A 56,417-nucleotide genomic window follows, 5' to 3' on the forward strand; every position below is an offset into this window, starting at 1 on the left:
TAATTCCTTCCAAAACCGGAGTTCCGCTCGCATCGTTCGCTAACGTCACTACCGCATCGACAAAACTGCATTACCTTCTACTCCGCCCCGCTTTTCAGCGAGAACCGAACTATATCAAACCGCCGCCAGAGCTGGCAAGAAATTGATATAAATAATACTTACTAATCTTGATCTGCCTTGTGCTCGCGAGCGACTTCTGCAATCGCTTCCTGAAACTCAGCAACATCTTCGAAGCTTTTGTACACGGACGCAAATCGTATGTAAGCGATCTTATCGAGCTGCTTGAGCTCGTGCATGACCAACTCACCGATATAACCGGAAGCGATTTCTCGCTCCCCGCTGGTTCGGATTTTCTCTTCAATACAATGTACCGCAGCATCAATTGCGACCGCCGGAACCGGGCGCTTTCGCAGAGCAAGCATCAGACTGCTACGCAGCTTGCTTGACTCAAACTCGGTGCGACTCCCGCTTTTCTTGACAATCACTGGCATGATCAATTCGATACGCTCATAAGTAATAAAGCGCTTTTCGCAATTTACACACCGACGCCGACGACGAATTGCATCGCCCGGCTCCGAAACACGGGTATCCAGCACTTGAGTTTCGTCATGCTGACAGAATGGACATTTCATTCGGCAGATACCATCTGGTAAAAACTACATAAAGACATCTAATTAATCTAGAGCAGAATTAGTAGGTGCCGGAATCACGTCCGGCACCCGTTATTCGCGTCAACCGTAGACCGGAAATTCCTTGGTTAGCTTTTGCACTTCAACTTTGACTCGCTCGATCGTGGCTGCATCGTGAGGATTATCCAGTACATCAGCAATGAGATTCCCGACCTTGATTGCCTCGACTTCGGTAAATCCTCGCGTGGTCATTGCGGGACTTCCAAGGCGGATACCTGACGTAACAAACGGCTTCTCCGGATCATTGGGAATAGCGTTCTTGTTGCAAGTCATGTGTGCGGTGCCGAGAATAGCTTCGGCTTCTTTGCCAGTAATTTTTTTCGACCGCAAATCGACCAGCATCACATGCGACTCGGTGCGTCCGGAAACGATACGCAAGCCACGCTCGATCAGAGTCTTCGCCAATGCATCTGCATTCTTGAGTACTTGTTGTTGATACAGCTTGAATTCTGGCTCCAACGCTTCCTTGAAAGCCACGGCTTTTCCAGCAATCACATGCATCAGCGGACCGCCCTGAATTCCTGGAAAAATCGCAGAATTGATCATTTTTTCAAATTCTGCTTTCATCAGGATAATGCCGCCCCGAGGCCCGCGCAGCGACTTGTGCGTCGTTGAGGTAACAAAATCAGCATGCGGAACAGGATTAGGGTAGACACCCGCAGCAATCAAGCCGGAGTAATGCGCCATATCGACAAGAAAATACGCTCCGACTTCTTTGGCAATCTTTGCAAAGCGCTCGAAATCAATACGTAACGAGTAGGCAGATGCACCGGCAATAATCAGCTTAGGCTTGTGTTCGCGGGCTTTTGCTTCCATGGCCTCGTAGTCGATTTCTTCGGCTGCGTTGAGGCCATATGAAACAGCGTTAAACCATTTGCCAGACATGTTCAGCGACATGCCATGCGTCAGGTGACCACCTTCGGCAAGGGACATTCCCAAAATCGTGTCACCTGGCTTCAGCACCGCAAAGAAGACTGCCTGGTTCGCTTGCGAACCTGAGTTTGGCTGGACGTTTGCGGCTTCGGCACCAAACAATTTTTTGATGCGATCGATCGCCAATGCTTCCGCCATATCGACGAACTCGCAACCGCCGTAATAGCGCTTGCCAGGGTAACCTTCTGCGTACTTGTTGGTGAGTTGCGACCCTTGCGCTTCCATCACCGCCGGCGATGTATAGTTTTCCGATGCGATTAACTCGATGTGATCCTGCTGACGCGTAGTCTCGAGCTGCATGGCAGCCCACAGTTCCGGGTCGGTTTTAGCAATGGTCTGGTTTTTATCGAACATGACATACTCCAATTGACGAACGTGCAATTTATATTTGCATGGATCAACTGAGGGCCAATAAAAGATAACAGGCAGCCTCAGTCGTGCGTTCCATTTTGGGCTGCCCAGGCGAACGGCTGAATAAAAACTCACGTTCCCTCGGTGGTATCCACCTTATCGCTAGCCTCCTGGAAGGCCAACTTTTCGCCAGTCACGTGAGTGGAAATGGTACGAAATTGTAAGTGAACCAGCAGGTTTCAGCAAGGCACCCCAGAATCGGGTCGAAAGGCCGCATCGGATTGGGCTACAATTTTGTTCATCTTTCAATAGCACGACAACAAAGGAACTCCATGATCGTTTTAATTACTGGTGCCACATCTGGTTTTGGCGCAGAAATGGCGCGTAAATTCGTTGCCCACGGACACCAAGTCATCGCCACCGGCCGCCGCAGAGACCGCCTGGATGAGCTCAAAAACGAACTTGGCGCGAATGTGCTCGCAGTGGAAATGGATGTAACGGACAAAAATACAATTACGGCCGGCTTGGCAAGCTTGCCGCAAGAGTGGCGCGATATTGATGTGCTCATCAACAATGCCGGCCTGGCCCTCGGTGTCGAACCGGCCCAGCAAGCATCGCTCGAAGATTGGGAAACCATGATCGAGACGAACTGCAAGGGACTCGTCACGATGACCCGCCTGATGTTGCCGGACATGGTCAAACGTGGCAGCGGCACCATTATCAATATTGGCTCGACGGCAGGTGCCTACCCGTATCCGGGCGGCAATGTATATGGTGCGACCAAGGCATTCGTTGATCAATTCACGACAAATTTACGCGCCGACCTCGTTGGTACCGGAGTACGGGCATCAAATATCGCCCCGGGCCTGTCGGGCGGCACGGAGTTCTCCAACATCCGCATGAAAGGCAATGACGCTGCAGCCGCGAAAGTTTATGAAGGCACTGTCCCGTTGAATGCAAAAGACATCGCCGAAACCGCTTTCTGGATTGCTACCTTGCCGGCGCACGTCAACATTAACTATGTAGAAATGATGCCGACTTGTCAGGGCTTCTCGCCATTCACCATCAAACGGTCCCAATAAGGAACATTGCCGATGCACACCGCCTCCGATCCTATTGCGGCCCATTGTGCAACGGCACCGTATAGCTGGACGATACGCGTGTACTACGAAGACACCGATGCCGGCGGCATTGTGTTCTATGCCAACTACCTGAAATTTTTTGAACGCGCTCGTACAGAATGGCTACGCGCAGCAGGCATCGGGCAACTTGCGTTGTCACAAGGCGAAGGCGTGATGTTCGTTGTAAAAAACACCAGTGTCGATTATCTCGCTCCGGCAAAATTAGATGATGAACTGAAACTAACCGTTGTGGTCGAACGGCTTGGGCGCGCATCAGTGGAGTTTCTGCAGCAAGCATGGAAAATCTCGCCGAACAGCTCAACCCTGCTGGCGGTTGGCCGTATCAAAGTAGGCTGCGTCAATTGTGCAAGCTTTCGGCCAAGTGCCATACCGCCTCATGTACTCGACCGCATTCCGAGATAACAGCGATTACCCCGATCAACAACAACCGCTACCAAACAGACCACAACAGACCATCAATGACCGTCACTCAAGATCTCTCATTTGTTTCCCTCATCGCCAATGCATCGATTCTGGTGCAACTGGTATTAGCCCTTCTACTGACTGTTTCGGTCATGAGCTGGACCTATATTTTTCGCAAGGCTTTTTCGATCAAGAGTGCCCAGACCCAGACTGAGGAATTCGAACGTGCATTCTGGGCCGGTGGTGATCTCAACACGCTCTACCAGGATGCTGCATCCAATCGCCGTCGCAATGAAGGTGCAACCGGTGCGCAAGAACGCATTTTTGCTGCCGGCATGAGCGAATTCAACAAGGGTAAGGCATCGTTATCGAACCGCAACTCGGGCGACGCCAGTCTGCTGGTCGATGGTGCGCGCCGTGCCATGCGTGCCGCCTACCAGCGCGAAATGGATGCACTCGAATCCCATCTGTCGTTCCTCGCATCGGTCGGCTCGGTCTCGCCCTATGTAGGTTTGTTCGGAACGGTCTGGGGCATCATGAATGCGTTTCGCGGTCTCGCCAATGTCCAGCAAGCGACGTTGTCCGCCGTTGCTCCCGGCATCGCCGAAGCCTTGGTCGCCACCGCCATTGGCCTGTTCGCAGCAATTCCTGCAGTGGTTGCTTACAACCGCTTTTCGCATGATGTCGACCGCTTGTCGATCCGCTTCGAAAGCTTCGTCGAGGAATTTTCCAACATCCTGCAACGTCAGGCGCGCTGATCATGAGTTCATCGATGCGCAGTAGTCGTACCCGCAAATTCAAGGCCGATATCAATGTCGTACCGTACATCGACGTGATGCTCGTGCTGCTTGTGATTTTTATGGTGGCAGCACCGATTACCAATCCCGGCGTGATCAATTTGCCGACCGCCGAAAAATCGTCGCTGCCGCCGTCGGAATACATCCAGATTTCACTGAAGCCGGATGCCGCTTCCACGATTGGCATCAATGGCCAGAAAAATACCGCCTCGAAACAGGAGACCACTAGCAATCGCAAGGATTTACTGGAGCGACTCAAGGCACTGCACGCAGCCAATCCGGATATGCCCGTCATGATTTCCGGCGACAAGGAAAGCCGCTATGACGAAGTAATCAGCCTCATCTCGGAAGCAAAAAAGTTCGGCATTACGCGCGTTGGCCTCGCGACCAAGTCCTGACATGGTGATGAAACCCGTCGTACAGTATGAAATACCCAAGGAACCCGGCCGCTGGCGTGCAATCACGCTGGCGGTCGCCGTGCATGGTGCATTGCTGGTCATGTTGTGGATAGGCGTGCGCTGGCAAAATGACACGCCACTCGTTGTCGAAGCGGAAGTCTGGAGCCCGCAAGTGCGCGAAGCAGCACCCAAGCCGCAGCCGCCGCCGGAACCGGAACCGGAAGTCAAGGAGCCACCGAAACCCGTGCCGAAGGAAGTTCCTGAGCCCGTCGTACCGCCCAAGCCGGTCGAAAAAGTCGCGCCTGTCGTCAAGCCGCCAGTCATTGATCCCGAGATCGCTCTGGAACAGGAAAAAAAGCGTAAGGCAGAACAGTTAAAAGAGCGTCTCGAAGAGGAGCGCCAGGAAAAACTGAAAAAACTGACCAAGGAAAAACAGCTCGCCCAAGAGAAGCAAGACAAGCAAGACAAGCAGGAAAAGCAAGACAAGCTCGAAGCGAAAGAAAAGCTGGAGAAACAGGCCAGACTCGACGCCAAAGAGAAGCAAGAGAAACAGGACAAGCAAGAGAAGCAGGACAAACTGGCAAAGCAGGAAGCCAAAGACAAGGCTGACTTGAAAAAAGCCGAACTCGACAAGAAGCGCAAGCAAGACGAAGCCGATAACAAGCGACTCGACGCTATTCGCGACCAGGAAATGAAGCGCATCACCGGTGGTGCCGTCGGTCCCGGCGGTAGCGGTGACGCGCCTAAGAGTCAGGGCCCGCGCGGCGATCCGAGCTACATCCAGAAAGTTGGCGCGAAGATCCGCTCCAACACCGTCTTCAATGGCGCGGAGGATATCGAAGGCAATCCGCAAGTCGAGTACGCGGTGGACCTGCTGCCCGACGGATCGGTGCGCGGCATTCGCAAACTGAAAACGTCCGGCATCCCCGGCTTCGATGAAGCCGTTCGCCGGGCTATCGAAAAATCACAACCCTTCCCTGCCGATAAATCGGGCACCGCGCCTTCGGGCTTCACCGTGTCCCACAAACCCAAAGATTGATCAGCCCATGAAAAAAATTCTACTCTCCACGTTAGGCGCGCTTGCTCTGGTGCTTGCCACCTCCACCCAAGCCCAATTGCGGGTCGACATCGCCGGTGTCGGCGCGAGCCAGATTCCGATTGCTGTCGCCACCTTCGCCGATGAGTCGATTGCGCCGGCACAAGTGAGCGCCATCATCAAGGCCGATCTGATGCGCAGCGGTTACTTCAAAATCATCGACGCCGGAACGATGTCGGAAACCTCCGACATCAACTATGGCGACTGGAAATCCCGCGGTGCCGACGCGCTGGTTGTCGGCAGTGTGCAGCGCCTGGCCGATGGTCGTGTCGACGTGCGCTACAAGTTGCTCGACATGATCAAGAGCGCGCCCCTGTCCGCGTTATCACTGAGTGCACCAGAGGCCCGCACGCGCGTGACGGCGCACAAGATTGCCGATGACATCTATGAAAAACTGACCGGCATCCCCGGTGCTTTCGCCACCCGCATTGCCTATGTCACCAAATCCGGCAAGGAATACCGCCTTGAAGTAGCCGACGCCGATGGCGAAGACACCAACGTCGCCCTGCGCTCGAGCGAACCGATCATCTCGCCAGCCTGGTCGCCTGATGGCACCCGCGTTGCGTATGTCTCGTTTGAAAACAAAAAGCCGGTGGTGTACGTACAAAATCTGGTGACGCGTCAGCGCACGGTGCTCGCCAATTACAAGGGCAGCAATTCGGCACCGTCCTGGTCACCCGACGGCAACCGGCTGGCGATCGCCTTGTCGCGCGATGGCCTGACCCAATCCTATATCGTCAATGCTGACGGCACCGGCTTGCGCAGACTGACCAACAGCAGCGGCATCGATACCGAACCACAATTTTCGGCAGATGGCCAGAGTATCTATTTCACCAGCGATCGCAGCGGCGGACCGCAAATCTACAAGATGCCGGTCAGTGGTGGCGACGCCCAGCGCGTGACCTTCAAAGGTGCGTACAACATCAGCCCGCGGCTGTCGCCGGACGGCAAGGCCCTCGCGTATATTTCACGGCGCGATGGTGGCTTTCAGTTGTATGCGATGGACCTCGGCAATGGACAGGAACAGCGCTTGTCGGACTCCGCCAAAGATGAATCCCCAAGTTTTTCGCCGAACAGTAAATACATCATGTATGCAACCGAATCGGGTCGCCGCGGCTCGCTTGCGGTAGTATCCGTCGACGGTCGGGTGAAACAACGCCTGACTACGCAGGCCGGCGACATTCGTGAGCCGACCTGGGGCCCATTCATCAAATAATATTTCAGTCACTCAATAGTCATTATCAGGAGAAGTAAATGCGTAACCTTTCGACCTTTGCCATTGTCGCTGCCAGTGTCCTGCTGTTTTCCGCCTGCTCATCCACCAAGCTGGACGAAAAGCCACCAGTCGAAGACCGTTCGGGTAGCACTGCCATGGCCGCTCCGGTCGACACACGTGCCGTCAACCCCGTCAATGCCGGCTCGACCGATCCATTGAACGATCCGCAAGGCGTGCTGGCCAAGCGCAGCGTGTACTTCGACTACGATAGCTATGTCGTCAAGGACGAATTCAAATCGGTACTCAATGCGCATGCTCGCTACCTCAATGCCAACAAGTCACGCAAGATCATCATTCAGGGCAATACCGATGATCGCGGTGGCCGCGAATACAACCTGGCGCTCGGCCAGAAGCGTTCCGAGGCAGTGCGTCAGGCAATGAGCCTGATGGGTGTTTCAGAGAGCCAGCTCGAAGCCGTCTCGCTGGGCAAAGAGAAGCCTAAAGCCACCGGTACCGACGAAGCCTCCTTCGCTGAAAACCGTCGCGCTGATATCGTCTATTGATTGCCATGACGCGCTTCGGAAAATCCATTTTTGCCGTGACCATGCTGATCGCGGCGTCTTCTTTCACCCTGCCTGCCCGGGCTGGACTGTTCGACGATGACGAGGCGCGCAGGGCCATCCTTGATATCCGATCACGTATCGACGCCGTCCGGCGCGATGCCGACGTCAAGCTCGATGCCAAGGCAGACAAGAACAGCCTGCTCGATGTCGCCAGCCAGAACGAGCAGTTACGCCAGGAAGTGGCGAGACTGCGCGGCCAGCTGGAAGTGCTGACCAATGATCTGGCCAACACGCAGCAACGGCAAAAGGATTTCTACGTCGATCTCGACACTCGCTTGCGCAAGCTTGAACCGCAAAAGATGAATGTCGATGGCAAGGAAACCTCCGTCGAACCTGCCGAGCAAAAAACGTATGATGCCGCGCTGTCACTGTTCAAGGCCGGCGACTACAAGACTGCAGGGGCTGCGCTCACCGACTTCTTGCGCCGCTATCCGCAATCAGGCTTCGCACCGTCGGCCCAGTACTTCCTGGGCACGAGCTACTACGCGCAGCGTGATTACAAAAACGCGATTGCAGCGCAGCAAGTCGTGGTCAAGACCTATCCGGACAATCCGAAAGCGGCGGATGCCTTGCTCAATATCGCAAGTTGCTATGCCGAGTTGAAAGATCGTCCGGCGGCCAAGAAAACACTGGAAAGTCTGGTGGAGCAATATCCGTCATCACCAGCTGCCCAGACTGCAAAAGAACGCCTGGTCGCACTGCGCTGATGAATCCGACCCTGCTGATCCGACCGGATCAGCAGGTCCCGGAAAAATAGTTTAGTCAATTAGTCCGCAAGGTTTGACAGATCCACCTTGAGTTCCTATAATCTCGGTCTTTCGGGTCGTTAGCTCAGCTGGTAGAGCAGCGGACTTTTAATCCGTTGGTCGCAGGTTCGAATCCCGCACGGCCTACCACGAATAAGTTGGACGCAATTGAAAATGATTGCTTGAAACGGCTCACAGCGATGTGAGCCGTTTTTGTTTGTGGAATCGCCGCAGTCAATCATTGCGACGCCTTGGTACCCGGCACTACTACGGCGACGACTTCACTACCGTAATCCGGTTGATGAAAAATTCGCCGTCGATGCAAGTACGATGCGGCACGCCAACCACCTCGAAACCCGGACCACCCTCCTCGACCCAGCCGCTGGCCAGCAAATCAAACTGCTGCTCGTTCAAGCCAAGCATCGGCGCCGTGATGACAAACCGGGCCCCTTCCTTCTGCCGCAACACGACATCGTCGATCTTTGCCATACCATCCCTGTCTAATAAAAAAACCTGCGCCATGATACTTCGCGGCGTCGATCATCGCTGTCTTGACATTGCCACCCGGCGCAATGATGCAGTGACATGATGCAGTGACGTCATTCAGTGATGTGATTCGGTGGGATAATCATCCCCTCACCAACACCATCGATCGGGCCACCATGATTCTTGAACTCGCAGACATCCGCATCCTTCCAGGCAAGCAAACCGAATTCGATGACGCCATTACGCGCGGTGTCGACCTGGCGATTAGCAAGGCAACCGGTTTTCGCGGCTACAAGATCAACAAATGCGTCGAATCGCCTGAACGTTACGTACTGATGATTTACTGGGACACACTCGAAAACCATACCGTTGACTTCCGCGAATCAGCCGCCTTCCAGGAATGGCGCGCGCTGGTCGGCCCGTTCTTCGCCGCTGCGCCGGTAGTCGAACATTTCACACTCCTGAGCAAATCGGCCTGAGTACCCACGCAAAGCGGAGCACCATGTCATCCCACACCTTTCTCTGGCACGACTACGAAACCTTCGGCGTCAACACCCGCAGCGATCGACCAGCGCAGTTCGCGGCAATTCGTACCGACGCCAAACTCAATGAAATCGGCGACGAGATCATGCTGTTCTGTCAGCCGGCCAATGACTATTTGCCCGATCCGCAATCGTGCCTGATCACCGGCATCACGCCACAGGTATGCCTGCAACGTGGCCTGCCGGAATATCAGTTTGCCGCAGAGATCGAGGCGGCCTTTTCTGCCAGCGGCACCATCGGCGTGGGTTACAACACGATCCGCTTCGACGATGAAATCACACGCTTCCTGTTCTGGCGCAACCTCATTGATCCGTATGCCCGCGAATGGCAAAACCAGTGCGGCCGCTGGGATCTGATGGATGTCGTGCGGATGACATATGCCTTGCGTCCCGAAGGCATCACCTGGCCACTCAATGAGGACGGCAAACCCAGCTTCCGTCTTGAAATGCTGACCAAGGCCAACGGCATTGCGCATGCCGCCGCGCATGATGCGCTGTCGGACGTGCGGGCCACGATTGCGCTGGCGCGACTGATCCGCAACCGGCAACCCAAGCTGTTCGACTTCTGTTTTGCCTTGCACAAAAAAGACCGGGTCAGCGCGGAGATCGGCTTGCCGGCGCGGGCGCCTTTCCTGCATGTCTCGGGCATGTTCCCCACGGAACGCGGCTGTCTGGCAGTCATGTGGCCGCTCGCGAACCATCCGACCAACAAGAATGAAGTCATCGGCTGGGACCTGGCCCATGACCCGTCCGAACTGGCCACACTGGATGTCGATACGATCCGCACCCGCATGTTTACCCGCAGCGTCGACCTGCCCGAGGGCACAACGCGTTTGCCGATCAAGACCATCCATCTGAACAAGTCGCCCATGGTGGTGAGTAACATGAAGACGCTCTCCCCCGCGATGGCTGCAAAATGGCAGATCGATCTTGAGCAGGCCCACCGGCATGCTGCCATCGCCGCCACACTGGGCGACATGGGACCGATCTGGCAACAAGTCTTCCAGCGTCCGGAACAGGCCACGCCGGATGTCGACGAAGACCTGTACAACGGTTTTGTCGGCAACGGCGACCGGCGCAAGCTGACCGAATTGCGTGCGCTCTCGCCCGCTGCGCTGGCCAAAACCCATCCGGGCTTTGACGATGCGCGACTGGAAGAACTGCTGTTTCGCTACCGCGCGCGCAACTTCCCGAACACGCTCGACGCCGCCGAGGCCGAACGCTGGGAACAGCACCGCAGCGATCGCCTGTTTGAAGGCAGTGCGGGTGCCCGCACCGTCGACATCCTGTTTGGCGAAATCGATCAACTGTCCGAACAGGCCGATGCCCGCGGTGAAGAAATCCTTGGCGCGCTGCACGATTACGTGGAACTGATTGCCCCGGCACCGCAGTAAACACCCTCAACAGGAAGCATCAATGAACACAACGCAGCGCAGTAAGTCACCCTCGGTTGCCCCCTACGGTGCCTGGCTCTCGCCGATTACATCGGCCGCCATCGTGGCCGAATCGGTCGGACTGGATCAGCCCACCATCGCTGGCGAGTCCATCTGCTGGATCGAGGGACGCGCGAGCGAACAGGGTCGCAGCGTCATCGTGCGCCGCGGTGCCGATGGCCACCTGACCGACCTGACGCCAGCGCAATACAACGTGCGCAGCCGCGTCCATGAATATGGTGGCGGCGCACTGTGCATCGACGGTGATGATCTCTATTTTTCCAACCACGCCGACCAGCGCCTGTACCGCCAGCACGGCGAAACTGCGCCACAGCCGCTGACGGCCGGCGGCGCAATGCGCTTCGCCGAGACCATCCCCGATCGCGCCCGCCATCGCCTGATCTGCATTCGTGAAGACCACAGTGATACCTCGCGCGAAGCCGTCAACACGCTCGTTGCGATCAGTCTGGCCGATGGCCGCGAAACGGTGCTGCTGGAAGGTCACGATTTTTATGCGGCTCCCTGCCTCAGTCCTGATGGCAGCCAGCTCGCCTGGATCAGCTGGGATCATCCGAACATGCCGTGGGATGGCACCGACTTGTGGTGTGCCAGCGTGGCACCTGACGGCAGCCTCGGTACCCCGCGCAAGATCGCCGGTAGCATCGACGATCCGATCTTTCAGCCGGCCTGGTCACCTGCGGGCGAACTGCATTTCGTTTCCGAGCAAAGCGGTTGGTGGAACCTGTACCGCTTGCGCGGCGACACGGTGCAGGCGCTGTGTCCGATGGCAGCAGAGTTCGGCCGCCCATTATGGAATGTCGGTATCTCGACCTACGGCTTTGATGGCAGCGGCCGCATTATCTGCACCTATGTCCAGGAGGGTGACTGGCATCTGGCGATGCTCGATGCGGACTCGGGTGTATTGACCGAGATCGCCACGCCGTTTCGCAAGATCAGCGACCTGCAAGTCGGTCCCGATTTTGTGGTCTTTCTTGGCGGCGCACCGGACCGCTCGGATGCCATCGTCCGCCTTGACCTGCGCACCGGCACCCACCAGATTCTCAAGCAAGCGATCTCGCTGGCCGTTGATCCCGGCTACTTGTCGGTGCCGCGTGCAATCACTTTTCCGACCACCGACGAACGCCGTGCACATGCGTTTTATTACGCACCAGCCAACCGCGATTTCACCGCTCCGGCAGGTGACAAACCGCCGCTGCTGGTGTTCAACCACGGCGGCCCGACTTCCGCCGCCGGCGCAACGCTCAACCTCGCGATCCAGTTCTGGACCAGCCGCGGCTTTGCCGTGGTCGATGTCAATTACGGTGGCAGCACCGGCTATGGCCGGGCCTACCGTCACCGGCTCAATGGCAACTGGGGCGTGGTCGATGTCGACGACGCCCTCAATGCCGCCCGTTTCCTGGTCGCCGAGGGCGCGGCCAACGACCAGCAACTGGCCATACGCGGCGGCAGCGCCGGTGGCTACACGGCCCTGGCGGCACTGACTTTTCATGATGTCTTCAAGGCGGGTGCCAGCTATTACGGCGTCAGCGACCTCGAGACGCTGGCGCGTGATTGCCACAAATTCGAGTCGCGCTATCTCGATAGTCTGGTCGGTCCGTATCCGGCACGTCAGGATATTTACGTGGCACGGTCACCAATCCACTTTACTGACCGGCTGACCAGCCCGCTGATCCTGTTCCAAGGCATGGAAGACCGTGTCGTGCCGCCGGCGCAAGCGCAACTGATGTTCGATGCCGTACGCGATAAAGGTTTGCCGGTCGCCTACATCCGCTTTGAAGGCGAAGCGCATGGCTTTCGGCGTGCCGAAAATATTCGCCGCGCACTCGAAGCCGAACTGTATTTTTATGGCCGCGTATTTGGCTTTGTACCGGCCGACAAACTCGCGCCGGTGGCTATTGATAACTTGTCCGACTGACCTCCACAACAAAGGAATCCCATGACTATCGCTTACTGGTGTGTACTGATTGCCGGATTGCTGCCGGTATTGACCACGGCCATCGCCAAGGTCGGCCTGCGCGGTTATGACAACGCGGAGCCGCGTGCCTTCATGGAAAAACAGACGGGTTTTCACCGGCGTGCCGATTATGCTCACCGCAATCACTTTGAAGCCTTTCCGTTTTTTGCTGTCGCGGTGCTAATCGCCACCCAGCTCAATGCGAATCCGCTGCATGTCAATGCGCTGGCGATGGCCTTCGTTGTCGTGCGCATTCTTTACACCGCGCTGTATATGGCCAATAAGCCGACCGCACGTTCGCTGGCCTGGGTCGCCGGTTATGGCTGCGTGATCGCGTTGTTTGTCATCGCCGCCATCGCCTGATCTCACCCTTTACGTTTTTGGAAATGCCATGCAAAAAATTGACTTCGAGCTCAATGATGAATTTGTCGAACTCAACCAGCTCCTGAAACTGGTCGGCATTTGCGACAGCGGTGGTGCCGGCAAGATGGTCGTTGCCGGTGGCAATGTCTCGGTCGATGGCCAGCAGGAATTGCGCAAGACCTGCAAGATCCGCGCAGGTCAGGTCGTCAGCCTCAATGGCGTACGTATTCATGTGAAGCCCGGCTGACTGAAATGAACGATCTGTTTGCACAAGACGATCCCGGACTCGAGCAACTGCCGTTGCCGGATGCGGATGTGCATTTTCAGCGTGATATCTATCCGGCCGGACAATGCAGTGCGCTGCTGCGTCAGCTGATCGACGAAACGGATTGGCGGCACGAACAGATCACCTTATTTGGCCAGCAGCACTGGCAACCGCGACTGGTCGCTGCACACGGTGATGCCGGACTGGCTTATACGTATTCGGGACTGACCTTGCCGATGCAGCCGTGGACCCCGCTGCTGTCACGACTCAGGCAGGATGTCGAGCGCATCGCCGGCGTGCCCTTCAACAGCGTGCTGCTGAACTGGTATCGCGACGAGCAGGACAGCATGGGTTGGCACAGCGATGACGAAGCGAGCCTCGGCACAATGCCCGTAATCGCTTCGCTGAGTTTGGGCGCGACGCGGGTATTCAAGCTCAAGCACAAGACGCGACCGGAACTGCCGACCACGATGCTGGCACTCACCGATGGCAGTCTGCTGCTCATGGCCGGTCCGACGCAACGGCACTGGAAACATGCTGTCGACAAATCACGCAACCCGTGTGATGCACGCATCAACCTGACATTCCGACGGATCATGCAGGCGTCCTGAGCACCATCGCACACGCCACCAACACCACACCTGGCAGGAGAATGTTGATATGAAATGGGAAGGCAATCGCGAAAGCGACAATGTGGAAGACCGCCGCGGTGACAGCGATGGTGGTGGTGGCTTCGGTTTCGGTGGCCGCTCGGTCGGCATCGGTACCATCGCCGTTGCGCTGCTGGCCTCCTATTTTTTCGGGATCAACCCGGTCACGGTCATCAATCTGCTCAGTGGTGGCGGTCTTGGCGGCGGCATCACACCGCACCAGCAAGCACCTGCCCAAAGGCCACCGGCCGACGACGCAGCAGCGCGTTTTGTACGCGTTGTCCTGGCCGATACCGAAGATGTCTGGACTGCCCAGTTCCGCGCTCAGGGCGGCAACTATGTCAAACCCGTACTGGTTCTTTTCAGTGGCAGGACCAGGACTCAATGCGGCCAGGGAGAGAGCGCCACCGGACCGTTTTATTGTCCGGCCGATCAGAAGATTTACATCGACCTGAGCTTTTACAAGCTGATGCGAGAGCGCTTCAAGGCCGACGGCGAATTCGCCCAGGCTTATGTCATCGCCCACGAAGTGGGTCATCACGTGCAAAACCTGATGGGTATTTCCGGCAAGGTCGACACCGCCCGCCGCAACGCGACCCAGACGCGTGCCAACGCGCTGTCGGTTCGCATGGAGTTGCAGGCCGACTGCTTTGCCGGTGTCTGGGCGTTCCATGCCAACGAGGCGCGTGCCATCCTTGAAAGCGGCGACGTCGACAGCGCGCTCAAAGCCGCCACCGCCATCGGTGACGATGCGCTGCAACGCCAGGCGCAAGGACAGGTTGTCCCGGACTCCTTCACACATGGCACCTCAGCCCAGCGGGTGCGCTGGTTCAAACGCGGCATTGCCACCGGCCTCGTGACCGATTGCGATACGTTCAAGGCGCGCCAGTTGTAGTTTCTTGCTCGCATCCCGTCTCTCTCCGGAACGGGACTTCGCTGCAACGATCAACCTGGCGTCACGCCTGCAAAATAACGCGCATCGCCACCGAACCAATCCGGCTTGTGCGCCACCTAAACGTGCAACCAGTATTTACGACCTGAATCCAACCATTTCACATTGGCACTTTGCGCATTATCAAAATACGTTCTGCGCAAATTACTTATAAATAACTAACCGTTATCGTCGAATGGTAAATGGGTTTACGTTCCGCGCCCTATCGGCGTTGTCGTCACTGCAAGCGCAATCATGGTGTCGCGTGTCATTTTTTTACGTATCGGCAGCGATCCTCTTCTTTATTTTTTTCAATGGGAATGTCATGTCAATCAAGGTCGGTGAAGACACTGATTCATCAAGCAGCAAAGCACGTGTCGTGGTCTCGGCACGTGAAGGAATCATAGAAATCGAAGGGAGCGAATTGTTCGTCGCCGACCAGCTCAATCGGCTCAAGACCGTCATTTGCCAAGTGGTTGGCAACAGTGCAAAGTGGCGCGGCGCTCAGGAAGGGTCCGCAGCAGCAAAGCAGACCAATGGCACGCTGGCACCGCAAGCACTGGAAAAATTCTCCAACCTGTACACGCAGGCAGATGGAAAATTGCAGCTACTCAAAGATCTGCCTGGCAACAACATGGCCAACAAGACCGTCAATGCCGCGTTACTGGTGGCTCACGCCAATGCGCTGATGGGTGCCGAACACACGACCCTCGATACCATTCGTGCCGTCTGCAAGGAACAAGCCTGCCATGATTCAAACAATTTCTCGGCCACGTTAAAGCGTGAAAAAACATTGTTTGTTCATAGCGGCAGCCTGCACATCACGCTCAGCCCGGCAGGTCGGGAGCGCGCCGCGTCGCTGGCGAACCAGCTCAATGCCGGCAGCCAGGAGCGCAGCAATAACACGTTGTAGTTTTAAAAATCTCTCCTAAAATGGCTAATCGAAGCCACCTTTTTGGAGCCCTTGATGAACCCTGAATCTGCCAGGAAACCTGATGCCGAACTCGAAGAATTAAATGAAAAACTACGCCGGGAGGTGATGCGCACGCTGGAGCCTTACGGCACGCAACCTTTGTCTGCCCTGGCGCAACTGTCCGATGCAGACCGCACCAAATGGTTGTTCTGGAACCTGCACGAAAACCTCGATACGGTACGTGCTTACGAACCATCGCTGGTAGGGCAGATCATCCGGACTCAGTTGACCGTCAGTGACGGCCTGTCCATGTGGAGCGAAAAAAACGGCCTCGAAAAGCGTGCCGAATTCAGCTGCAAATGGCAACTGCTGCTCAAGCCATCGAGCTATGAAAGCGAACAGGCCTACTCGATCAACGATGGCTGGATCGATCTGTCAATCGGCGATGGCCCGCCGCCCCATCCGGCATTACAGCCCGGCCAGAAAGGCTATCTGGATTCGGACAGTGCGCTATATCCGAACCAGTTATTTTTGTACGGCTGGATCGGCGAAGCCGTCTGGCAGGAAATCAAGCCGCAGTTGTATAACGCCAGCGCGAGCTGCCACACCGACATTTACCTGCGCGACAATTTCCTGTTCCCGGTCAAGCCCTGCCTTGGTTTCCTGACCGGTCCGGCCGGTGCACTCGGGATCACCAATCTCGAATTTCGCACCTCGACCCAGCCGCGCCTGACTTCGTGGATCAGGTCCTGATGCGACCGTCCAGCCAAGCATCGACAGAGGCCTTGCCGGGGCCGTAAGCAACCAGCACCAGCAACAGTGCGCCCCAAAACGCATGGTCATTCACAGCAGCCGGGCACTCGAACATGAACAACTGCGGATACGACAAAACGGCCATCAGGTTCACGACGAACAGACCGATGGCCGCCGGTCTTGAAAACAAACCCAGCAGTAGTAACACCGGAAAAAGCAGCTCGCCACCCGCACCCATCACCGCAGCCAGTTCGGATGGCAGCAGCGGCACATGGTACTCATCGCGAAACAGCGAGAGCGTCGCGCCCCAGTCACTGATCTTCACCAATCCGGATTTGAAGAACTGCCAGCCAATGTACAGACGGATTGCCAGCGCGACCAGGGAGCCGCCAAGCGTCGCGAGGTTCTCATCAAAGCACGCAAGTCGACGATGCAGCCGCAAGAAACTTTCCATGATTCATAACTCCAGTGAAAGAAATTTAAGGATCAATCGCAGCCAGTACCGACTGTTGCAACCACTGTTGCAAGTGCGCGCCCAGATCAAAGTCCGCATCGATTGCCAGCGCCGCATCGACTGCGGTGCCCAGCGTCGCACCTTGCTGCAACAGGGTGAGCGCGGCATGCGCAGCCTGACTGATCGGTAGCAAACTGACGTGCCACTGCGACCGAGCGACCAGCGCAAAACATGGTACGTCGAGCACATCCGGAAATGGCATTGCACTGTCAGGCTGATGTGCCTGCCATAGTTCGGCAATGGCCCAGCGCGACGACAGTAACTGCGTCGCAGGATGCAACCGACAATGCGCCTGATCGAACTGGTCAGGAGTCCATGCTACTAGCGAGGCAGGATCGAACGGTACCGTCGTGGCGGCGTAGTGCGCTTGATGGATCGCCCACTCGCAACGTGCCATATCCGGAAAATACGGGTACTCGGCGACATGTGCAAAACCCGACAGGAAATCGGCAAACCCTTCGCCGTACTGATTCAGGTCACCGCTGGTTGACGGCTGCTGTTTGCCAAAGGCGCGGGCGAGCGCAGAAAAAAACTCTTCGCCGACCAGCGCTTGCAAAACCGGGTACGCCGCGGCGAGTGCTTTGTCGCCGGTGGCGACGAGATTTCCGCGATACAGTGCAAGGCGCTGGCTGACCAGCTCTTCATTCCCGTTGAACAGGCCGATTGCCTCGGCTTCGGCAGCACGATCGAACAATGCTGCCGCCATCTGGTGCTGGCTTCGGGCCAGCAGTGCATCCTGCGGGGACGCAACGATTGTCGCGACGATGTCGCTTGCGCGCCGTGCCTCATCAAGCAACACGGCAATATCCGGAATGTCGGTATCCCATTCGATCAGCGTTGCGATCGGTCCGAAGCGTCGCAATGCCGCGCGGTACAACTCCCAGACCGGCTCTGCAACCCGGTCGCCATGATTGTCGATGACCGCATCCGGCGTCACCAGATGCCCGGCCAGATGGAATTCGCCAACGCACGTGCCTGACAACGTGGCGAGCGCAACCAGCGCATCTTCGCCATGGTTGCACTGATTGACGTAGAGATTATTCAGGTCCAGCAATATGCCGCAACCTGTGCGGCGCGACAGGGCGGCAAGAAATTCAGTCTCGCTCATCGTATCGGCCCGGAAACGCAGATAGGTCGAGACGTTTTCGATCAGCAGACGCCGTCCCAGTGCTTGCTGGATCCGGTCGACCCGCTCTGTGACCAGTTGCAACGCCGCTGCCGTCAGTGGCATCGGCAGCAAGTCATTGAGGTGACGATCATCAACAGCACCCCAGCACAAATGCTCGGACACCAGCACCGGATCAACGCGGCGCACCGTGTCGCAGACACGCTGCAAATGCTGCTCCGAAAACCCGGTTGCAGAACCAATCCCCAAACCGACACCGTGCAGACTGATCGGATAATCCTGCCGCAACTGGTCCAGTACATGGGCATCCCAGCTGCCGGCATTCAGATAATTTTCGGTGTGGACTTCAAGCCAGTCGACCTTGGGCCGCTGGTCCAGAAAGTCGCGGTAGTGCGGTGCCCGCAGTCCGATCCCGACACCGGGTTGCGCAAACATCGATTGGCCCGGCGCAGGATAGGAGAGCATGAGGTTGGAGATTACTTCGGAACAGTGAGTTTGCCGCCTGCTTTTTCGCAGGTACCTTTGGCGACATATTTCCACTCACTGGCGTCCATGTCTTTCTTGGCCTGGCCAGCGCAAGAATGGCTACCGGTTACAGAAGCGCAATCGTTTTGGCCAGCTTTGGAGATACCGAAACATTTTTCTTTGCCAGCAGCATCAGCGGCATGGACAGGTGTGAGTCCGGCGACACAGAGAGTGGACAGTGCTGTGGCGAACAAGGCTTGACGTACATTCATGATCATTTCCTTTTGGTGTGGAGAGGTTCCGGGTAGATTACGGTGAAGCTGACATGTAGTCGAGAAGTGATATCCACTACTTACACCCAAAAACGACTAATTTTCAGGCCAACTTATACTAGCTGACACCAAGTCTGGAAATCAACCAATAACAACGGCTCTCGCACCAACGGACAACGAACCCGGCGTCGGATTAACCTGTATCAAATTTTTCAGCCGGAGCTGGCACCATCCCTTACACTTCGGTGACCTTCACTTTAGAAAGACCATGGAGATGCCCAACCTCATTTATATTGCTGATCCGATGTGCTCCTGGTGTTACGGATTCAGCCCGGAACTGACCGCCCTGCTCGACGGCTTGCCCGGCCTTCCTGTGGAGATCGTGCTCGGTGGCCTGCGCGCCTATAACAGCGAACGCATGGACGAGCCCATGAAAACCGAGCTGATGAAACACTGGAAAAAAGTCCACGAGACCAGCGGCTTGCCATTTTCTGACCACGCAATCGAACTGCCCGGTTTCATCTACAACACGGAACCCGCTTGCCGCGCGGTCGTCACCGCTCGCACGCTGGCACCCCAGGCGACGCTTGCCGTGTTCAACGCGATCCAGCAAGCCTTTTATGTCGATGGCCGCGACGTCACCCAGAGCGCCGTCCTCGCCGAGGTCGCCAGTGCAGCACTGACCGCTGCAGGCGTCCCGACCGAGGCAGCTGCTTTTGAAACGCTGTGGGCATCCGAAAAAATCGTACTGGCCACGCACGCTGATTTTGTCCAGACCAAGGCCTGGAAAATCACTGGCTTTCCGATGCTGGTGCTCGAACGTAACGGCCATCTTGATATGGTCACCTCTGGCTATTTGCGTATGCCGGCACTGGTCGAGCAATTACAGGCGCTGGTCGACAATAGCCCTCGGGATTAACCCGATCCCGCTTGGTCATGCGCCAAAAAAAAGGCGTCACCCTGTTACGGGCGACGCCTTTTTTGTGGGCAGCCAGCGATCAGCTCATGTGCTGTCCGCCGTTAATGGCAATATTCGCCCCCGTCAAAAATGCCGCTTCATCCGATGACAGATAGGCGACCAGTCCGGCGACTTCTTCCGGCTTGCCCAACCGCGCCATCGGAATTTGCGGAATGATCTTGCTGTCGAGGACTTCCTGCGGAATGGCCATGACCATCTTGGTACCGATGTAGCCCGGCGAGATCGTGTTGACAGTCACACCCTTGCGTGCCACTTCCAGCGCCAGTGCCTTCGTAAAACCGTGCATGCCGGCCTTGGCCGCCGAGTAGTTGGTTTGGCCGAAAGCACCTTTCTGGCCATTGACCGACGAGATGTTGATGATGCGACCCCAGCCACGGTCGACCATCCCGTCGCATACCGGCTTGGTCATGTTGAAAACGGAATCGAGGTTAGTGCCGATCACCGCATCCCAGTTGAGCTTGTCCATTTTCTTGAATGTCATGTCGCGCGTGATGCCGGCATTATTGACCAGCACATCAATCGGGCCAATCTCTGCCGACACCTTCGCTACACATGCCGCCGCCGAATCGTAATCGGCCACATCACAGGAATAGGCACGGAAGTTGTAACCCAGCTTTTCCATTTCGGCCAGCCATGCTTCGGACTTGGTGTTCCCGGGTGAATAGGTCGTCACGACCTGATAACCCAGTGCTGCCAGCTTGATGCAAACGGCTTCGCCCAACCCGCCCATACCGCCAGTAACCAGTGCTACACGTGCCATTTTTTTGTCTCCTGTTATTTAGAATTTATAACCATTAGGACCAACATAGTAACTGACTAGATAGGCTACTGACCGGAATCTTAACGCTCGATTGCCAGTGCCACACCCATGCCGCCGCCGATACAGAGACTGGCCAGGCCGCGCTTGGCGTCACGCCGGATCATTTCGTGAATCAGCGTCACCAGGATGCGGCAACCTGACGCGCCTATCGGGTGGCCCAGTGCGATCGCGCCGCCGTTGACGTTGATCTTGCTGGTATCCCAGCCCATCTGCTTGTTGACCGCGATGGCTTGAGCCGCGAAGGCTTCATTGATTTCCATCAGATCGAGGTCGGCATGGGTCCAGCCCGCTTTTTTCAGACACAGCTGCGCGGCAGGAACCGGTCCCATCCCCATGATGCTCGGGTCCACACCAGCCGACGAATAGGCCTTGATACGCGCCAGCGGGGTCAGGCCGAGTTCCTTGGCCTTGGCTGCCGACATCATCATCACGGCAGCCGCGCCATCATTGAGGCCGGACGCATTGCCGGCTGTAACGGTACCGTCCTTGGCAAAGGCGGGGCGCAAACCCGCAAGCGATTCAAGCGTCGTGCCTGCCTTGATGTATTCATCCGCGTCGAACTGGACATTGCCTTTTTTGCTGACGATTTCCAGGGCGAGAATTTCATCCTTGAACTTGCCGGCTTTTTGCGCGGCTTCAGCCTTGTTTTGTGACGCCGTGGCGAAGGCATCCTGCTCAGCGCGCGAGATCTCGTATTTCTTGGCGACGTTCTCGGCCGTCGTACCCATATGGTATTGATTGAACGCATCCCACAAACCATCGACGATCATGGTGTCGACCAGCTTCGCATCACCCATGCGGAAACCGTCGCGCGAGCCATTGAGTACGTGCGGCGAAGCACTCATGTTTTCCTGGCCACCAGCGATGATGATATCGGCGTCGCCGCAGAGAATTGCCTGGGTAGCGAGGTGCGTCGCTTTGAGGCCGCTGCCGCACACCTTGTTGATGGTCATGCCCGGCACCATGTCTGGCAGACCGGCATGGATCAGCGCCTGACGCGCCGGATTCTGTCCGCACCCGGCGGTGAGCACTTGTCCCATGATGACTTCGCTGATCAAGCGCGGATCGATGCCGGTCTGTGCCAGCAAGCCCTTGATGACATGGGCACCAAGATCTACGGCGGGAATTTTAGCCAGCGTGCCGCCGAATTTACCGACTGCTGTTCTGAGGGCTGCGACGATGACGACTTCATTCATTGAATTCTCCAAAAATGGTGATGGTGGCAATTTTTGCTGACTGACCCCAAAAGTACGAATTGTGTGGCGAGCCGGAACTTACCTTTGTTTTTGCAAACGTACCGAGTATTACGTATTTTATAAGCCGCGGCTAGAGGAACGGCTTTGTCGCAGCGGAAGATTGCGCGCAATTCTTTTGATGACAATCAAGTGCGACGCAACATATTTTTGGCGCGGGGAGAATCATCGCCTGTAATGACAAGGATCCGGGCATGACGCAGCGCAAAACCTGTCGTCGCGACAGAACCTTCGGATACTTTTCGGCAGCCGGTCGTTCTACCGGAATGCAACCATATCGGTGTCATTCTTTGTGGCAGAATAGGCGAGTCCGAAAAGTTGCCCCGCTCACGCGGTGGTCGGACAAGCTAATGAAGTGACTCCCGCCGAAATGAGGGCGGGCAATTATTGCAGATCGACTTTCAATGGAGTCTTTGAATTGAACCATCTCAATAAAAACAATTACGCTAATACCGCGCAGCTCAAGGAAATCATGACTGCGCCACCGATGACCGCAGAGCAGCATGCGATCATCATCCGCAAACGCATCAAGGACCGCCGCATGATTGAAGAAGCGCGCGAACGAAAAACCGACGAGGATGATTTGTTCGGTGGTTCGGCCTGATGCGTTGCGAGGTGCTGGAGTGACCTAATTAATTTCGGCAACCCGATGGCAAGCCACAAGACGGCCATCGAAAGGCACCAGTGCCGGTGCCTCGATGCGGCAGCGTTCCTGCACAAACGGACAACGGGTATTGAAGGCGCAGCCGGGCGGCGGCGCAATCGGCGACGGCAACTCCCCGGTGAGGACGATTTTTTCCTGACGCTGCGCCGGATCGATGCGCGGTGTGCTGGCCAGCAAAGCCCGCGTGTACGGATGCAGCGGCCGGGTAAAAATCTGCGCCTTGCTGCCATGCTCGACGGCCTTCCCCAGATACATCACCATCACGTCGTCGGCGATATGCTCGACCACCGCCAGATTATGCGAAATGAACAGGTAAGCAACGCCGCTGGCCTGCTGCAAATCCATCAGCAAGTTCAGCACCTGCGCCTGAATCGAGACATCCAGCGCCGACACCGGTTCATCGGCGACGATCACTTTCGGGTCCAGCATCAAGGCCCGTGCAATCGCAATGCGCTGACGCTGGCCACCGGAGAACATGTGCGGATACCGGCTGATATGCTCGGGCCGCAAGCCGACCTGCGCCATCATTGCCAGAGCCTTGGCGGTTCGTTCTGCCTTGTCCAGACGGGTGTTGATCTCGAGCGGTTCACTGAGCATCGCACCGACTTTCTTGCGCGGGTTCAGGCTGGCATACGGATTCTGAAACACCATCTGCACTAACGGTCGAACGCGCTTGAGCGTCGCGCGATCGGCCGTGGCGACGTTGGCGCCGTTCATCCACAACTCGCCCGCGCTGGGCGGTTCGATCATCGTGACCTGGCGCGCCAGCGTCGACTTGCCGCAACCGGACTCGCCGACCACGGCCAGCGTCTTGCCGGCCACCAGCGTGAACGAGACACCATCCAGCGCGCGGGCCCAGACTCTCGGACGCAGGAAACCCTGCGATACCGGGTAATGCCTGGTCAGATTTTTTGCTTCAAGCAATGCAACGGCCTCTGTCATGGTGCGACCTCTTCCTGGTGCCAGTTATTGGTGGGCTGACCGCTGGTGTCGAGCGGAAAATGACAGCGCACTTGCGCCTCGGCCGGACCAGTCAACGCCGGGCGCTGCGTGTGGCATAACGCGTTCGCGTAAGCGCAGCGCGGACTGAGCAGGCAGCCTTCGGAGCGATCGTACTGACCCGGCACGACGCCGGGGATAGTCTGCAAGCGCGCACGACCGACATTGTGTTCAGGCAGCGCTGCCAGCAATGCTTGCGTGTACGGATGGCGTGGCGCATTGAAAATAGCCGGCACACTACCGGTCTCGACAACCTGACCGGCGTACATCACAACGACCCGCTGCGCAGTCTGGGCGATCACACTCAAGTCATGCGTGATCAGCATCAGTGCCATGCCACGGTCACGCTGCAATTGCAGCAGCAATTCCAGCATCTGCGATTGCACCGTCACATCAAGCGCGGTGGTCGGCTCGTCGGCGATCAGCAGCCGCGGACTGCAGGCAATCGCCATCGCCACCATCACGCGCTGGCTCATGCCGCCGGAGAGCTGGTGCGGATAGGCATCGAGGCGGCGTTCGGGATCGGGAATATCAACCTGCTGCAGCAGTTCCAGCGCCTTGGCACGCATGGCCGCATTGCTGCCGCGCTGATGCACGCGCAAAGTTTCGATCAGTTGATACGCCACCGTGAAGCACGGATTGAGGCTGGTCATCGGGTCCTGAAAGATCATCGCGATGTCCTTGCCGAGCAGGCCGCGCCGCTCGCGCTCGGACATGGTCTGCAACTCGCGACCATCGTAGGCCATGCGTGTCGCCGTGACCCGGCCCGGATAATCAATCAGTCCCATCAACGCCAGGGACGTCACGCTTTTACCGGAGCCGGATTCGCCGACGATGCCGACGACTTCGCCTTCGGCGATCGTCAGGTCGAGGCCATCGACCGCGGTGAACGGGGATTTTTCCGAGCCGAATTCGACCCGCAGGTTTTGCAGTTCAAGAAGTGCCATCGTGGTCACCGTTTCAGTTTCGGGTCGAGCGCGTCACGCAAACCGTCGCCCATCAAATTGAAGGCCAGCACCGAGACCAGAATCGCCAGGCCCGGGAAGGTCACCACCCACCAGGCGCTCTGGATGAACTCAAGCGCACTGGCCAGCATCGAACCCCATTCCGGCGTCGGCGGTTGCGCGCCGAGTCCGAGAAAACCGAGCGCGGCAGCATCGAGAATGGCACTGGAAAATCCCAGCGTAGCTTGCACGATCAGCGGTGCGGCACAATTCGGTAGCACGCAATTGAACATCAGCCGCACCGTGCCGGCACCGGCGATGCGCGAGGCACTGACGTAATCCTTCTGCATTTCACCGATGACCGCCGCGCGGGTCTGGCGCGCGTAATGTGGCAGCATCACGATGGCAATCGCGTACATCGCATTCATCAGGCCGGGCCCGAGGATAGCCACCACCGCCACCGCCAGCAGCAGACTCGGCAGCGCCAGCATGATGTCCATCAAGCGCATCAGCGCCACTTCAACGACACCGCGAAAAAATCCGGCAATCAGGCCGATGAGTACGCCGATGGTCAGCGACAGCGTGACCGACACCAGCCCGATCACCAGCGATAGCCGCGTGCCATGGATCAACCGCGACAGCATGTCGCGCCCGACCGGATCGGTGCCGAGAATGAACTTGCTACTGCCGCCGGCTTGCCACATCGGTGGTGCCAGCGTCGCATCACGGAATTGCGCGATCGGCGAATGCGGCGCGATCAGATTGGCTGACAGCGCGATCAGCACCAGCAGAATCACCACTGTCAGGCCGATCACCGCACCGCGATTCTGGCTGAAGTAATTCCACAGTTCGCGCAGCGGATGCGGCTGTGCCTGTGCTTTTATTTGCACCTCTCCACGGACGGCGCTCATGCGCTGTGCCGGATGCGTGGATTGATGACGCCGTACAGCACGTCAACAATCAGGTTAACCACGATGATGATGGTCGCCGACAGCAAGATGCCGCCCTGCACCACCGGATAATCGCGTCGCCGGATGGCTTCGACCAGCCACTTGCCAATCCCCGGCCAGGAAAAAATCGTCTCGGTCAGGATTGCGCCGGCCAGCAGCGTACCGACTTGCAGACCGATCACCGTGATCACCGGAATGAGCGCATTGCGCAGCGCATGCACACCGATCACGCGCCAGCGCGACAGGCCCTTGGCACGCGCGGTGCGCACGTAATCTTCGCGCAGTACTTCCAGCATCGACGAGCGCGTCATGCGCGCCACCACCGCCAGCGGGATCGTGCCCAGCGCGATGGCCGGCAGGATCAGGTGCGAGACGGCCGACTTGAACGCACCCGGCTCGCCCGACAGCAGACTGTCGATCAGCATGAAGCCGGTCACCGGAGGCAGGTCGAACAGGATATCGATGCGCCCCGACACCGGCGTCCAGCCCAGCGTGACCGAGAACAGCATGATCAGCAACAGGGCCCACCAGAATACCGGCATCGAATAACCGGTCAGCGAGACCCCCATCACCGAGTAATCGAGCACCGTATTGCGCTTGAGCGCGGCGAGCATGCCGGCTGGCACACCCACGACCAGTGCCACCAGCATCGCGCAGATCGACAGTTCGATGGTGGCCGGAAACAGCGTCAGGAATTCACGCAGCACCGGTTCCTGCGTCGTGATCGAGCGACCCAGGTCGCCTTGCAGCACGTGCCACAGATAATCGAAGTACTGCACATACAGCGGCCGGTCGAGTCCAAATTCATGCAGCAGACGGGCATACCGTGCCGCGTCCATACCGCGCTCGCCGGACATGGCTTCGACGGCGTCGCCGGGAATCATGTGGATCAGGGAAAACACCAGCAGCGTGATGCCAAGAAAGGTCGGAATGACCAATCCTGCACGACGCAAGAAGAATCCAAACATGGGGTGCCTGTTCGTTCAAGTAAAAGGAGCACCGCCAGTCTTGTGAACCGGCAGGGGTCGCATTGTAACGTGGAGTGCTGGCCTGATGCGGCAAGGCCGCACGCCTACCGCAATTCGTATCTTGCCAGGCTGGCTGGCATCTTGATGGCCAGCTCTTCCGGGTTGCTGACCGTGACACCGAGGTCGCGCAGCAAGCCATCCTTGATGCCGTAAATCCAGCTATGGATGGTCAGTTCCTGGCCGCGTTCCCACGCATCCTGCACCAGCGTGGTCTGGCAGACATTGCCGACTTGCTCGATCACATTGAGTTCGCACAAGCGATCGAGTTGCTCGCCTTTCGGAATCACGTCACCGAAATAGCGCTCATGTTTCTGATGCACGTCCTGGACGTGGCGCAGCCAGTTATCAGCCAGACCGACGCGCCGCCCAGTCATCGCCGCATGCACGCCGGAACAACCGTAATGACCGGTCACGATCACATGCTTGACCTTGAGCACATCAATGGCGAACTGGAGTACCGACAGGCAGTTCAGGTCGGAATGGCACACCACGTTGGCGATATTGCGATGCACGAACAATTCACCCGGCAACAGATCAACGATTTCACTGGCCGGCACGCGGCTGTCAGAGCAACCGATCCATAGATAGTTAGGCGATTGCTGGGCCGCCAGCTTGCGGAAAAATTCAGCATCCTGGTCGATCATCGACGCGGCCCAACTGCGATTATTCTGCAGCAGGTGCTCCAGTGCGTCGCTGTTCTTGATGGGGTTGGTCATGGAATACTTTCTGGAAGGATCTAAGCGCGCGTGATTTTACCTTCTTGCAGGCGAATTCTTGCCATTTGATTCAAAAGGATGACTGAAGCGCTGCATGAAGCGTCGGTCGATCCGGTTCTTCCACTGCCACACCCAGCCGCCCTGCCAGACCAGACCGTACCAGGACGCTACGGCATGCTGGCCGCCGCCGGATAGCAGGGACAGATAGTGACGCTGGGCGCGATACGGCAGCAACGGTTGGCCGGCCGCATACCGCAACAGGTTTTCTGCCAGTACCGGTCCTTGCCTAACTGCGAACACGCCGGCCTTCGGACGCCGCTGCGTGATGTCGGTTGCCATGTCCCCAGCAGCAAACACATGGGGATGACTGACGGATTGCAAGTAGGGATTGATGCTGATGAAACCGTCATCGACGCTCGCCAGACCCGCTGCAGATGGCCATTGCGCTGCCGCCGATCCGGTTGCCCACAGGACCTGATCGCAGGTGGCGATGCTACCGTCGGCAAACACCAGATGATCGGCTTCGACCCGCGCGATCGGACTGCCGGTGCGTATCGCCACGCCGGCTGCGGTCAGCCGGGCCGCCATCAAGCGGGCGGCCCGTCGCGGGTAGCCGGGCAGCAATTCGCCGCGACTGACCAGCGACCACTTGACGCGGTCCCGGTGTGCACGCAATCGGTAGGACATGGCCAGCACCAGTTCGACCCCACCGGCACCACCGCCGACCATCACCATGTGGACTGGCCGTACCAGCTGATCGACCCGGCTTTGCAGTTCATTCCACTGCTGCAAAAAACGATCGATCGGCTTGACTGACAAACCCGTCGCGGCGGCACCGGGGATGCCATCGACCGGCGGCGTCGAGCCGATATCGAGCGAGACCAGATCGAACTCCCAGCTCTCGTCGTCCGTGAAGACCCGGTTACCGGTCAGGTCCAGTCGCTTCACCGTCGCTTGCACCAGCCGCACACCGGCGGCGGCGGCCAGCGCACGCAAGTCGACATGGCATTCCATCGTGCGGTAGTGGCCGGCGACCAGTCCGGGCAACATGCCGGAGTACGGTGTATCGAGTTCACGACTGAGCAGTGTTACATCGAGTCGGGCACGCAGGTCAGGCGGTTGCTTGATCAGTGCTTCCAGGACGAACAAATGGGCATGCCCGCCACCGATCAGTAGCAGGCGTTTGGGAGTGGGGGTCAAGGACGGACTCACTAAAAAATTGACAGGTCACGATACCACGCCATCCTTGTCATCATGCCGAACCGCCGCAACCCGCAGCAAGCCGAAATACTCACAAGAAGTCCCCAAAAAAAAGATCCCAGCGCTCGTTTATCCTGGAGAGAAGGCATTCTTTTCTGCGTGTGAGCAGTGCAGCGCCCCCTGCTGGCTGCGAGTCGTTTCAGCATGGCCGAGACGCCGCACGCAAGGTGACTAGGTCGGCACCGAATCGACCAGGCTGCGGTAAATCAGCACTGCCTCGTCGGCGTGACGAACGAACACGTCGACCAGTTCAGGATCGAAGTGCAACCCTTTTTGCGCTACCAGAAAATCGAGCGCTACGGCCCATTCCCACGGAGCCTTGTAGGGGCGTGCTGAAGTCAGCGCATCGAACACATCGGCCAGTGCAACGATGCGTGCCGGGAGCGGAATCGCCGCACCAGCCAGACCGAACGGATAACCACTGCCATCGAATTTTTCATGATGATGCAAGGCGATGCTGGCGGCTACCTGAAGGAAGCGCGAGGGGCTGTCTTTCAGAATGTCATGACCGATGCGCGCATGCCTGTGCATGATGGCCAGTTCGTCGGCATTGAGCAGGTCGGACTTGTGCATGACCGTATCCGGCATGCAAATTTTGCCGATGTCATGCATGGGCGCAGCCAGTTCTATCGTTTCCGCCTCATCCTCCGACAGACCCAGCCGGCGCGCGATCAGGCCAGAATATTTGGCCATGCGCTTGAGATGCGCGCCGGTGACAGCATCACGCAGGTCAGACGCCCGCGCCAGCCGGACCAGCGTTTCGACCTCGCGCAGACGCAGTTCGCGCGTGACTTCCGCCACGCGCTGCTCGAGTGCCAGCGCGTGATTGCTGTTAATCAGATATTGCTGGCGCAGGTTCAACAAATTCTGGCAACGGGCGCGACACTCGACCGGATCAACCGGCCGGATCAGAAAGTCCGTCGCCCCGGCCTCAAAGGCACTGTGGCGTACTTCCCTGTCGCTGACAACGGTCGTCATCACGATCGGTAATTGTTCATAGCTGTACAGACGGCGCAACTGGCGGATGGTTTCGACGCCATCGAGCACCGGCATCTTGAAATCAGTCAGCACGAGATCGACCGGATTTTGCCGCACGTAGTCGATTGCCACGACCGGATCGGAAAACATCACGATGTGAATACGCCGGTCTATCCCCTTGATGACCTCGGCCAGAATCAGCCGGCCGGTACTCTGATGATCTATTACCACCACGGTCGGCATGACAGCCGGAAGCCCGGCAGGCGTGTCGGCAAATGGACGATCAGACATGGTGAGTAGCGCGGAATTTCATGGGCTCAAAGTATGCCGTAGTTTGAGCCACAATGTGACATTTTCCATGCAAGAAATTAACAAATTATCGTCCATCCTCTGCGAAACTCAGTGCTCATCGCGCAGTGTCTCGTCGGGAATATCGCCCAGCATCAACCGCTTGAGTCCGGCATCGGCCGGCTTGTCGCCTAGCCAGATTTTCAATATCGCATTAAAAAAAGCCAGATCAGGTAACGGCTCGCCAAATTTCTGACCGTTGAGCAGGAACACGGTTCCGACTCCAGGAATCCAGTCTGCAACAAGCACGTCACCATTGCGCAAACCGGCACTCGCACCGAGCTGTGTATTTAATCGCACCAGTTGCGATGCCAGCCTGGTTCTCTCGCTGCGATCCATGTTTTTCCGGATGCCGTCGAGAAATGCCTGTCTGAATGCCTCGCTACTCACATCGCGCAACAGCACGATGCGCACGCGGCGCGCACCACCGACAGCAACCACTTCCGGCAAAGTGGTACACCGTTCGACCAGGTACAAACCTGCCGCATACGCCTTGAAAATTGCCTTGAAACGGAACCCCGCGCCATTGAGTTTGAGTTCCTGACCTGCCACGGTCACGCTATCGTCAAAGCGGATACCGTCGACATTAGCCGCAGGCACCGTCACCGGCACCAGTGCGGCGAGCGCTATCAACGCAAACAACAGCATGCGCATGAATTGACGCACAGTCATGTCTTGATCCTCGAGGCAGATAGACCGTTTGGCCAAAAAAAACCGCCGACTCCTGAATCCGGAGCGGCGGTGATCGGATCGCACCATGCTTACTCGAAGAAACCCTTGACCTTTTCGGTCCAGGACTTCGATTGCGGACTGTGTTTGGCACCGCTTTCATTGGTCGATTCCTCGAACTCCCGCAGCAATTCGCGCTGACGTTCGGTCAGCTTGACCGGCGTCTCGATCACGACATGACAGAACAGATCGCCAGCGTAACCGGAGCGCACGCCCTTGACGCCTTTGCTGCGCAGACGGAAGGTCTTGCCAGTCTGTGTGCCTTCGGGCAACGTGAACGACGCCTTGCCACTGAGCGTAGGCACTTCGATCTCGCCACCGAGTGCCGCCTTCGCATACGAAATCGGAATCTCGCAATGCAGGTCATCGCCTTCGCGCTGGAATACCGGATGCTGCTTGATATGAATCTCGACATACAGATCGCCCGGCGGTCCGCCGTTCATGCCTGGCTCACCATTGCCCGACGAACGAATCCGCATGCCATCATCGATACCGGCCGGAATCTTGACTTCCAGTGTCTTGTTGCGCTTGATGCGTCCCGCACCGGCGCACGTCGCACACGGCTCGGGAATCACCTTGCCGGTACCGTGACACTTCGGACAGGTTTGCTGGATGCTGAAAAAGCCCTGCTGCATGCGCACCTGACCGTGACCGGCACAAGTCGGGCAGGTAGTCGGTTGCGTACCTGGCTTGGCACCGCTACCGTGGCAAATTTCGCAGCTATCCCAGGACGGAACGCGGATCGTCGTATCGAAACCGTGCGCGGCTTGTTCGAGCGTGATGTCGAGGTTGTAGCGCAAATCAGCGCCGCGATAAACCTGCGGTCCGGCACTGCGACCGCCGCCACCGCCACCACGCGCCGCATTGCCGAAGATGTCGCCGAAGATATCGCCGAACGCATCCGAGAATCCGCCGGCACCGGCACCGCCAAACCCGCCGCCACCGCCGCCGCCACCCATATTGGGATCGACACCAGCGTGACCATACCGGTCAAACGCTTCGCGTTTTTGCGGGTCGGACAGCATCTCGTAGGCCTCCTTGGCCTCCTTGAATTTGTCTTCCGATCCCTTGCTATCGGGATTGCGGTCAGGATGGTATTTCATGGCCAGCTTGCGATAGGACTTTTTGATTTCTTCGTCCGTCGCGTTCTTGGCCACGCCCAGTATTTCGTAAAAATCGCGTTTTGCCATTATTCGGCGCCCTCTAGAATCTAAACAAAAAAGCCGAGTCGAGCGGTCGGCTCTACTCGGCGAGTCGGCGCAGCTGTCGCTGGCCGACCTGACAGACCGCTATTTTACTTGCTGTCTTTCACTTCCTTGAACTCCGCATCAACCACGTCTTCTTCCTTGGCTTTTGCTTCGCCCGACGGGCCTGCTTCGGCACCACCGGCAGCAGCGCCGGAAGCGGCCTGCTTGGCTTGGGCATCGGCATACATTTTTTCACCGAGCGATTGCGCTGCGGTCGACAGGGAAGCCGACTTGGCGTCGATATCGGCCTTGTCGCTGCCTTTCAGGGCTGCTTCGAGATCCTTGATCGCGCCATCGATTTTGTCTTTTTCGGCAGCATCGAGCTTGTCACCGTATTCGGCGACCGCCTTGCGGGTCGAGTGCACCAGTGCATCGCCCTGATTGTGCGCTTCGGCCAGTTCCTTCAGACGCTTGTCGTCTTCGGCATTGGCTTCGGCATCGCGCACCATCTTCTGGATCTCTTCTTCGGTCAGACCCGAGTTGGCCTTGATCGTGATCTTGTTCTCTTTGCCGGTAGCCTTGTCTTTCGCGCCGACGTGAAGAATACCGTTGGCATCGATGTCAAAGGTGACTTCAATTTGCGGCGTGCCGCGTGACGATGGCGGAATGCCTTCGAGGTTGAATTCGCCCAGACCCTTGTTACCGGCGGCCATTTCGCGCTCACCCTGATAGACCTTGATGGTCACTGCAGGCTGGTTGTCGTCGGCGGTCGAAAACACCTGGCTGAATTTGGTCGGGATCGTGGTGTTCTTCTGGATCATCTTGGTCATCACGCCACCCAGTGTTTCAATACCAAGCGACAGCGGTGTGACGTCCAGCAACAGCAAATCCTTGCGCTCGCCAGACAACACGGCACCCTGAATCGCGGCACCAACGGCGACGGCTTCATCCGGGTTCACGTCCTTGCGCGGGTCCTTGCCAAAGAATTCCTTGACCTTTTCCTGCACTTTTGGCATCCGGGTCATGCCGCCCACCAGGATGATGTCATCGATGTCGGAGACCTTGACGCCGGCATCCTTGATCGCGGTGCGGCATGGCTCGATGGTCTTCAGGATCAGTTCCTCGACCAGCGATTCCAGCTTGGCGCGGGTCATCTTCAGGTTCAGATGGACTGGTGCGCCGTTGGCCATCGCAATGTAAGGCTCGTTGATTTCGGTTTGCTGGGCCGACGACAGTTCGATCTTGGCGCGCTCGGCCGAACCCTTGATCCGCTGCAACGCAATCGCATCCTTGGACAGGTCGATACCGTTGATCTTCTTGAATTCGTCAATGATGAAATCGATGATGCGCTGGTCGAAGTCTTCGCCGCCGAGGAAGGTGTCGCCATTGGTCGACAGCACTTCAAACTGCATTTCGCCATCGACATCTGCGATTTCAATGATCGAGACGTCGAAGGTACCGCCGCCCAGGTCATAGACAGCAATCTTGCGATCGCCCTTGCCGTTCTTGTCGAGACCGAAGGCCAGTGCGGCAGCGGTCGGCTCGTTGATGATGCGCTTGACATCCAGACCAGCGATGCGACCCGCATCCTTGGTTGCCTGGCGCTGGGCATCGTTGAAATAGGCCGGCACCGTGATGACGGCTTCGGTGACTTCTTCGCCGAGGTAGTCTTCAGCGGTTTTTTTCATCTTGCGCAGCACTTCGGCGGAAATCTGCTGGGCTGCCAGCTTCTTGTCGCGCACCGAAATCCAGGCGTCGCCGTTGTCGGCCTTGACGATCTGGTATGGCATGAGCCCGATATCTTTTTGCACTTCTTTTTCATCGAACTTGCGGCCGATCAGACGCTTGACGGCGTACAGCGTGTTCTTCGGATTGGTCACGGCCTGCCGCTTGGCAGGCGCACCTACCAGGATTTCGCCGTCTTCGAGATACGCGATGATCGATGGCGTAGTGCGTGCACCTTCCGCGTTTTCGATCACTTTAGGCTGGCCGCCTTCCATGATCGATACGCAGGAGTTGGTGGTACCGAGGTCGATGCCGATGATTTTGCCCATGATATTTTTTTCCTTTAATGACTGGATAACTGGATAACGATGACGTTTGCGTCGATTTTCTGACTTGAATATTGGGAGCCACTACTGACTTTCAAGCGGCATTCAAGTGCTTTTTTTCGTAATAAGTGTCGGTAATGCGTTTGGTAATGCGTTACTGGGCCACCGTGACCAGTGCCGGCCGCAACAGACGGTCGGCGATCATGTACCCCTTTTGCAGCACGCTGACAATGGTGTTGGCGTCCTGGTCTGCCGGCACCATCGAGATGGCCTGGTGCTTCATCGGATCGAGTTTGTCACCCGGTTGCGGTGCCACTGCGATCAGGCGGTTGCGCTCGAACGCTGATGACAACTGCTTGAGCGTCATTTCGACACCTTCCTTGAGCGACTCGACCGACGGCGACTCGACCCGCAGCGCCATGTCCAGACTGTCCATCACGGGCACCAGCGCCTCGGCAAAGCCTTCGATGGCAAACTTGTGGGCACGGGCAATGTCTTCCTGCGCGCGACGGCGAAAATTTTCGGTGTCGGCCTTGGCACGCAAGAACGCGTCATGCATCTCGGCGGCGCGGGTTTCTGCTTCGACGAGACGGCTTTCCAGCGATGGCTCGGCACTACTGACTTCTTGCTCTGGCTCGGGAGCTTGCGCTGCTGCCGGGCTCGCCTCTGCCTGTGGGTTCACAACGGGTTGCTTTTCCTGGTCTTGCATCTAAAAATCCTCCGACAGTCAGTGACTTCAATAATGTGATTAAGTACAAAGTGAGTGGCAAATGGGGCTATGCCACACTTTTACAAGGGGATTATCACAGGCCGAATTGGATTATTTTGGCGCTCCCAGGCGGCGAGCTTCGTTGGCGGCGATGACGTTCTGGGCGCTGTCGGCTTCTTTGTCGGCGTCGCTTTGCTGTGTCGGCCAGCCTTGCAGATGACGCGCGGTAATCGTGGCCAGTGCGCCAACCCAGGAGGGCGCTTCATTGACACACGGGATGTAATGGAATTCCTTGCCACCGGCTTCGAGGAAGTCGTGCTTGGCTTCCAGCGAGATTTCTTCCAGCGTTTCGAGGCAGTCGCTCGTGAAACCCGGACACATGATGTCAACCCGCTCAAGCCCGTCTTTCGCCAGTTGCACGAGAGTCGGGGCGGTGTATGGCTGCAACCATTCGGCCTTGCCGAAGCGCGACTGGAACGTCACCAGCAATTCGTCCTGCGTCAGCCCCAGCGCCGTCCGCAGCAGCCGCGCGGTCTTGTAGCACTCGCAGTGGTAGGGATCACCCAGCAGCAGGGTGCGCTTGGGTACGCCATGAAAACTCAGCACCAGCTTGTTGCCACGCCCGTTACTTTGCCAGTGCGTCAGCACGGACTCCTTCAAGGCGGCGATATAAGCCGGATCATCGTGGTAATGCTTGATAAAACGCAGCTCGGGAATATTGCGCACGGTGCGATAGTGACTGGTCACCGCATCGAAGATGGATGCGGTCGTGGTCGCCGAATATTGCGGGTAGGCGGGCACGATCAGAATCCGGTCGCATCCTTCGACCTGCAATGCATTGAGCACATCGGGTAACGACGGATTGCCGTAGCTCATTGCGTAGCGAACTTCCACGGCATGCCCCTGCTCGCCAAGGTAGCCGCGCAGCATGGTTGACTGTTTTTCCGTGTGGACTTTCAGCGGCGATCCTTCCTTGGTCCAGATCAGCGCATATTTGGCCGCCGACTTGCTGGCGCGGATCGGCAAAATGATGCCGTTCAGGATCAGCCACCAGATCGCACGCGGAATTTCCACCACGCGCGGATCGGACAAGAATTGCTTGAGGTAACGGCGCACCGACGGCGCATCGGCTTCGTCGGGCGTGCCGAGATTAACCAGCACAACGGCCGTCTTGACGGCGCTGCCGTGGGTGTACTCGGGGGCTTTGTTGAATGCCATTGCGATGTTGCCTTTGAAGAGTGTGAGAGCGAAGGTCGGATGAATTCGGTGGATCAGGACGCCAGCAGTTCGCGGGCATGCTTGCGCGTGGTGGCGGTAATTTCGATGCCGCCCAGCATGCGGGCGATTTCTTCGACACGCGACTTGTTGTCGAGCGACGCGATGCGCGAGACGGTCTTGCCAGCGGCATTGAACTTGCTGACCTGCAGATGCTGATTGGCCTGGCTGGCGACTTGCGGCAAATGCGTCACGCACAGCACCTGACGTTCCTGCCCGAGTTTTTTCAGCAGACGTCCGACCACTTCGGCAACGCCGCCGCCAATGCCGCTGTCGACTTCATCGAAGATCAGCGTCGGTGTCGAAGTGGCCGTCGAGGCGATCACCGAAATGGCCAGCGCGATACGCGCCAATTCACCGCCCGACGCCACCTTGGCCAATGGTCGCGGCAAGCTGCCGGCATGACCGGCGACCAGAAATTCGATCTGTTCGATACCGAACACAGCCGGTGCACACGGTACCAGCGCGACTTCAAAACGCCCGCCAGCCATGCTCAGTTCCTGCATCGCGCTGGTCACGGCATCGCCGAGTACTCGGGCCGCTTTGGTTCGTGCCGCCGATAATTTTTTTGCCAGGACGAGATAGGCATCCTTGAGCTTTTCTTCCTGGGCGCGCAACGCATCGAGGTCGCTGGCATCGGCCAACTGGCGCAGTTGCGCCGACAGCGACGCGAACTCCTGCGGCAACTCTTCCGGCGTCACATGAAATTTGCGTGCCGTTGAATGCAGGTCGCTCAGTCGCTGCTCGACTTGCTGCAGGCGACGCGGATCGAGTTCGAGCCGACCAAGATAATCATTGAGCGCATAGACCGCCTCCTGCAACTGGATACGCGCCGGCTCCAGCAAATCGAGCACCGGCTTGAGGCCCTCATCGATATCGGCCAGCTTGCCCAGACGTAGATTGAGCGCGGTCAGTTGCGACAGCATCGGTACGGCATCGGATTCGGATTCGGAGATCGCGGTCAGCGCCTCCTGCGCACCGTCAATCAGACTCGCGGCGTGCGACAGACGGCTATGTTCGGTGGTGATCTCGGCCCACTCGCCCTCCTTCGCGGCGAGCTTGTCGAGTTCGCCGACCTGCCATTCGAGCCGTTCGCGTTCGAGCAGCACGTTCTTGGCATTGACCTCGAATTCTTCGCGCTGCTTGCCGACGGCACGCCAGGTTTTGTAAGCCGCACCCACGGCCCTGACCTGTTCCTGCAGGCTTGCCTGGGTATCGAGTAACTGGCGTTGTGCCTCGGTCTTGAGTAGCGATTGATGCGCATGCTGGCCGTGGATATCGACCAGCAATTCGCCCAGATCTCGCAACTGTGTCGCGGTGGCGGCAATGCCGTTGATGTAGGCTTTCGAGCGACCGGCATTGTCAATGACCCGGCGCAACAACACACCGCCGTCCGGACTGGCGAAGTCGTGCGCGGCGAGCCAGAGATCGGCTTCGGCATAAGTCGAATAGTCGGCGCTGATATCGGCTTTGGCAGCCCCATCGCGCACCACGCTGGCGTCGCCGCGCCCGCCCAATGCCAGCGCCAAGGCATCAATCAGGATTGATTTGCCAGCACCGGTCTCTCCGGTCAGGACTGAAAACCCGGCGGAAAAATCCAGCTCGATCAAGTCAACGATAACGAAGTCACGGATGGTCAGGGTGCGCAGCATGGTGATTCTTTTCAGGTGGGCCGCAGGCGTGGTCAGGGACTCACGGGCGGCGTGATCGGAGCGGCTATTTTAGTCGGCCTTCCACCGACGGGTACTCATTCCAGTGCAACTTCTCGCGCAACGTATCGTAATAACTCCAGCCGGGCGGATGCAGGAAGGTGATCGTGTGGGCTGAACGGCGGATCACGATGCGGTCATGCAGTTGCAGACTGGCCAGCGACTGCATGTCGAAATTGACGCTGGTATCGCGGCCACTGATGACGGTGATGACAATTTCGCTGTAGTCAGGCAGCACGATGGGCCGGTTCGACAGCGCATGCGGCGCAATGGGCACCAGCACGATGCCACCCAGACTTGGATGCAGCAACGGACCGCCGGCCGACAGCGAGTAGGCGGTCGAGCCGGTCGGCGTCGCCACGATCAGGCCATCGGAACGCTGGTTGTACATGAAGTGACCATCGACATCGACGCGCAGTTCGACCATGCCGGAACCGGTGCCGCGCGAGACCACCACGTCATTGAATGCCAGCGCATCGAAGATCGGCTTGCCCTCGCGATAGACCACCCCTTCGAGCAGACTGCGGCGCTCGGACTCGATTTTTCCATCGAGCATGGCCGTCAACAGCGGCATCATCCGGTCCAGCGGAATATCGGTCATGAAACCGAGCCGGCCCTGGTTGATGCCAATGAGCGGGATATCGAACGGTGCGAGCTGGCGGGCAATGCCCAGCATCGTGCCATCGCCGCCGACGACGATCGCCGCATCGACGCTGGTGCCGATCTGTTCGGGCGTCATTTGCGGATATGCGGTCATCCCGGTCGACAGCGCCGTCTCGTGTTCAAGTATCACGACATGACCGGTGGCGACCAGGAAATCAGCAATCTCGCACAGTGATTGCGCAATGCCCGCCGCAGTCGGTTTGCCGACGATGGCGATCGTTTTTAGCGGAGGGACCGGCAAGCCGGATGGAATGGGGAGCGACATGACTCGGATTAGACCATAATTTGCCGCCCACTTGAAGTAAGCCGACAGTGGACCAACCTCTGTATTTCATCCGGAAGAAAATCACGCCATGCAACCAGCACCGATCAAGGCAGTTCTGTTCGACCTCGACGATACGCTGTGGCCTATCGTGCCAACCATTATTCGCGCCGAAACCCTGCTGTTCGACTGGCTGCGCGAGTTCGCGCCCGCGGTCGCGCGCGACCACAGCATAGAAACCCTGCGCGCACGTCGCATGACACTGATGGAACAAGAACCGCGCTACCGGATCGACCTGCCCGGCCTGCGCCACGCCGGGTTGACCGAAGCATTCCATGCCAGCGATGCCGATCCGGTCCACATCGATGGTGCAATGGCCATCTTCAATGAGGCCCGCAATGCCGTGGTTCCGTACGACGATGTCACGCCCGCGCTGGAACGACTGGCCCGTCAAGTGTCACTGGGCACGATCTCGAACGGGTCGGCCGACCTCGTCGCAATCGGGCTGGCCGGTCACTTCCGTGTCTCGATCGCCGCCCATCAGTTCGGAAGCGCGAAACCCGACCCGGCGATTTTCCAGGCCGCCTGCGCAGCGCTCGATGTCGATCCCGCCGAAGCGGTGTATGTCGGCGACGATCCGCATCTCGATGTCGTCGGTGCCCAAAAAGCCGGCTTGCGCGCGGTCTGGATGAACCGCTTCGACCGCGTGTTACCGGACCATATCCGTCCTGATGCGAGTTGCACCAGCCTGCTCGAACTGGAACACTGGCTAGCTGGCCGGATAATGCTGGTCGCACCTCCCATCGCTCGTTAAAATACTCAAATGCAACTAGACGCCCGTGCCCAAACCCTGCTGAAAACTCTGGTCGAACGCTATATTGCGGACGGCCAGCCACTTGGCTCGCGCGCGCTGGCCAAGATTTCCGGTCTCGACCTGTCGCCCGCAACCATCCGCAACATCATGGCCGACCTCGAAGAAATGGGCTTCGTCTCCAGTCCGCATACCTCTGCCGGACGCGTGCCGACACCGCGCGGCTACCGGATTTTTGTCGATACGCTGCTGACCGTCGATGCGATCGACGAAAGCCTGCTTGAAGCGCGGTTGCAAACACGCCTGCAGAGTGGCTCGTCGCAGAAAGTCATTGCCAGTGCGGCACAAGTGCTGTCGTCGCTCTCGCAATTCGCCGGCGTGGTGCTGACGCCGCGCCGCGAATCCGTGTTCCAGCAAATCGAATTCCTGCGCTTGTCAGAAAAACGCGTGCTGCTGGTGATCGTTGCGCCCAATGGCGACGTCCAGAACCGGCTGCTGCTGAGCGATGTTGACTACACGCCGTCGCAGCTGGTCCAGGCCGCCAATTTCATCAACCTTCACTACGGCGGGCTGAGTTTCAGCGATGTACGCAACCGGCTGCAAAACGAACTGCGCCAACTGCGCGACGACATGACGCCGCTGATGCAAGCAGCGGTCGAAGTCGGAAGCGATGCGATGGCAGACAACAGCGATGAAGTGATTATTTCAGGCGAGCGCAACCTGCTGAGCGTCAATGAACTCTCATCGAACATGACTTCGCTGCGCAAACTGTTCGACCTGTTCGAGCAAAAAACCAGCCTGCTCCAGTTGCTCGATTTATCCAGTCGCGCCACCGGCGTGCAGATTTTCATTGGCGGGGAGTCGAGCCTGGTACCACTCGATCAAATGAGTATCGTCACGGCACCGTACGAGATCAACGGTCGCGTGGTCGGCACGCTAGGCGTGATCGGCCCGACGCGGATGGCCTACGAGCGCGTGATCCCGATTGTCGATATCACGGCGAAGTTGTTGTCGAGTGCGTTGAGTCATTCTTAATCTCGGTGCGCGCGTAGGCAGGATGAAGTGTCGTAGGGTACGCGACCAGTTTAAGCGCGGTGCACGCAATCCTGCTTCGTACAATGCCCATACAACGCCAGCGAATGGTCGGCAATCGTAAAGCCGCGATCAATGGCTACTTTCTGCTGACGCAGCTCAATATCTTCGTCGTAAAACTCTTCGACCATCCCGCAGTCGAGGCAAACCAGATGATCATGATGGCTGCCTTCGTTCAGTTCAAAGACCGCCTTGTTGGTTTCAAAGTGGTTGCGATTCAATAAGCCGGCCTGCTCGAACTGGGTCAGCACGCGGTACACGGTCGCGAGGCCGACATCCATGTTTTCGGTCAGCAGGATTTTGTAGACATCTTCGGCGCTGAGGTGGCGTACACCGCTGTTGTGGAAGATATCCAGGATTTTCAGGCGCGGGAGCGTGGCCTTGAGGCCGCTGGCGCGAAGGTCAGCTGGATTGTTGGACATGTTCTTGGCTAGGTAATGGGTAACTGCTTTATGATATAGCGCTTTGGCGCTTCGGCTCAATCAATCGAGATTCTCAATGCACATGCTGCCCCCCGTTTTCTCCCGCCCTACCGCTCGTCCTGCCCTGCCTGGCATCGCTTTAACGGGCTTGTTGAGCATCGCACTACTGGCCGGATGCGCGTCCAAAAATCCGCTGATGGAAGCACCGGCCGGCATGGCTGCCGCACCGTCCAGCGCAGCGACGACCGATACCACGACCGACACGGCCAGTGCCGCTACCGCCAATGCCGGACTGAAACGGACTACACCGGCCAGCGCCCGCCGCTTCCTCGGCATCCTGTCGCCGTATCGCATCGATATCCCGCAAGGCAATTTTGTGTCCGAAGAAATGGTCCTGCAACTCAAGGAAGGCATGACGCAAGACCAGGTGCGCTTTGCATTGGGTACGCCACTGATTGCCGATATCTTCCATGCCGACCGCTGGGACTACGTGTTCCGGATGCTCAAGCGTAACGACGAAGTGCTATCGAGCCGCGTCACCGTGTTCTTCAAGGATGGCGTCGTGAGCCGCTTTGAAGGCGGCAATTTGCCAACCGAAGTCGACTACCTCGAAATCCTGGCCGGCGGCGTGCCGGAAAAAACCAAGCCGCTGGCCCCTGCGGTTCCGGTGGCTCCGTCGTCAGCCCGTCAGCCGCAATAACGTTTCCAGGACCATCGCCATGACTGAATTGAAAATCGCCATCGCCGGCGCCTCCGGGCGCATGGGTCGCATGCTGGCCGAAACCATTCTCGGCGCTACCGACCTGCGCCTGACTGGCGCACTCGATGTCGCCTCCGCACCAGCCATCGGAACCGACGTCACCGCTTTCCTCGGCAAGTCCAGCGACGTCGCCATTTGCGCGACGCTCCCCGAGGGCCTCGCCGATGCCGATATCCTGATCGACTTCACCCGTCCGGAAGGTACGCTGGAACATCTGGCGTACTGCGCCCAGCATGGCATCAAGATGGTAATCGGCACCACCGGCTTCGACGCGGCCGGCAAGGCCGCGATCACCGCGGCAGCCGAGCGCACGGCAATCGTGTTTGCGCCCAACATGAGTGTTGGCGTGAACGTCACGATGAAGTTGCTTGAAATGGCCGCGAAGAGTTTTTCGGAAGGCTACGATATCGAAATCATCGAAGCCCATCACCGCATGAAAGTCGATGCGCCGTCCGGCACGGCGCTGCAAATGGGCGAAGTCATCGCCAACACGCTGGGTCGCAACCTCGATGACGTCGGCGTGTTTGCACGTCACGGCGTCACCGGCGAACGCGATCCGTCATCGATCGGGTTTGCCACCATCCGCGGCGGCGATATCGTCGGCGATCATACGGTGCTGTTTGCCGGCATCGGCGAGCGCGTCGAGATTTCGCACAAGTCGTCTAGCCGCGTCACGTATGCCCACGGCAGCTTGCGCGCCGCCCGCTTTCTGGCCGACAAAACGACCGGTCTGTTCGACATGCAGGATGTGCTAGGCCTGCGCTAATCAGGACAGATCAGCTGCCGCGATAGGTCGAGTACGCCCACGGCGAGACCAGCAACGGCACATGATAATTCTCGGCCGGGTTGGCGATACCGAAGGCCAGCGTGACCCGGTCGACAAAGCGCGGCAGCGGCACCACGATGCCTTGCGCCTCGAAGTAATCCCCCGCACCAAACACCAGTTCGTACGAACCTGCCAGCAACGCGTCGCCTGCCAGAAGCGGCGCGTCACATCGCCCGTCGCTGTTGGTGACGACACGGCGCAGCAAACGCCGCCCGGCCGATTCGATTGCGTGCAATTCAATGACGACACCGGCTGCCGGTGTGCCGCTGGTGATATCCAGCACGTGGGTACTGAGCTTGCCCATCTTGACCTCCATATCGATTGCGTGAAACTGCTTATTGGTTCAAGCATAGTGGCGCGCGTGCCAGCCGTTATAGTATCTGGCGTATAGGTATCATCATGAACGGTATTGCTGCGTCAATTTTTCCCTCCATGGCTCCACTGATTACGAGGTAACGCTTGACCGACACCCCCCCGAATTATCCACGCGACCTGATTGGCTACGGTGCCCATCCGCCCCATCCGCACTGGCCGAACCACGCTCGCATCGCGCTGCAATTCGTCCTCAACTACGAAGAAGGCAGCGAAAATTGCGTGCTGCATGGCGACCCGGCCTCGGAAACCTTCCTGTCCGAAATCATCGGTGCCCAAGCCTTCCCGATGCGGCACATGAGCATGGAGTCGATGTACGAATACGGTTCGCGCGCCGGCCTGTGGCGCATCCTGCGCCTGTTCGAGCAACGCCAGTTGCCGCTGACAATCTTCGCTGTGGCGATGGCCTTGCAACGCCATCCGGAAGCCGTCGCCGCCTTCAGCCAGCTCGGCCACGAGATCGCCTGTCACGGCTTGCGCTGGATCAGCTACCAGCAAGTTGATATCGCTACCGAGCGGGCTCACATGGCCGAGGCGATCCGTATCCTGCGTGAACTCACCGGCGCTGCGCCGCTGGGCTGGTACACCGGACGCGATTCGCCGGCCACGCGCCAGTTGCTGGTCGAGCACGGCGGCTTCAGCTACGACGCCGACAGCTATGCCGATGATCTGCCGTTCTGGCAGCAGGTCGACATCACCGCCGCCGATGGCTCGCCGCAACGCAAGTCGCACCTGATCGTGCCGTACACGCTCGACACCAACGACATGCGCTTCGCCGCCGCGCAGGGATTCAACACCGGCACGCAGTTCTTCGATTACCTGAAAGATGCCTTCGATGTCCTCTACGAAGAAGGCGATCCGGACGGCTTGAACCAGCCAAAAATGCTGTCGATCGGTCTGCATTGCCGACTCATTGGCCGACCCGGCCGCCTCGCCGCGCTGAGCCGCTTCCTCGATTATGTCCAGGCCCATGACAAGGTGTGGATCACACGCCGCATCGACATCGCCAACCATTGGCACACCACTCATCCAGCAAGGGCTTCCGCATGACCATCACTTTAGCGACGCTCAACAACACCGACAGCACCACCTTTGCCAGCACGCTTGGCGGCATTTACGAACACTCGGCGTGGATACCGGAACGCACCGCTGCCGCCCGTCCGTTCCGTACGCTGGCCGCTCTGAAAATGGCATTGCAGACCACCGTCAGCGCCGCCACCGAAGCCGAGCAACTGAGCTTGATCCGCGCCCATCCGGAGCTGGCCGGCAAAGCGGTGCTGACCACCGAATCAACCGGCGAGCAGGCGGCTGCCGGACTGCACCTGTGCAGCCCGGACGAGTACGCGACGCTGCAGCAATGCAATGCCGACTACCAGGCACGTTTCGATTTCCCATTCATCATCGCGGTCAAGGGCCCGGATGGAAGCGGCCTGTCGCGCACCGCCATCATCGCCTCGTTCACGCGCCGGCTCAAACAGCAACGCAGCGACGAGATCGCCGAAAACCTGCGCCAGATTCACCGTATCGCCGAACTGCGCCTCAATGACCTGTTCGATTGCCAGCCGTTGCTGGGTCTGCAAATCATGGGCTGGAGCGACACCCTCGGTGCCTGGTCAGATGATGCCAGCGGCCTGACCTGCGCCTACCTGACGACAGCCCACCGCAAAACTGCCGCGCAACTGCTGCAATGGATGCAGGACGCGGGCATGGACGCGCGCATCGACGCCGTCGGCAACGTGGTCGGCGTCTACCGCAGCGCCGATCCACAGGCAAAAACCCTGATGACCGGATCGCACTACGATACGGTGCGCAACGGCGGCACCTACGATGGCCGCGAAGGGATCCTGTTGCCGATCGCGGTGATCCGGCACCTGCACGAACGCGGCGAGACCTTGCCGTTTCACGTCGAAGTGATCGGCTTTGCCGAAGAAGAAGGCGTGCGTTACAAAAGCACTTTCCTCGGCAGTAATGCGATCACCGGTCACTTCGACATGTCGCTGCTGGCGCGTGCCGATGCCGATGGCATCACGATGCGCGACGCGCTCGAACACGCCGGCCACGACTTCACGCAGATCGCCGCCATCGCCCGCCATCCGGCTGATTATCTTGGCTTCATCGAAGTCCATATCGAACAGGGGCCGGTGCTCCTGCAACGCAATCTACCGGTCGGCATCGTCACCTCAATCGCCGGTAGCTCGCGCTACCAACTTATCCTGACCGGCGTGGCCAGCCATGCCGGTACCACACCGATGACGATGCGCAAGGATGCCGCTGCGGCAGCCGCCGAAATCATCCTCGCGGTCGAACAGCGCTGCAGTATCGCGCCGTCGCTGGTCGGCACCGTCGGTCAGTTGCAGGTGCCGAACGGTTCGGTCAACGTGATCCCCGGCGTATGTCATCTGTCACTCGACATCCGCGCCGCCGATGACGCGGTGCGCGAAGCGGCCGTGGCCGACATCTTGCACACCATCGATGCCATTTGCGCCCGACGTCAGGTCGATGTCCAGCGCGAACTGACGATGCGTGCCGCGGCCGCACCCTGTGCACCGTGGCTGATGCAGCAACTGAGCGCCGCCACCGAACGCGCTGGTGTGACGGCCTTCGAGCTGCTGTCCGGTGCCGGCCATGACGCGATGGCACTGGTCACGCTGACCGATATCGCCATGCTGTTCACGCGCTGCGGCAATGGCGGCATCAGCCACAATCCGCTGGAAACCATGACTGCGGATGACGCTGAATTGTCGGCGCAAATCCTGCTCGATTTCCTGCGCCACTTCAAATCAAAAGCATGAGCACGCTACTGATCCGCCATGCCCGCGTGCTGGTAACGATGGATGCGCAGCGGCGTGAAATCGCCGACGGTGCGGTCTTCATCCGCGACAACGTGATCGAGCAGGTCGGCCTCAGCGCCGCACTGCCCGATCACGCCGACACCGTCATCGACGCGACCGGACACGTCGTGCTGCCGGGTCTGGTCAACACCCATCACCACATGTTCCAGAGCCTGACCCGTGCGATCCCTGCCGCGCAGGACGCCGCGCTGTTCGACTGGCTAGTCCACTTGTATCCGATCTGGGCCGGACTCACACCAGCGATGATTCATGCGTCGACCCAGACCGCGATGGCCGAACTGATGCTGTCGGGCTGCACCACTACCAGCGACCATCTGTATATTTTTCCGAACGGTTGCCGGCTCGATGACAGCATCGCTGCGGCACAGGAAATCGGCATGCGCTTTCATGCGGCACGCGGCGCAATGAGTGTCGGCCAGTCGCATGGCGGACTGCCACCGGACCAGCTGGTCGAAAACGAGGCAGCGATCCTGCGCGACACGCAGCGTCTGATCGAGACTTACCATGACAGCCAGCGCCACGCGATGCAGCGCATCGTCGTCGCACCGTGCTCGCCGTTTTCGGTCTCGCAAGACCTGATGCGCGAGTCGGCACGGCTGGCACGCAGCCATGGCGTATCGATGCACACGCATCTGGCCGAGAACAGCAGTGACGTCACTTACAGCCGCGAAAAATTCAACATGACGCCCGCTGAATATGCCGAGGAGTGCGGCTGGGTCGGCCACGATGTCTGGCACGCGCACTGCGTGCAGATTGATCCGGCCGGCATCGCACTGTTCGCCCGCACCGGCACCGGCGTCGCGCATTGTCCGTGCTCGAACATGCGCCTGGCTTCCGGCATCGCGCCGATCAGGCCGATGCTTGATCACGGCGTGGCGGTGGGTCTCGGCGTCGATGGCAGCGCTTCCAACGATGGCGCACACCTGCTCGGCGAAGTCCGGCAGACGATGCTGTTGCAGCGGATCGGCTACGGACCAGCCGCGATGACCGCACGCCAGGCGCTGGAAATGGCCACGCTCGGCGGCGCGAAAGTGCTGAACCGCGACGACATCGGCGCGCTCGCACCGGGCATGTCAGCCGATGTGGTGATGTTTGACATGGACCAGATCGGCTATGCCGGCGCGCTGCATGATCCGGTTGCGGCGCTGGTGTTTTGTACCCCGACGCATGTTGCGCACAGTGTCATCAATGGACGCGTGGTGGTGCGGGATGGGCGTTGTGTGACGGTGGATTTGGGACGGGTGCGGGAGCGGCATAACCGGCTGGCGGCGGAATTGGTGGGGTGAAATAAGCGGAGACAGGGCATTTGGTGCAATGCCCTGCGGTTATTGCACCCTACGCTAGGAACGGGTGTGGGGTGCAATAACCAACGGGCATTGCACCGAATGCATTGAGGAACGTCGCCAGTGCGATGTTGCGGATTAAATGACCTGATGCGTCGCCAGCCACTCGCGTAATGCTGCATTCATTTTTGCTTGCCAGCCCTCACCGTGGCGTCGAAACGCGTCAACGACTTCCGTGTCGAGAGTGACCGTTGCACTGCCCTCCATGCCAAGTTCCGCCAGCGCCTCGCTACGGGTAACAACACGACCGCCAACTTTCCATTTCCCGCTGGCGATCAAGGCCTCAGTGATCTCCGGAGCGTCATCCGGATCAACCCAGGCTTTGAGTAAATCTTTTGATTTCGCGTTCATTTGCTTTCCTCATGCTGATTACGCGACACGTTTCGTCGCGCCGTGGTGGTCGGATCGGGACAAATATTAGCGGAAGGTAGGGTGCAATAACCAACGGGCATTGCACCGGATGCATTGATGAACATCGACAACTCCATCAATTACTTCGCTGGTAATTTCCCCGCCACACCATCCACGTAATAATCCATCTTGCTCAGCGCGTCATCGCTCATCGGACCTTTTTCCAGCCGGATCTTGCCTTCGTTATCCTTGACCGGACCAGCGAAAGGCACGAGGGTGCCGGCGATGATTTCTTTCTCTTTGGTGGCGACCAGCAATTTCACATCGGCCGGTACTGCAGCGCTGATGTTTTCAAACTTGACCATGCCGTCCTTGATGCCACCCCAGACCGTGGTTGGTTTCCATTTGCCGTCGATGACTGCCTGCGCCTGCCCGGTGTAATACGCACCCCAGTGATGGGTGACCGCGCCTAGCTGGGCTTTCGGGCCGAACTTTTTCATGTCGGAATGGTAGGCTACCGCGTACTTGCCTTTTTCTTCGGCGGCCTGCATCACGGCGGTTGAGTCGGTGTGGTTGGTGACGACGTCGGCACCCTGCCCGATCAAGGTCAAGGTCGCATCGCGCTCCTTGCCCGGATCGAACCAGCTATTGACCCAGATGACCTTGACTTCGGCCTTCGGGTCGACGCTGCGCATGCCGCGCGTGAAGGCGTTGATACCCTGGAGTACTTCGGGAATCGGGAACGCAGCGACGTAACCGGCCACATGCGTGGTCGACATTTTTCCGGCCAGCACGCCCGACAAATAGCGCGCTTCATAGAACCGTGCATTGGCGACACCGACATTGGCGGCAGTCTTGTAGCCGGTCAGGTGGATGAACTTCACGTCCGGATATTGCCTGGCGACTTTCAGCGTCGGGTTCATGTAACCGAACGAGGTGGTGATGATCAGCTTGTTGCCTTGCTGTGCGAGGTCGCGGATGACGCGTTCGGCGTCCGCACCTTCGGGCACGTTTTCGACGAACTTGGTCTTGACCTTGGCACCGAGATTCTTTTCCATTTCCTTGCGGCCGATGTCGTGCTGGGTGGTCCAGCCGGCGTCGCCGATCGGGCTGACGTAGACAAAACCGACCCCGAGCGGTTCGGCGGCAAAGGCACTCACCGACAACAGGGCGGCGACAGAAACAGCGCCACGAACGACATTTTTAAACATGGTATTCCTCAAGGTGTGGCTCCCGCGACAGGTCAATGGAAGGTACTGCAGCACGCGGGAAAAACGCTGCAGCGTTGGACATTATGGCGATGCGCATCTTGCACGCCATATCGAAGTGCATATAGCGTGTATCGATGATTACTGATTCGGATTGAAATTTTTCCCGAGCGAAGCAGGCATGTTCAGCCTGATCCAGTTGGCGTTGCGCGAGATCAGCACCAGCACGACGATAGTCGCCAGATACGGCAGCATCGACAGCAATTGCGACGCAATCGGCACGCCCAACCCTTGCAAGTGAAAGGTCAGGATGGTGACACCGCCGAACAGGTAGGCACCACTGAGTACGCGTGCCGGTCGCCAGGTCGCGAAGGTGGTCAGTGCCAGCGCGATCCAGCCGCGTCCGGCCACCATGCCTTCGACCCACAACGGCGTGTAGACCAGCGACAGAAACGCCCCGGCCAGGCCGCAACAGGCACCACCAAACAGCAGCGCCGCCAAGCGGATACGACGCACGTTGTAACCCAGTGCGTGGGCCGACGACGGCGACTCGCCCACTGCGCGCAGAATCAGGCCGGCGCGCGTGCGGTACAAAAACCAGATGATCGCGCCGCACAGCGCCACCGACAGATAGACCATCGGATGCTGGCGAAACAGCGCCGCGCCAACAAACGGCAGATCGCCCAGAAACGGCACGACCGAGCGGGTGTTATGCAGGCTCTGACCAACATAACTGATGCCGATATAAGCCGAGGCACCGGCACCGAACAGCGACAACGCAAGCCCGGTCGCATATTGATTGGTGCCCAGCCAGACCGTCATCAGCGCAAAAAATCCGGCCAGCAGCGCACCGGCCAGCGCACCCGCAACGAAACCCAGCGGCACGCTGCCGGTGTGGATCGTGATCGCAAAACCGATCACGGCCGCCATCAGCATCATGCCTTCGGCACCGAGGTTGACGACGCCGGATTTTTCATTGATCAGCAAACCGAGCGCGGCCAGCAGCAAGGGCGTGCCGGCATTGATCGATGCCGCAATTAGCGGAGCAAAGGATTCCATTATTTTCTCCAGCGCAGTTGATAGCGGATCAGGACATCACAAGCCAGCAAGGCAAACAGCAAGATGCCCTGAAACACGCCAGTGATCGCGCTCGGCATGCCCAGACGCGATTGCGCCAGTTCGCCGCCGATGTAAAACAGCGCCATGATGAAGCTCGAAAAAATCACGCCGACCGGATGCAAGCGGCCGACATAGGCGACGATGATCGCCGCAAAACCGTAACCAGGCGAGACCGACGGCGTCAGTTGTCCGATCGGGCCGATCACTTCGCAGACGCCAGCCAACCCCGACAGCGCACCGCAGATCAGCATCGCCGTCCACAGCGAGGCGCGCGATGAAAAGCCACCGTAGCGCGCCGCCAGCGGCGCCATGCCACCGACCTGCAAGCGCAGTCCGGCAAAACTTTTGGACAGGAATATCCAGGCCAGCAGCGCCGCACCGAACGCCAGCAGGATGCCGATATGCAGACGTGTCTGCGGCACCAGGATCGGCAGCAAAAAGCCGTCGGAGAACATTTTCGACTGCGGAAAATTGAAGCCGTCCGGGTCTTTCAATACGCCATGCACGAGGTAACTCAGCAGCAACTGCGCGACATAGACCAGCATCAGCGAGACCAGAATTTCGCTGGTGTGGAAGCGGTCACGCAAGAAAGCGGTCATCGCTGCCCAGGCCATTCCGCCCAGCATGCCGGCCACCAGCACGACCGTGATCAGCAGCGCGCCGCCGCCGGAGCCATCATCAAAGTACAACCCTGCGGCACCACCGGCGATCGCACCAACCACCAGTTGCCCTTCGGCGCCGATGTTGAATACATTGGCGCGAAAACAGACGGCCAGGCCGATGGCGATCAGCAGCAGCGGCGCGACCTTGATACCGACTTCGGTCCAGCCGCGCAGCGTCTTCAACGGTTCGATAAAAAAGACCGACAGGCCGGTCAGCGGATTTTTGTCCAGCGCGATGAATAGCAGCGCACCGCACAGCACCGTCAGCAGCACCGCCAGCAGCGGCGAACACCACGCCATCAGCGCCGACGGATTGGCGCGCGCTTCAAGCCTGAGCATGCGCGACCTCCTTGCTGGTGGCATTCCACATCCCGCTCATCGACTGACCGATCTGGTCTATGGTGGCATCGGCCCGCGCAACGGGTGGCGACACCCGCCCCTTGGCAATCACAATCAGGCGGTCGGCAATATCGAACAATTCGTCGAGTTCCTCGGAAATGACCAGCAACGCACACCCTGCATCACGCAAGGCCAGCAGTTCGGCGCGGATCTGGGCGGCAGCGCCGACATCGACGCCCCAGGTCGGCTGCGCCACCAGCAGCATGGTGGGCGCGCGCAGGATTTCACGCCCGACGATGTATTTTTGCAGGTTGCCACCGGACAGACTGTTGGCGGCGGCATGCGGACCGGCCGCCTTCACATTGAAGCGCGCGATCACGCTTGCAGCGATCCCGGCAATGGCCTTGAAACGCACCATCCCATACCGCACGGTCGCCGGGGTCTGATGCGACAACAGCACATTCAAAGCCAGCGACAGTTCCGGTACCGCACCGCGCCCGAGCCGTTCTTCGGGCACAAACCCCATTCCCCGCGCGCGTCGACCGGCGGCATTCATGCGGCCGACCGGTTCGCCGTGCAGTGCGATCATGGCCGGTTCGGCACGCGGATCTTCGCCCGACAAGGCGGCCAGCAATTCCTGCTGGCCATTGCCGGAGACACCGGCGATGCCGAGTATTTCACCGGCATGCACATCAAAACTGATGTCCGACAAGGCGGTGGCAAACGGATGATTTTTAGGCAGCGACAACTGCCTCACGGCCAGCACTGTCGCGCCGGGTTTGCGCGCGACATGCTGCATCGCCGGCGGTTCGGCACCGATCATCATGCGCGACAGACTGGCGGCTGTTTCCTGACGCGGATCGCACACGCCGGTGACTTTGCCGCCGCGCATGGCCGTACAGGTATGGCACAACGCACGGATTTCATCGAGCTTGTGGCTGATGTACAAGATGCTGCAGCCCTCCGAGGCCAGCTTGCGCAAGGTCTCGAATAATTTGTCGACTGCTTGCGGTGTCAGCACCGAGGTTGGTTCGTCCAGAATCAGCAATTGCGGTTTGGCCAGCAACGCACGGACGATCTCGACGCGCTGGCATTCGCCGACCGACAAGGTATGCACATGCCGTTGCGGTTCAAGCGCCAGTCCGTATTCGGCCGCGGTGGCGGCAATACGCAAGGCCAGCTCATCGAGACGCGTGCCCTTTGGCAAACCGAGCGCAATGTTTTCCACCACGGTGAGGGTGTCGAATAACGAAAAATGCTGGAACACCATCGCAATGCCGAGCTCGCGTGCAGCAGCCGGATTGTCGATCGTGGTGGCGACACCGTTCCAGCAGAGTACGCCGGCATCGGGCTTGACCGCACCGTAGATGATTTTCATCAGTGTCGATTTACCGGCACCGTTCTCGCCAAGCACGGCATGGATCTCGCCGGGTTGCACGGTCAGGTCGATGCAGTCATTGGCAATCACGGCCGGATAGCGTTTGGTTATTGCGCGCAGCGTCAGGCGGGGCGGCATGTCGGGTGCGGATTCATCGCTCATCGTGGTAAGTCCCGGATTTTTTCTCTCGTTAAAGTACGCCGGATTATCCGCTTCAATATGCGAATGCGGTGATGACGGATAGTGCGAACGACATATAGCTGCAGAATCGATGACTGGCAGGAATTTATAAAAACCACAGCGGCATGGTCTTTTTTTCGGTTTTGCTATCGGGAGCGTCACGGCACAACCAACGGGCATCGCAAAAACGGCGATCTCGGGTATCGTCCTGAAAATCCTCTGCTATCCTGACACCAAGGAGCCTGAATGATCATGAGTCACCCCTTCGACACACTCGATTACGCAAAGAAACTGGCGTCGACTGGCTTGCCGGTTCCGCAGGCCGAACTGCAAGCGCAGTTGCTTGGCGACGTACTGGGAAAGTCGGTCGCCACACCGGATGATCTGGGTGCCCTGAACCAGAATCTTTCCAGCAAAATGGACAATCTGGAACAACGCATTGACAGCAAAATTGAGAACCTGAAACAACACGTCGATAGCAAAATTGACAGCCTGGAACAGCGTATCGACAGCAAAATTGACAGCCTGAAACAGCGTATCGACAGCAAACTTGAGAACCTGGAACAACGCCTGGAAAGCAAAATGGACAATCAGGAACTGCGCAGCGACAACAAATTGGCAGCCTATGCCCGCAAGGTCGATAACCGGCTCACTAGTATGAACGGCGATATTTCTCTGCTGAAATGGATGACCGGCACCACGATCGGACTGCTCTTCACAGTCCTGTTCAAGCTTTTCATGCACTGATCCGATCGGCATCCCGACGTTGTGCCAACCGAGCCCCGCTCTACTCTCCTGCTCTAAGTGTTGTATTTTTACATCGCGCAATCCAGTAACAATTCCTCTGTAACCGCCAGACCCGCATCCGTGCTGGCGTGACGTCTTTACGCTGACTGACATCAGCTCATCCTTATACCCACTATTCAAAACTTTCACTGACGAAATAGTGCAGTTCCCGCATGATCGCTCCGCTGCCAGCCTTTCTGGCTTCACCCAAACGCCCGTCGCCCGCTGATAAAAACCAAAATGGAGTTGTCATGTCCTGTCTCAAGAAAAGCCCGTTTGTCTCTGCCGCTGCCCTCGCTACTCTGATGCTCGCCGGTGGCGCTGTCCAGGCAGCCGACTGGAGCGATACCTATCTGGGTTACCGCTACGGTACGAAGTTCGCCGAGCCATACAATCCGACCGACATCAGCAAGAATATTTTTTCGCTGACCCATGCCAGCGGCTACCAATACGGCACCAACTTCCTTAACGTGGACGTGCTGCTGTCGGATAGCAAAGACCCGGCCAAAGCCGGTAGCTCTGGCGGTGCGCAGGAAATTTACGTGGTGTATCGCCATACGCTCGACATCGGCAAGATCACCGGATCCCCGATCGCTTTCGGTCCGGTACGCGGCGTTGGCATTACCGGCGGATTTGATGTCAATACCAAGAACGATGCCGGCTACGGATCGAAGAAACGCATGCTGGTACTCGGCCCGACACTGATGATGGACGTCCCCGGCTTCCTGAACCTGAGCGTGCTGATGCTCAGGGAGAGCAACCAGCCGTATTTCATCAACGATCGCTATACCTACAAGTTGCACCCGATGCTCAGCGCCGCCTGGGCGATCCCGCTGCCAGTAAGCGCTGTACCGACTTCATTTGAAGGCTATGCCAATTTCATCACCACCAAGGGCAAAGACGAAGTCGGCAATGGCACTTCACCGGAAACCGATGTCGACATGCAAGTGATGTTCGACGTTGGTTCGCTGTCCGGCATGGGCAAGAACACGTTCCGTCTGGGCGTCGAATATCAGTACTGGAAAAACAAGTTCGGCAGCTCTGCATCGATCGCCGGCACCAAGGCCAGCACACCGATGATTCGGCTCGAATATCACTTTTAACACAGACAGGTTAACCAACCGCAAGCGGTGCATTCGGTGCAATGCCCTACGGTTATTGCACCCTACGACTGCTTCATAAAAAAAAGGCCACCGCACGGCAATTGCCGGGCGGTGGCCTTTTTCATTGCGCTTGCATTTGCCGGTTACGCGACCCCGTGCGCCTTGAACCACGCCAGGCATTTTTTCCAGCCCTCCTTCGCATCGGCCTCGACATAGCTGGCCCGATAGTCGGCATGAAACGCGTGACCTGAATTCGGGAACACGACAAATTCGGACTTGCTCTTTCCCTTGGCCAGCGCTTCCTTCATCGTCGCGATGCTTTCCTGCGAAATGCCGGTGTCCTTGCCACCGTACAGGCCCAGTACTGGAACGGTCAGCGTCGGTGCCAGTTCAGTTGCCGACATCGGGTTGAGTGCCGACTGGGTGCCCTGCAACTGGCCGTACCATGACACGCCGGCGCGTACTTGCGGGTTATGGGCAGAATACAGCCAGGTAATCCTTCCGCCCCAGCAGAATCCGGTGATACCCATCCGTTCGACATCGCCGCCATGGGCCTTTGCGTAGGCAACGACCGCGTCGAGGTCAGTCATCACTTGCGCGTCGGGGACTTTCGAGACGACGTTCTTGATCAGCTCCGGGATCGAGATCGCTGCCTTGGCATCGCCCTGACGCAGAAACAGGTCCGGTGCCAGCGCCAGGTAACCGAGCTTGGCAAAGCGTCGCGCCACATCGGCGATGTGTTCGTGCACGCCAAAAATTTCGGAAATCACCAGGATCACTGGCAGGTTGCTCTTGCCGGCAGGTTGTGCGCGATAGACCGGCACGTCCTGACCATTGACGGTGACGTTGATGGTGCCGGCGGTCAGGCCGTCGGTATCCGTCATGATCATGGTCTGTGCCGCAACCGGCAGGACGGCAGCTGCAAAGCCGGTGCCGATCGAGACCTTCATGAAAGTGCGACGGTCAAAGCCATCGGGGAAGGCGCTGGCGCCGATCAGTGATGCGGCGTCCTGCTTCTGGTGATCATCCATGGCGTTCCTTTGGTGAAGTGAGCAAACAGTCAACGAAAAGTGCAGCAGCAATCATAGCCAATCGCCGGCCGGCGCGCCTCAATGCGTTTTAGTGTGCTTCATCCCAGTTCTTGCCGATACCGACTTCCGCCGTCAGCGGCACCTTCAAGTCAGCCACACCGGCCATCAGCGCCGGCAGTTTCACCCGCACCAGTTCCAGCTCGTCCTGTGGCACTTCGAGCACCAGCTCATCGTGCACCTGCATCACCATCAGCGACTTGAGGCCATCGGTCTCTAGCCAACTTTGTACCGCCACCATCGACAGCTTGATCAGATCAGCCGCTGTCCCCTGCATGGGCGCGTTGATCGCGGCGCGTTCGGCACCTTGGCGGCGCGGACCATTCGGTGAATTGATTTCAGGTAGCCACAAGCGACGACCGAAAACAGTTTCGACATAGCCATGCGCCTTGGCTTTCAGGCGCGTCTCGTCCATGAATTGCTTGACCCCGGAAAACCGTGCGAAGTATTTGTCGATATAGCTCTGCGCTGCGCCGCGCTCGATACCGAGATTGCCGGCCAGTCCGAATGCGCTCATGCCGTAAATCAAACCGAAGTTGATGACCTTGGCGTAGCGGCGCTGTTCGGTGGTCACGTCGGCAGCACTGGTCGAAAAAATTTCGGCGGCGGTGGCGCGATGAATGTCGATGCCGTCGGCAAACGCGCGCAGCATGTTGGCGTCGCCCGACAGGTGCGCCATGATGCGCAATTCGATCTGCGAATAGTCAGCCGAGACGATCACGCTGCCAGCCGGTGCGACAAAGGCTTCGCGGATGCGTCGGCCTTCGGCGGTGCGAATCGGGATGTTCTGCAGGTTCGGTTCGTTCGAGGCCAGCCGGCCGGTGACCGCCACCGTCTGCGCGTAGTTGGTGTGGACCCGGCCGGTAGTCGGATCGATCATTTTCGGCAGCTTGTCGGTGTAGGTCGATTTCAGTTTCGACAGGCTGCGGTATTCGAGCAGTACTTTTGGCAGCGGATAATCTTCAGCCAGTTTTGCCAGCACTTCTTCATCGGTCGACGGCGCGCCGGACGGCGTCTTCTTGACCACCGGCAGCTGCAGCTTTTCAAAGAAAATTTCACCGATCTGCTTTGGCGAATTCAGGTTGAATGGCTGGCCGGCCAGCTCGTAGGCCGAGGTCTC

Annotated in this window: 59 protein-coding genes, 1 tRNA gene and 1 riboswitch (1 of these 61 running past the window's edge); of the genes, 29 read left to right on the top strand and 31 right to left on the bottom strand. The window is 58.4% G+C overall.

Going from position 1 to position 56,417, the window contains the following annotated elements:
• Positions 1–161: 161 nt before the first annotated feature.
• The gene (nrdR, locus tag QN370_RS14275; RefSeq protein WP_322128645.1) at positions 162–632 is read right to left on the bottom strand and encodes a transcriptional regulator NrdR; all 471 of its coding nucleotides are present in this window, start codon (positions 630–632) and stop codon (positions 162–164) included.
• A 99-nt stretch (positions 633–731) separates the two neighbouring features.
• Positions 732–1,976 carry a serine hydroxymethyltransferase gene (glyA, locus tag QN370_RS14280; RefSeq protein ID WP_322128646.1) on the bottom strand — a complete coding sequence of 415 codons (1,245 nt, stop codon included), beginning with the start codon at positions 1,974–1,976 and terminating at the stop codon, positions 732–734.
• A 95-nt stretch (positions 1,977–2,071) separates the two neighbouring features.
• Positions 2,072–2,180: riboswitch (ZMP/ZTP riboswitch) on the bottom strand.
• A gap of 125 nt (positions 2,181–2,305) precedes the next feature.
• Between glyA and QN370_RS14285 the strand changes: the two genes are divergently transcribed.
• The 9 genes from QN370_RS14285 to QN370_RS14325 all read left to right on the top strand — a co-directional run bounded on the left by QN370_RS14285 (position 2,306) and on the right by QN370_RS14325 (position 8,543).
• Positions 2,306–3,055 (top strand): SDR family NAD(P)-dependent oxidoreductase, encoded by a 750-nt coding sequence (locus QN370_RS14285; protein WP_322129193.1) that lies wholly within the window; start codon positions 2,306–2,308, stop codon positions 3,053–3,055.
• Between the two features lie 12 nt (positions 3,056–3,067).
• On the top strand, positions 3,068–3,517 hold the full coding sequence (gene ybgC, locus QN370_RS14290) for a tol-pal system-associated acyl-CoA thioesterase (RefSeq protein WP_322128647.1): 450 nt from the start codon (positions 3,068–3,070) through the stop codon (positions 3,515–3,517).
• 56 nt (positions 3,518–3,573) lie between these two features.
• Entirely contained in the window at positions 3,574–4,275 is a 702-nt protein-coding gene (tolQ, locus tag QN370_RS14295) for a protein TolQ (protein ID WP_322128648.1), read from the top strand.
• Positions 4,276–4,277: 2 nt separating this feature from the next.
• Positions 4,278–4,712: an ExbD/TolR family protein gene (locus QN370_RS14300; protein WP_322128649.1), complete on the top strand. Its 435-nt coding sequence runs from the start codon at positions 4,278–4,280 to the stop codon at positions 4,710–4,712.
• A 7-nt stretch (positions 4,713–4,719) separates the two neighbouring features.
• Complete coding sequence (gene tolA, locus QN370_RS14305; RefSeq protein ID WP_322128650.1) at positions 4,720–5,751, top strand: cell envelope integrity protein TolA; 1,032 nt, start codon at positions 4,720–4,722, stop codon at positions 5,749–5,751.
• 7 nt (positions 5,752–5,758) lie between these two features.
• Positions 5,759–7,024, top strand: a complete 1,266-nt coding sequence (gene tolB / locus QN370_RS14310) for a Tol-Pal system beta propeller repeat protein TolB (protein ID WP_322128651.1) — start codon at positions 5,759–5,761, stop codon at positions 7,022–7,024.
• Positions 7,025–7,062: 38 nt separating this feature from the next.
• Positions 7,063–7,587: a peptidoglycan-associated lipoprotein Pal gene (pal, locus tag QN370_RS14315; protein WP_322128652.1), complete on the top strand. Its 525-nt coding sequence runs from the start codon at positions 7,063–7,065 to the stop codon at positions 7,585–7,587.
• A gap of 5 nt (positions 7,588–7,592) precedes the next feature.
• Positions 7,593–8,354 (top strand): tol-pal system protein YbgF, encoded by a 762-nt coding sequence (gene ybgF / locus QN370_RS14320; protein ID WP_322128653.1) that lies wholly within the window; start codon positions 7,593–7,595, stop codon positions 8,352–8,354.
• A gap of 113 nt (positions 8,355–8,467) precedes the next feature.
• Positions 8,468–8,543, top strand: a tRNA-Lys gene (locus QN370_RS14325).
• A gap of 117 nt (positions 8,544–8,660) precedes the next feature.
• Here the strand turns inward: QN370_RS14325 and QN370_RS14330 are convergent.
• On the bottom strand, positions 8,661–8,882 hold the full coding sequence (locus QN370_RS14330; protein WP_322128654.1) for a hypothetical protein: 222 nt from the start codon (positions 8,880–8,882) through the stop codon (positions 8,661–8,663).
• A 173-nt stretch (positions 8,883–9,055) separates the two neighbouring features.
• Here QN370_RS14330 and QN370_RS14335 point away from each other — a divergent pair, with 173 nt between their 5' ends.
• The 9 genes from QN370_RS14335 to QN370_RS14375 all read left to right on the top strand — a co-directional run bounded on the left by QN370_RS14335 (position 9,056) and on the right by QN370_RS14375 (position 16,704).
• Complete coding sequence (locus QN370_RS14335; RefSeq protein ID WP_322128655.1) at positions 9,056–9,358, top strand: antibiotic biosynthesis monooxygenase; 303 nt, start codon at positions 9,056–9,058, stop codon at positions 9,356–9,358.
• A 23-nt stretch (positions 9,359–9,381) separates the two neighbouring features.
• Positions 9,382–10,815, top strand: a complete 1,434-nt coding sequence (gene sbcB, locus QN370_RS14340) for an exodeoxyribonuclease I (RefSeq protein ID WP_322128656.1) — start codon at positions 9,382–9,384, stop codon at positions 10,813–10,815.
• 22 nt (positions 10,816–10,837) lie between these two features.
• Positions 10,838–12,790 carry a S9 family peptidase gene (locus tag QN370_RS14345; RefSeq protein WP_322128657.1) on the top strand — a complete coding sequence of 651 codons (1,953 nt, stop codon included), beginning with the start codon at positions 10,838–10,840 and terminating at the stop codon, positions 12,788–12,790.
• A gap of 21 nt (positions 12,791–12,811) precedes the next feature.
• Positions 12,812–13,192: an MAPEG family protein gene (locus QN370_RS14350; protein ID WP_322128658.1), complete on the top strand. Its 381-nt coding sequence runs from the start codon at positions 12,812–12,814 to the stop codon at positions 13,190–13,192.
• Between the two features lie 28 nt (positions 13,193–13,220).
• Positions 13,221–13,439, top strand: a complete 219-nt coding sequence (locus QN370_RS14355; protein WP_322128659.1) for an RNA-binding S4 domain-containing protein — start codon at positions 13,221–13,223, stop codon at positions 13,437–13,439.
• A 5-nt stretch (positions 13,440–13,444) separates the two neighbouring features.
• The gene (locus tag QN370_RS14360) at positions 13,445–14,068 is read left to right on the top strand and encodes an alpha-ketoglutarate-dependent dioxygenase AlkB family protein (protein ID WP_322128660.1); all 624 of its coding nucleotides are present in this window, start codon (positions 13,445–13,447) and stop codon (positions 14,066–14,068) included.
• A gap of 49 nt (positions 14,069–14,117) precedes the next feature.
• A complete protein-coding gene (locus QN370_RS14365; protein ID WP_322128661.1) occupies positions 14,118–15,002 on the top strand; it encodes a neutral zinc metallopeptidase in 885 nt (294 codons plus the stop codon).
• Between the two features lie 361 nt (positions 15,003–15,363).
• A complete protein-coding gene (locus tag QN370_RS14370; protein ID WP_322128662.1) occupies positions 15,364–15,951 on the top strand; it encodes a hypothetical protein in 588 nt (195 codons plus the stop codon).
• A 54-nt stretch (positions 15,952–16,005) separates the two neighbouring features.
• The gene (locus QN370_RS14375; protein WP_322128663.1) at positions 16,006–16,704 is read left to right on the top strand and encodes a hypothetical protein; all 699 of its coding nucleotides are present in this window, start codon (positions 16,006–16,008) and stop codon (positions 16,702–16,704) included.
• Here QN370_RS14375 and QN370_RS14380 read toward each other — a convergent pair.
• Genes QN370_RS14380 through QN370_RS14390 form a run of 3 tightly spaced genes read right to left on the bottom strand, consistent with a single transcriptional unit; the run spans position 16,694 to position 19,081 of the window.
• Entirely contained in the window at positions 16,694–17,158 is a 465-nt protein-coding gene (locus tag QN370_RS14380) for a DoxX family protein (protein ID WP_322128664.1), read from the bottom strand. The genes QN370_RS14375 and QN370_RS14380 overlap by 11 nt on opposite strands.
• A gap of 25 nt (positions 17,159–17,183) precedes the next feature.
• Positions 17,184–18,809 (bottom strand): DUF692 family multinuclear iron-containing protein, encoded by a 1,626-nt coding sequence (locus tag QN370_RS14385; RefSeq protein WP_322128665.1) that lies wholly within the window; start codon positions 18,807–18,809, stop codon positions 17,184–17,186.
• Positions 18,810–18,820: 11 nt separating this feature from the next.
• Positions 18,821–19,081, bottom strand: a complete 261-nt coding sequence (locus QN370_RS14390; RefSeq protein ID WP_322128666.1) for a DUF2282 domain-containing protein — start codon at positions 19,079–19,081, stop codon at positions 18,821–18,823.
• Positions 19,082–19,355: 274 nt separating this feature from the next.
• On the opposite strand from QN370_RS14390, the gene QN370_RS14395 reads away from it, so the two are divergent.
• Complete coding sequence (locus tag QN370_RS14395; protein ID WP_322128667.1) at positions 19,356–20,000, top strand: DsbA family protein; 645 nt, start codon at positions 19,356–19,358, stop codon at positions 19,998–20,000.
• Between the two features lie 79 nt (positions 20,001–20,079).
• On the opposite strand, the gene QN370_RS14400 is transcribed toward QN370_RS14395, so the two are convergent.
• Both QN370_RS14400 and QN370_RS14405 read right to left on the bottom strand, forming a co-directional pair.
• A complete protein-coding gene (locus tag QN370_RS14400; RefSeq protein ID WP_322128668.1) occupies positions 20,080–20,820 on the bottom strand; it encodes a beta-ketoacyl-ACP reductase in 741 nt (246 codons plus the stop codon).
• Between the two features lie 80 nt (positions 20,821–20,900).
• Positions 20,901–22,076, bottom strand: coding sequence for an acetyl-CoA C-acetyltransferase (locus tag QN370_RS14405; RefSeq protein ID WP_322128669.1), 1,176 nt, complete (start codon positions 22,074–22,076; stop codon positions 20,901–20,903).
• Positions 22,077–22,551: 475 nt separating this feature from the next.
• On the opposite strand from QN370_RS14405, the gene QN370_RS14410 reads away from it, so the two are divergent.
• A complete protein-coding gene (locus tag QN370_RS14410; RefSeq protein ID WP_322128670.1) occupies positions 22,552–22,737 on the top strand; it encodes a hypothetical protein in 186 nt (61 codons plus the stop codon).
• A 24-nt stretch (positions 22,738–22,761) separates the two neighbouring features.
• Here QN370_RS14410 and QN370_RS14415 read toward each other — a convergent pair whose 3' ends face one another.
• The 14 genes from QN370_RS14415 to QN370_RS14480 form a co-directional block, all read right to left on the bottom strand.
• Positions 22,762–23,739, bottom strand: coding sequence for a peptide ABC transporter ATP-binding protein (locus tag QN370_RS14415; RefSeq protein ID WP_322128671.1), 978 nt, complete (start codon positions 23,737–23,739; stop codon positions 22,762–22,764).
• Complete coding sequence (locus QN370_RS14420) at positions 23,736–24,743, bottom strand: oligopeptide/dipeptide ABC transporter ATP-binding protein (RefSeq protein ID WP_322128672.1); 1,008 nt, start codon at positions 24,741–24,743, stop codon at positions 23,736–23,738. Before QN370_RS14420 ends, QN370_RS14415 begins: the two co-directional genes overlap by 4 nt.
• A 5-nt stretch (positions 24,744–24,748) precedes the next feature.
• On the bottom strand, positions 24,749–25,651 hold the full coding sequence (locus tag QN370_RS14425; protein ID WP_322128673.1) for an ABC transporter permease subunit: 903 nt from the start codon (positions 25,649–25,651) through the stop codon (positions 24,749–24,751).
• The gene (locus QN370_RS14430; protein WP_322128674.1) at positions 25,648–26,658 is read right to left on the bottom strand and encodes an ABC transporter permease subunit; all 1,011 of its coding nucleotides are present in this window, start codon (positions 26,656–26,658) and stop codon (positions 25,648–25,650) included. Before QN370_RS14430 ends, QN370_RS14425 begins: the two co-directional genes overlap by 4 nt.
• A gap of 104 nt (positions 26,659–26,762) precedes the next feature.
• Positions 26,763–27,434, bottom strand: coding sequence for a carbonate dehydratase (gene can / locus QN370_RS14435; RefSeq protein WP_322128675.1), 672 nt, complete (start codon positions 27,432–27,434; stop codon positions 26,763–26,765).
• A 36-nt stretch (positions 27,435–27,470) separates the two neighbouring features.
• Entirely contained in the window at positions 27,471–28,634 is a 1,164-nt protein-coding gene (locus tag QN370_RS14440; protein WP_322128676.1) for an FAD-dependent oxidoreductase, read from the bottom strand.
• A 231-nt stretch (positions 28,635–28,865) separates the two neighbouring features.
• Positions 28,866–29,963, bottom strand: coding sequence for an HD domain-containing phosphohydrolase (locus QN370_RS14445; protein ID WP_322128677.1), 1,098 nt, complete (start codon positions 29,961–29,963; stop codon positions 28,866–28,868).
• 108 nt (positions 29,964–30,071) lie between these two features.
• Positions 30,072–30,692, bottom strand: a complete 621-nt coding sequence (locus QN370_RS14450; RefSeq protein WP_322128678.1) for a chalcone isomerase family protein — start codon at positions 30,690–30,692, stop codon at positions 30,072–30,074.
• 89 nt (positions 30,693–30,781) lie between these two features.
• Positions 30,782–31,939: a molecular chaperone DnaJ gene (dnaJ, locus tag QN370_RS14455; protein WP_322128679.1), complete on the bottom strand. Its 1,158-nt coding sequence runs from the start codon at positions 31,937–31,939 to the stop codon at positions 30,782–30,784.
• A gap of 104 nt (positions 31,940–32,043) precedes the next feature.
• Complete coding sequence (gene dnaK / locus QN370_RS14460) at positions 32,044–33,990, bottom strand: molecular chaperone DnaK (RefSeq protein WP_322128680.1); 1,947 nt, start codon at positions 33,988–33,990, stop codon at positions 32,044–32,046.
• Positions 33,991–34,141: 151 nt separating this feature from the next.
• Positions 34,142–34,696 carry a nucleotide exchange factor GrpE gene (gene grpE / locus QN370_RS14465; protein WP_322128681.1) on the bottom strand — a complete coding sequence of 185 codons (555 nt, stop codon included), beginning with the start codon at positions 34,694–34,696 and terminating at the stop codon, positions 34,142–34,144.
• A gap of 111 nt (positions 34,697–34,807) precedes the next feature.
• Entirely contained in the window at positions 34,808–35,914 is a 1,107-nt protein-coding gene (gene hemH / locus QN370_RS14470; RefSeq protein WP_322128682.1) for a ferrochelatase, read from the bottom strand.
• Positions 35,915–35,967: 53 nt separating this feature from the next.
• Complete coding sequence (gene recN / locus QN370_RS14475; protein ID WP_322128683.1) at positions 35,968–37,623, bottom strand: DNA repair protein RecN; 1,656 nt, start codon at positions 37,621–37,623, stop codon at positions 35,968–35,970.
• Positions 37,624–37,687: 64 nt separating this feature from the next.
• Positions 37,688–38,608, bottom strand: a complete 921-nt coding sequence (locus QN370_RS14480; RefSeq protein ID WP_322128684.1) for an NAD kinase — start codon at positions 38,606–38,608, stop codon at positions 37,688–37,690.
• An 88-nt stretch (positions 38,609–38,696) separates the two neighbouring features.
• Here QN370_RS14480 and QN370_RS14485 point away from each other — a divergent pair, with 88 nt between their 5' ends.
• Positions 38,697–39,419 (top strand): HAD family hydrolase, encoded by a 723-nt coding sequence (locus tag QN370_RS14485; RefSeq protein WP_322128685.1) that lies wholly within the window; start codon positions 38,697–38,699, stop codon positions 39,417–39,419.
• 9 nt (positions 39,420–39,428) lie between these two features.
• Positions 39,429–40,451: a heat-inducible transcriptional repressor HrcA gene (gene hrcA, locus QN370_RS14490; RefSeq protein ID WP_322128686.1), complete on the top strand. Its 1,023-nt coding sequence runs from the start codon at positions 39,429–39,431 to the stop codon at positions 40,449–40,451.
• A gap of 50 nt (positions 40,452–40,501) precedes the next feature.
• On the opposite strand, the gene fur is transcribed toward hrcA, so the two are convergent.
• Positions 40,502–40,930, bottom strand: coding sequence for a ferric iron uptake transcriptional regulator (gene fur, locus QN370_RS14495; protein ID WP_322128687.1), 429 nt, complete (start codon positions 40,928–40,930; stop codon positions 40,502–40,504).
• Between the two features lie 82 nt (positions 40,931–41,012).
• Here fur and QN370_RS14500 point away from each other — a divergent pair, with 82 nt between their 5' ends.
• Together QN370_RS14500 and dapB are read left to right on the top strand one after the other, a co-directional pair.
• The gene (locus tag QN370_RS14500) at positions 41,013–41,630 is read left to right on the top strand and encodes an outer membrane protein assembly factor BamE (protein WP_416172165.1); all 618 of its coding nucleotides are present in this window, start codon (positions 41,013–41,015) and stop codon (positions 41,628–41,630) included.
• A gap of 19 nt (positions 41,631–41,649) precedes the next feature.
• The gene (gene dapB / locus QN370_RS14505; protein ID WP_322128689.1) at positions 41,650–42,456 is read left to right on the top strand and encodes a 4-hydroxy-tetrahydrodipicolinate reductase; all 807 of its coding nucleotides are present in this window, start codon (positions 41,650–41,652) and stop codon (positions 42,454–42,456) included.
• 10 nt (positions 42,457–42,466) lie between these two features.
• Here dapB and uraH read toward each other — a convergent pair whose 3' ends face one another.
• On the bottom strand, positions 42,467–42,820 hold the full coding sequence (gene uraH / locus QN370_RS14510; RefSeq protein WP_322128690.1) for a hydroxyisourate hydrolase: 354 nt from the start codon (positions 42,818–42,820) through the stop codon (positions 42,467–42,469).
• Positions 42,821–42,975: 155 nt separating this feature from the next.
• On the opposite strand from uraH, the gene puuE reads away from it, so the two are divergent.
• The 3 genes from puuE to QN370_RS14525 are packed head-to-tail and all read left to right on the top strand — an operon-like array spanning position 42,976 to position 47,026.
• A complete protein-coding gene (gene puuE / locus QN370_RS14515) occupies positions 42,976–43,938 on the top strand; it encodes an allantoinase PuuE (protein ID WP_322128691.1) in 963 nt (320 codons plus the stop codon).
• Positions 43,935–45,680, top strand: a complete 1,746-nt coding sequence (locus QN370_RS14520; RefSeq protein WP_322128692.1) for an allantoate amidohydrolase — start codon at positions 43,935–43,937, stop codon at positions 45,678–45,680. Before puuE ends, QN370_RS14520 begins: the two co-directional genes overlap by 4 nt.
• Entirely contained in the window at positions 45,677–47,026 is a 1,350-nt protein-coding gene (locus QN370_RS14525) for an 8-oxoguanine deaminase (RefSeq protein ID WP_322128693.1), read from the top strand. Before QN370_RS14520 ends, QN370_RS14525 begins: the two co-directional genes overlap by 4 nt.
• Positions 47,027–47,161: 135 nt before the next feature.
• Here the strand turns inward: QN370_RS14525 and QN370_RS14530 are convergent, their stop codons facing one another.
• The 5 genes from QN370_RS14530 to QN370_RS14550 form a co-directional block, all read right to left on the bottom strand.
• Positions 47,162–47,434 carry a BrnA antitoxin family protein gene (locus QN370_RS14530; protein WP_322128694.1) on the bottom strand — a complete coding sequence of 91 codons (273 nt, stop codon included), beginning with the start codon at positions 47,432–47,434 and terminating at the stop codon, positions 47,162–47,164.
• A 140-nt stretch (positions 47,435–47,574) separates the two neighbouring features.
• Positions 47,575–48,645 (bottom strand): BMP family ABC transporter substrate-binding protein, encoded by a 1,071-nt coding sequence (locus QN370_RS14535; RefSeq protein WP_322128695.1) that lies wholly within the window; start codon positions 48,643–48,645, stop codon positions 47,575–47,577.
• Between the two features lie 138 nt (positions 48,646–48,783).
• Positions 48,784–49,701 carry an ABC transporter permease gene (locus QN370_RS14540; protein WP_322128696.1) on the bottom strand — a complete coding sequence of 306 codons (918 nt, stop codon included), beginning with the start codon at positions 49,699–49,701 and terminating at the stop codon, positions 48,784–48,786.
• Positions 49,701–50,762, bottom strand: coding sequence for an ABC transporter permease (locus tag QN370_RS14545; protein ID WP_322128697.1), 1,062 nt, complete (start codon positions 50,760–50,762; stop codon positions 49,701–49,703). The genes QN370_RS14540 and QN370_RS14545 overlap by 1 nt, the downstream gene beginning before the upstream one ends.
• On the bottom strand, positions 50,749–52,278 hold the full coding sequence (locus tag QN370_RS14550; RefSeq protein ID WP_416172185.1) for an ABC transporter ATP-binding protein: 1,530 nt from the start codon (positions 52,276–52,278) through the stop codon (positions 50,749–50,751). The genes QN370_RS14545 and QN370_RS14550 overlap by 14 nt, the downstream gene beginning before the upstream one ends.
• 294 nt (positions 52,279–52,572) lie before the next feature.
• Here QN370_RS14550 and QN370_RS14555 point away from each other — a divergent pair, with 294 nt between their 5' ends.
• On the top strand, positions 52,573–53,067 hold the full coding sequence (locus tag QN370_RS14555) for a DUF4164 family protein (protein ID WP_322128699.1): 495 nt from the start codon (positions 52,573–52,575) through the stop codon (positions 53,065–53,067).
• 290 nt (positions 53,068–53,357) lie between these two features.
• Positions 53,358–54,209, top strand: coding sequence for an outer envelope protein (locus tag QN370_RS14560; RefSeq protein ID WP_322128700.1), 852 nt, complete (start codon positions 53,358–53,360; stop codon positions 54,207–54,209).
• Between the two features lie 143 nt (positions 54,210–54,352).
• Here the strand turns inward: QN370_RS14560 and QN370_RS14565 are convergent, their stop codons facing one another.
• Entirely contained in the window at positions 54,353–55,240 is an 888-nt protein-coding gene (locus QN370_RS14565) for a dienelactone hydrolase family protein (protein WP_322128701.1), read from the bottom strand.
• Positions 55,241–55,328: 88 nt separating this feature from the next.
• A protein-coding gene (polA, locus tag QN370_RS14570) for a DNA polymerase I (RefSeq protein WP_322128702.1) crosses the window boundary here: on the bottom strand, positions 55,329–56,417 show its end. Its footprint extends 1,656 nt past the window's final position; 1,089 of the gene's 2,745 nt are visible here — the last part of the coding sequence; its start codon lies beyond the right edge, outside the window — the gene reads right to left on this strand; it ends in the stop codon at positions 55,329–55,331.

The sequence above is a fragment of the Actimicrobium sp. CCI2.3 genome, assembly GCF_035019065.1.
Classification (GTDB): domain Bacteria; phylum Pseudomonadota; class Gammaproteobacteria; order Burkholderiales; family Burkholderiaceae_D; genus Actimicrobium.

Excerpts from the sequence above, each read along its gene's own strand:
- nrdR (WP_322128645.1), bottom strand. The coding sequence starts at position 632 with ATGAAATGTCCATTCTGTCAGCATGACGAAACTCAAGTGCTGGATACC.
- glyA (WP_322128646.1), bottom strand. The coding sequence starts at position 1,976 with ATGTTCGATAAAAACCAGACCATTGCTAAAACCGACCCGGAACTGTGG.
- QN370_RS14285 (WP_322129193.1), top strand. The coding sequence starts at position 2,306 with ATGATCGTTTTAATTACTGGTGCCACATCTGGTTTTGGCGCAGAAATG.
- ybgC (WP_322128647.1), top strand. The coding sequence starts at position 3,068 with ATGCACACCGCCTCCGATCCTATTGCGGCCCATTGTGCAACGGCACCG.
- tolQ (WP_322128648.1), top strand. The coding sequence starts at position 3,574 with ATGACCGTCACTCAAGATCTCTCATTTGTTTCCCTCATCGCCAATGCA.
- QN370_RS14300 (WP_322128649.1), top strand. The coding sequence starts at position 4,278 with ATGAGTTCATCGATGCGCAGTAGTCGTACCCGCAAATTCAAGGCCGAT.
- tolA (WP_322128650.1), top strand. The coding sequence starts at position 4,720 with ATGAAACCCGTCGTACAGTATGAAATACCCAAGGAACCCGGCCGCTGG.
- tolB (WP_322128651.1), top strand. The coding sequence starts at position 5,759 with ATGAAAAAAATTCTACTCTCCACGTTAGGCGCGCTTGCTCTGGTGCTT.
- pal (WP_322128652.1), top strand. The coding sequence starts at position 7,063 with ATGCGTAACCTTTCGACCTTTGCCATTGTCGCTGCCAGTGTCCTGCTG.
- ybgF (WP_322128653.1), top strand. The coding sequence starts at position 7,593 with ATGACGCGCTTCGGAAAATCCATTTTTGCCGTGACCATGCTGATCGCG.
- QN370_RS14330 (WP_322128654.1), bottom strand. The coding sequence starts at position 8,882 with ATGGCAAAGATCGACGATGTCGTGTTGCGGCAGAAGGAAGGGGCCCGG.
- QN370_RS14335 (WP_322128655.1), top strand. The coding sequence starts at position 9,056 with ATGATTCTTGAACTCGCAGACATCCGCATCCTTCCAGGCAAGCAAACC.
- sbcB (WP_322128656.1), top strand. The coding sequence starts at position 9,382 with ATGTCATCCCACACCTTTCTCTGGCACGACTACGAAACCTTCGGCGTC.
- QN370_RS14345 (WP_322128657.1), top strand. The coding sequence starts at position 10,838 with ATGAACACAACGCAGCGCAGTAAGTCACCCTCGGTTGCCCCCTACGGT.
- QN370_RS14350 (WP_322128658.1), top strand. The coding sequence starts at position 12,812 with ATGACTATCGCTTACTGGTGTGTACTGATTGCCGGATTGCTGCCGGTA.
- QN370_RS14355 (WP_322128659.1), top strand. The coding sequence starts at position 13,221 with ATGCAAAAAATTGACTTCGAGCTCAATGATGAATTTGTCGAACTCAAC.
- QN370_RS14360 (WP_322128660.1), top strand. The coding sequence starts at position 13,445 with ATGAACGATCTGTTTGCACAAGACGATCCCGGACTCGAGCAACTGCCG.
- QN370_RS14365 (WP_322128661.1), top strand. The coding sequence starts at position 14,118 with ATGAAATGGGAAGGCAATCGCGAAAGCGACAATGTGGAAGACCGCCGC.
- QN370_RS14370 (WP_322128662.1), top strand. The coding sequence starts at position 15,364 with ATGTCAATCAAGGTCGGTGAAGACACTGATTCATCAAGCAGCAAAGCA.
- QN370_RS14375 (WP_322128663.1), top strand. The coding sequence starts at position 16,006 with ATGAACCCTGAATCTGCCAGGAAACCTGATGCCGAACTCGAAGAATTA.
- QN370_RS14380 (WP_322128664.1), bottom strand. The coding sequence starts at position 17,158 with ATGGAAAGTTTCTTGCGGCTGCATCGTCGACTTGCGTGCTTTGATGAG.
- QN370_RS14385 (WP_322128665.1), bottom strand. The coding sequence starts at position 18,809 with ATGCTCTCCTATCCTGCGCCGGGCCAATCGATGTTTGCGCAACCCGGT.
- QN370_RS14390 (WP_322128666.1), bottom strand. The coding sequence starts at position 19,081 with ATGAATGTACGTCAAGCCTTGTTCGCCACAGCACTGTCCACTCTCTGT.
- QN370_RS14395 (WP_322128667.1), top strand. The coding sequence starts at position 19,356 with ATGCCCAACCTCATTTATATTGCTGATCCGATGTGCTCCTGGTGTTAC.
- QN370_RS14400 (WP_322128668.1), bottom strand. The coding sequence starts at position 20,820 with ATGGCACGTGTAGCACTGGTTACTGGCGGTATGGGCGGGTTGGGCGAA.
- QN370_RS14405 (WP_322128669.1), bottom strand. The coding sequence starts at position 22,076 with ATGAATGAAGTCGTCATCGTCGCAGCCCTCAGAACAGCAGTCGGTAAA.
- QN370_RS14415 (WP_322128671.1), bottom strand. The coding sequence starts at position 23,739 with ATGACAGAGGCCGTTGCATTGCTTGAAGCAAAAAATCTGACCAGGCAT.
- QN370_RS14420 (WP_322128672.1), bottom strand. The coding sequence starts at position 24,743 with ATGGCACTTCTTGAACTGCAAAACCTGCGGGTCGAATTCGGCTCGGAA.
- QN370_RS14425 (WP_322128673.1), bottom strand. The coding sequence starts at position 25,651 with ATGAGCGCCGTCCGTGGAGAGGTGCAAATAAAAGCACAGGCACAGCCG.
- QN370_RS14430 (WP_322128674.1), bottom strand. The coding sequence starts at position 26,658 with ATGTTTGGATTCTTCTTGCGTCGTGCAGGATTGGTCATTCCGACCTTT.
- can (WP_322128675.1), bottom strand. The coding sequence starts at position 27,434 with ATGACCAACCCCATCAAGAACAGCGACGCACTGGAGCACCTGCTGCAG.
- QN370_RS14445 (WP_322128677.1), bottom strand. The coding sequence starts at position 29,963 with ATGTCTGATCGTCCATTTGCCGACACGCCTGCCGGGCTTCCGGCTGTC.
- QN370_RS14450 (WP_322128678.1), bottom strand. The coding sequence starts at position 30,692 with ATGACTGTGCGTCAATTCATGCGCATGCTGTTGTTTGCGTTGATAGCG.
- dnaJ (WP_322128679.1), bottom strand. The coding sequence starts at position 31,939 with ATGGCAAAACGCGATTTTTACGAAATACTGGGCGTGGCCAAGAACGCG.
- dnaK (WP_322128680.1), bottom strand. The coding sequence starts at position 33,990 with ATGGGCAAAATCATCGGCATCGACCTCGGTACCACCAACTCCTGCGTA.
- grpE (WP_322128681.1), bottom strand. The coding sequence starts at position 34,696 with ATGCAAGACCAGGAAAAGCAACCCGTTGTGAACCCACAGGCAGAGGCG.
- hemH (WP_322128682.1), bottom strand. The coding sequence starts at position 35,914 with ATGGCATTCAACAAAGCCCCCGAGTACACCCACGGCAGCGCCGTCAAG.
- recN (WP_322128683.1), bottom strand. The coding sequence starts at position 37,623 with ATGCTGCGCACCCTGACCATCCGTGACTTCGTTATCGTTGACTTGATC.
- QN370_RS14480 (WP_322128684.1), bottom strand. The coding sequence starts at position 38,608 with ATGTCGCTCCCCATTCCATCCGGCTTGCCGGTCCCTCCGCTAAAAACG.
- QN370_RS14485 (WP_322128685.1), top strand. The coding sequence starts at position 38,697 with ATGCAACCAGCACCGATCAAGGCAGTTCTGTTCGACCTCGACGATACG.
- hrcA (WP_322128686.1), top strand. The coding sequence starts at position 39,429 with ATGCAACTAGACGCCCGTGCCCAAACCCTGCTGAAAACTCTGGTCGAA.
- fur (WP_322128687.1), bottom strand. The coding sequence starts at position 40,930 with ATGTCCAACAATCCAGCTGACCTTCGCGCCAGCGGCCTCAAGGCCACG.
- QN370_RS14500 (WP_416172165.1), top strand. The coding sequence starts at position 41,013 with ATGCTGCCCCCCGTTTTCTCCCGCCCTACCGCTCGTCCTGCCCTGCCT.
- dapB (WP_322128689.1), top strand. The coding sequence starts at position 41,650 with ATGACTGAATTGAAAATCGCCATCGCCGGCGCCTCCGGGCGCATGGGT.
- uraH (WP_322128690.1), bottom strand. The coding sequence starts at position 42,820 with ATGGGCAAGCTCAGTACCCACGTGCTGGATATCACCAGCGGCACACCG.
- QN370_RS14520 (WP_322128692.1), top strand. The coding sequence starts at position 43,935 with ATGACCATCACTTTAGCGACGCTCAACAACACCGACAGCACCACCTTT.
- QN370_RS14525 (WP_322128693.1), top strand. The coding sequence starts at position 45,677 with ATGAGCACGCTACTGATCCGCCATGCCCGCGTGCTGGTAACGATGGAT.
- QN370_RS14530 (WP_322128694.1), bottom strand. The coding sequence starts at position 47,434 with ATGAACGCGAAATCAAAAGATTTACTCAAAGCCTGGGTTGATCCGGAT.
- QN370_RS14535 (WP_322128695.1), bottom strand. The coding sequence starts at position 48,645 with ATGTTTAAAAATGTCGTTCGTGGCGCTGTTTCTGTCGCCGCCCTGTTG.
- QN370_RS14540 (WP_322128696.1), bottom strand. The coding sequence starts at position 49,701 with ATGGAATCCTTTGCTCCGCTAATTGCGGCATCGATCAATGCCGGCACG.
- QN370_RS14545 (WP_322128697.1), bottom strand. The coding sequence starts at position 50,762 with ATGCTCAGGCTTGAAGCGCGCGCCAATCCGTCGGCGCTGATGGCGTGG.
- QN370_RS14550 (WP_416172185.1), bottom strand. The coding sequence starts at position 52,278 with ATGCCGCCCCGCCTGACGCTGCGCGCAATAACCAAACGCTATCCGGCC.
- QN370_RS14555 (WP_322128699.1), top strand. The coding sequence starts at position 52,573 with ATGAGTCACCCCTTCGACACACTCGATTACGCAAAGAAACTGGCGTCG.
- QN370_RS14560 (WP_322128700.1), top strand. The coding sequence starts at position 53,358 with ATGTCCTGTCTCAAGAAAAGCCCGTTTGTCTCTGCCGCTGCCCTCGCT.
- QN370_RS14565 (WP_322128701.1), bottom strand. The coding sequence starts at position 55,240 with ATGGATGATCACCAGAAGCAGGACGCCGCATCACTGATCGGCGCCAGC.